Below are 57,671 nucleotides of genomic sequence, written 5' to 3'. Positions count from 1 at the left end.
GAAGTGTAGAGCCGCACAAGCGGGTTTTCCTGCTTTTTTCACTCCGGCCGGTTATGGTACCGAAGTAGCAGATGGAAAAGAAGTACGAGAGTTTAATGGTAAAATGCATATTCTAGAAGAAGCCTTTAAGGCGGATTTTGCTTTTGTAAAGGCCTGGAAAGGTGATGCTGCCGGTAACTTGATATTTAAAGGAACAGCAAGAAATTTTAATCCATGTATGTGCGGTGCTGCGACTATTACCGTTGCTGAGGTGGAAGAATTGGTGACAGAGGGTGAATTAGACCCAAATCAAATTCATATTCCGGGAATATTCGTTCAACGCATTTTTCAAGGAAAAGATTACGAGAAAAGAATAGAACAAAGAACAGTACGTCAAAAATAAGCTCATGCTAGATAAAAACGGAATTGCAAAAAGAATTGCACAAGAAGTGGAAGACGGCTATTATGTTAACCTTGGTATTGGTATACCAACTTTGGTTGCTAATTATGTACGTGATGATATAAGTGTTGAATTTCAAAGTGAAAACGGAATTTTGGGTATGGGTCCTTTTCCTATAGAAGGGGAAGAAGATGCAGATTTGATTAATGCGGGTAAACAAACCATTACGGCGCTACCAGGCGCATCTTATTTTGACTCTGCTACTAGTTTTGCAATGATCAGGGGTAAACACGTAGACTTGACCATTCTGGGTGCTATGGAAGTGGCAGAGAATGGTGATATTGCCAATTGGAAGATTCCTGGTAAAATGGTAAAAGGTATGGGTGGTGCTATGGATCTTGTAGCATCTGCAGAAAATATAATTGTGGCTATGATGCATACAAATAGAGCTGGAGAATCTAAGATTTTAAAGCGTTGTAGTCTTCCGTTGACAGGAGTGGGTTGTGTTAAGAAGATTGTTACCAATTTAGCTGTATTAGAAGTATCGGAAGATGGATTTTTATTGTTAGAGAGAGCACCTGGTGTTACGGTAGATGAAATTAAAGCAGCTACTGATGGTAATTTGATTTTAAAGGGTGAGGTTTTAGAAATGACGGTCTAATTGGTTTAGGTTATTCATCGGTTAAAATGGGGCTTTTATTTTTTTCACAACAGGTTATATTCAGTACACAACAATTATTGTCAAAATTTTGAAGAACGGATGTATCTTTATAATTCAATTAAACCAAATAACCTATTAATTACTTAACCTTTATGAATTCTCAAATTAACCACACAGCAAACGAACATAAAGTTCAAGTATATAGAAATGATTTTTTTAGTGGATTTCTAAGACTTACCAAAAAGTTATTTATGTTATAAATTACTTATTTAAAAATTATAAAAGAGCGACTTAAAAAGTCGCTCTTTTTTTTTGCCTTATTTCATTAGGTATGTACGGTTAGGTATCTTCAATTAATATCAATTGTGTTCATGAACTAACTTTTCTATGTTCACCACAATTTTTATAGGTTTTACCACAAAATATTTAATGTAAGAAAAAGACTACATATATTTGGAATGTAATAAAAAGTGAATCCCAAATCGCTTTGAAAAACTTAACCTAAAATGAAGTATATAGTTAGTTGCCTCGTCCTGTTGGTGCTTGTTGCCTCCTGTTCAAAAATTGAAGAAAATAATGATCCTATCATCGGTATTTGGAATCACACCGTGAAAACGGCTACCAACACAAATAAGATGGTAATTGATAATGAAGAATGGATTTTTAATGATGTTTATTTAGGTAGATTTCATGGTTATAAAGATGGGCAAGTTGTTTACTTGACAGATTTTAATTGGAGCATAAATGGTGACGTATATATTGTAAGCTATCCAGGCACTGATTTCCCCGACGATTTAGTAAAAATGCAAGAAACTGATGAAGGCACCATTCTGGTAAGAACAGAGGGTAAAGTCTTTGCAGAAAAGCAAGAATGAGTTCGCAATTGAAAAATGCCCACGAACAAAAGTATTGCCTTAATAGGTAGTGCAATGAACAGATAAGTTATCAAATCAACCTTTTTATAACATTTCCCCCGATTAGGAGCAAAGTAATTTGCTCCTTTTTTTATTTTAGGGGTATGGAACTTAAATATAAATTGTGTTCTCTTAAAGACCTTGAGGAATTAAGGCTTATTTCTGAACAAACTTTTGTAACCGCTTTTGAAAAGGATAATGATCCTATTGATTTCAAGAATTATATAGATAAAGCTTTTGCCATTGAAAAGATAAAAGGGGAGCTGTTAAATAAGAATAGCAATTTCTATTTTGCATATCACAACAGCAAAGTTATTGGTTACTTTAAACTTAATGTTGGTGATGCACAAACAGACCTTAAAACCGAGGAAAGTATAGAACTTGAGCGTATATATGTTTTAGCTGATTATCAAGGTAATGGTTTGGGAAAACATATCTTAGATTATATTAAGGGTTTGGCTTTGAGCAAGAGCAAGAAAAAGCTCTGGTTAGGGGTTTGGGAACATAATACTGCAGCTATTCGATTTTACCAACGCCAAGGTTTTGTAAAATTTGATACTCACCCTTATTATATTGGAGAAGATGAACAAACAGATTGGTTAATGGGTCATGATTTAAGTAACTTGTAGCATCAAACTAACACTTATGAAATTATACTATTTTACTTTTTTTGCATTTATTGGTTTTATAAACTTAAATGCTCAAGAATATTATTTCCCGGAAAGAAATGTAGATTGGGAAGTAAAAACTCCAAAAGATTTTAAAATTAAAGATGCAGCTTTAAAGAAAGCGGTAGAATTTGCAGAAGCCAATGAATATTCTGGTTCTAGAGACTTGCGTATTGCCATTGTAAAAGGTTTTGAAAAAGAACCATTTCATAAAATATTAGGTCCTACCAAAAAACGTGGTGGCCCTGCAGGTATGATACTTAAAAATGGATATATAGTCGCGCAATGGGGAGATACTAAAAGAGTAGATATGACTTTTAGTGTTACTAAAAGCTTTTTAAGTACAATGGCAGGTCTTGCCGAAGATGAAGGAATCATTTCGGATACAAAAAACCTGGTAGGTGATTATATCTGGGACGGCACTTTTGATGGAGCACATAATTCGAAAATTACATGGGAACATCTTTTACAACAAAACTCGGCTTGGTCTGGCGAACTTTGGGGCGGAAAAGATTGGGCTGACAGGCCACCTAGTGAAGGTGGTATTGATGATTGGAAATTAGCGCAACCTAAAGAGCCAGGTACGGTAATGGAATATAATGATGTGCGTGTTAATGTGTTGGCATATTCACTTACTCATGTATGGCGTAAACCAATGCCTTTGGTCTTAAAAGAGAGAATTATGGACAAAATCAGTGCTTCTTCTACGTGGCGCTGGTTTGGTTACGATGATGCTTGGACAGAAATTGACGGTTTACAAATGAAATCGGTAACCGGTGGTGGCCATTCTGGAGCAGGTATTTTTATTAGTGCCGAAGATATGGCGCGTTTTGGAATGTTGTTTTTAAACAATGGTAAGTGGAAGAATGAACAATTGATTTCAGAAAATTGGATAAATAAAGCAACAACTCCTTCAATTCCAAATGCGAATTACGGTTACATGTGGTGGTTGAATAAAAAAGGTGCCAGACATTGGGAAGGATTATCTGAAAACATCTATTATGCTGCCGGTTTTGGTGGTAACTTTATTGTTATAGACAAGGAAAATGATGTAGTGGTTGTTACACGTTGGCTAGAGCCTAGTAAAATTGGTGAATTTATGACTAAGGTAAACGCGGCTTTTTAAACAGTAAGAATTAAAGCTTGCATAGAATTTCAACTGCTTTTTCTAAAGTTTCCTGTTTTTTGGCAAAGCAGAATCTTAACATATAATCATTTCTGTGATCGACATTGAAAGATGAAATTGGTATAGATGCTATTCCGTTTTCAGTAATTAATCGTTCTCCTAAAGCTTCATCTTCTTCATTTGAAATGTTGGTATAGTCCAATAATTGAAAATATGTGCCTTGGGATGGTTTACATTTAAATTTGGACGATTTTATTCCATTAAGAAATAAATCTCTTTTTTCTTGGTAAAAATTGTTCAAATCTAAATAGTGTGATGGATTTTTCAGATATGTAGCCAATGCACGTTGCACCGGATGGTCTACACAGAATACCGCGAATTGATGCACTTTTCTAAATTCGGCCATTAATTCAGCTGGAGCAGCACAATAGCCCATTTTCCAACCGGTTACATGAAATGTTTTTCCGAATGATGCGCAGACAAAACTTCTATTGGCTAAATCTGGAAACCTTGAAGCACTTTCATGCACTTGTCCATCAAAAATGATATGCTCATAAACCTCATCACTCAATAGAATTATATTGGTAGGTTTTAATATGGTTTCTAATTTTTCCATATCCTCTTTGGTCAAAATACTTCCACTTGGGTTATGTGGCGTATTTATAATGACCATTTTAGTCTTGTCTGTAATCTTATTTTGAAATTTAAACCAATCAATTTTATAATCAGGAGCATCTAATTGAACATATACAGGTATACCGCCATTTAAGATAATTGCGGGCTCATAACAGTCATAAGCAGGTTTTATGACAATTACCTCGTCACCTTTATTAACAAAGGCTGTAATAGCAGTAAAAATGGCTTGAGTGGCACCAACGGTTATCGTTATTTCATTATTGGGAGAATACGTACGATGATGTAGTGATGCTATTTTCTCTGAAATAATTTCCCTGAGACCATAATACCCTTGCATAGGTGCATATTGATTATGACCAGCTATTAATGCATCATTGACCAAAGACTTCAATTTCTCATCAGCCTCAAAATTGGGAAACCCTTGAGAAAGGTCAAGAGCATGGTGCTTTCTTGCAAGATTACCAACTGTAGTGAATATCGTTGTCTTTACATCTGGTAGTTTTGATGCTTTCTTGTGCTGTTCATAGTCCATAGTAGTAAATGTAAGAATTTTAAAAACGGACATAAAAAAAAGCCCAACCGACTGGTTGAGCTTCTTAATTCCACTAAAATGAATTATGCATGCTGCATTTCATGTTTCCCTTCTTTTATTTCCTCAATTAATTTGGAATTAAAAGCTGGTAAATCATCCGGATTTCTACTGGTTACAAATCCTTCATCAACTATGACCTCTTGGTCTACCCAATTGGCTCCTGCATTAATTACATCATCTTTTATGGAATTAAATGATGTCATTTTTCTTCCTTTTACCACTCCGGCACTAATCAGTGTCCAAGGAGCGTGGCAAATTGCGGCTACTGGTTTCTTTAATTTAAAAAAGTCACGTACAAAGTCCAATGCTGTTTCTTCCCTTCTTAATAAATCTGGATTGATAACTCCACCTGGTAAAACCAAGGCATTGTAATCTTCAGCTTTAACTTCGTTTAGTGTTTTGTCTACTTTATAGCTGTTAGACCAATTACCATTTGCCCAACCTTTTATTTCTCCGTTTTTCAAACTTACGATCTCTACATTGAAGCCTTCTTTTTCCATTGCTTCTTTGGGAGATTTTAATTCACTTTCTTCAAATCCATTTGTAGCTAATATTGCTATCCTCTTCATATTATATATAGTTTTTAACGATTAATAATTTGTTTGATACTAAGTTACATATCACGTTAATAAAAATCCGTTAATGCCTTATTAATAAAGGGTTTACAAGGGTTAAACATTTATTAAATGAACTTTATAAAATTCATTTTTGGCTCATTTGAGCTGTATTTAAATGATGTATGGTTTTAGCTAAACATTCTTGTAGATTCTTTTTTACTTCTGTCTCCCAAAATCTAAATACAGTATAACCCATAGCGGTAAGTTCTTGGTTTACTTCAACGTCTCGTTGCATATTTCGTTCAATTTTTGCAATCCAGAATTCTCGGTTGGTTTTTATTTTTGGTTTACGCTCTTCCCAATTTTTACCATGCCAATATTCTCCATCTATGAATATGACCGTTTTATATTTTGGTAACGCAATATCTGGTCTTCCAATAAGTTTTTTGAAATCTATACGATATCTATATCCGGCAGCATATAATGCTTTTCTAAAAGCAAGTTCTGGTTTGGTATTCTTACCCTTGATCTTGCTCATGATCTTAGATCGCTGAGGTGTAGTGTAAAATCCTGATGCTTCGTTGAACCTTGGTACTATAATTCGTTCTTTAGTATAGTCTTTGGACATATCGTTCAATATATGAAAGATTGGCTAGATGATAATCGATACGTTCTGATTTGACGGCTTTATCAATAGACTTTCGGTAAATGAAAACTACTCTATTTATTTTGACTTATCGTAATTGTTTTGGTTTCTTATTTCTACTGGCATTTCCTGCTATTTCAATAATTCTTTTTTGTTTAGTTTCTGGTCTTTTGGCAAGTACAATCCAGCTTAATAGAATTTTCTTTGCTGATTTACTTAAACTTTCATAATACTCTAAAGCTCCCTCTCTTTTGTCAAATTCTTTTTTTAAATCTTTCGGAAGTATTAGCGCTTCTACTTCATCTAGTATTAACCAAGAACCATTTTCTTTAGCTGTTTTAATGGATTTATATCCCGCTTTTTGAATCAGTTTTTTTGAAGTTAAATACGCTACTTTATCCTTATTTACCTTAGACCAAATGCTGTTAGGTTTTCTTTTGCTAAAATATTGGATATATTTTTCTGAATCAATTGTCTTTTTAGTACTATCTATCCATCCAAAACAAAGTGCTTCATCAACTGCTTCACTCCAACTAATAGAGGCAACTTTTGTTGATTTTTTATAAAAAACAACCCAAACAGACTGTTTCAACTGGTGATTTACTTCTAACCAGTTTCTCCAATCTGCTTGACTTTTAGGATAATATGTTTCTATTTCCTCTTTATTCATTATGTTGTTCTAACCATTTTAATATGGCTTTATTAGTTTCTTGAGGTTTTTCTTGTTGGATACAATGACCACAATCTAAACTAACTATATCTACATTAGGAACAGAATCTGTTAAGTTTTCAGATTTAGGAATCATGTCTTGTTCTCCATATATCATAAGTGCAGCGTGTTTAATGATTGGATTCACGTCCGCCAATAAATACCAATTTTGGTCAAGGTTTCTATACCAATTTATTCCTCCTGTAAATCCAGATTTTTCGAAAGCAGAAACATAAACAGCTAAATCACTTTCGTTCATTATAGGGTTTCCAAGTGATTTTTCTGCTTTTGCAAGATTAATCATCATCATACCTGGTTCAAGCATTGCAAGAGGTACATTTTTTCGGAACAAATTACTAAGAAATTGAAATTTGTTTTCATCCAAAATAGCATCTGCAACTCCTACTTGTCTATTAAAGTGAACAAAATAATTATCTGGTCCAAATATTTCTTCCATCCATTCAATCCAAGGTTTTTCTCCTCTTTGCATATATGGTAAAGCCAAATTTATTATTTTATTTACTCGTTCAGGATGTAATAAAGCTAGACTCCAAACAATATTTGCTCCCCAATCGTGACCTATAAAGGTAGCTTTTTCATATCCGTAGTGGTCAAGTAGAGCAACTAGGTCTCCAGTTAAATGTTCAATACCATATGCTGTTATTTTAGTTGGGCAAGATGATTTTCCATAACCTCTTTGATTTGGAACAATAACATGATAACCAGCTTTTACAAGTTCAGGAATTTGAAAACGCCAAGAAAACGCGTTTTCTGGAAATCCGTGACAAAGTACAATAGGTTTACCTTTATTCTCTTTACCTTCTTCAAATACTTCAAGTTCTATACCATTGACTGAAATTATAGTAGATTTTGGAAATTCGATCGAATTAATACTTTTGTTCATTTATGTCGTCATTTTTTATTTTAATATTATGACTACAAAAGTAAATTGGGTGAATGACAGCCTTATGGCAAGGGTTAAAAAGAGTTATTGATATTTGTCAAAATATTCTTGTAAAGTCATATTATGTGGCTCAAATTTTTCTGTTAGAATTTCCAAATTTTGAATCCTGTCTGGTCTAAAAAACCTAAACTCTTTACGCAAACGACAAAATGCAACTAAATACCAATTTTCAGAATTTAATATGGCAAATGGTTCTATTATTCTAATTGATGCAGAATTTGCTTTATCGATATATTCTATTTTAACAAGGTTGTAATTAGTTAATGCATTTTGTAAATCTGATAAATTATTACTATTTCTCTCTCGATTTATGTTTTCGTTATAACGTGTACGTTCAAGAAGTATATTAGCTTTATCTTTTGTTGTATATTTTAGAATTGATTTAATTTTATCTATTGCTTCTGAATAGTCCTTAACAAATGATGCATCCTTACTATTTAGTACTAATTGTTCTGCAAGTATTAAAGCATTTGCTTGTTTTTCGGTAAACATTACAGGTGGAATTTTATATCCATCCATTAATGTATATCCTTTTCCTTCCTCTGTTAATACAGGGACACCAGATTGTTCCAGTGCCTTTATGTCTCTGTAAATAGTTCTTTTACTAATATTAAATTTATTAGCTAATTCTGAAGCAGTTACAATTCGTTTGGTCTGTAATTGAATTAAGATTGCAGTTAATCTTGATAGTCTATTTGTTTCGGAATAATCCATTTTTCAATGTAGTTATTGTTTTTTTCAAAGAGCTTACAACTTAAAAATAAAAAATCCCGAGCCTTTACAGGTCGGGATTTTTAAAACTGTATGATTGTAAGCTTAACCTTTAACGTTAGCGCTTAAAAATTCACGATTCATTCTCGCAATGTTTTCCAATGAAATTCCTTTTGGGCATTCAACTTCACAAGCACCGGTATTGGTACAATTACCAAATCCTTCTAGATCCATTTGTGCAACCATGTTTTGAACACGGTCTACAGCTTCTACTTGCCCTTGTGGTAATAAAGCATACTGAGATACTTTAGCACCAACGAATAACATGGCCGAAGCATTTTTACAACTTGCTACACATGCACCACAACCAATACAGGTAGCGGCATCCATTGCTTCATCTGCTGCATGTTTGGAAATAGGAGTACCGTTGGCATCCTGTGTGTTACCAGAAGTGTTTACCGAAATATAACCACCTGCATGTTGTATTCTATCAAATGCTCCTCTATCAACAACTAAATCTTTTATAACAGGAAACGCTTTTGCTCTAAATGGCTCTATTGTAATAGTATCACCATCTTTAAACATACGCATGTGCAATTGACATGTAGTTACGCCTCTATCTGGACCATGAGCTTCGCCATTGATGAACATTGAACACATACCGCAGATACCTTCTCTACAATCGTGGTCAAAAGCAACTGGCTCTTCACCGTTATTGATTAATTGTTCGTTAAGAACATCCATCATTTCTAAGAACGACATATGTTCAGAAATCTCTGTCACTTTATAATCGACCATTTTACCCGTTGCTTGGGCATTAGATTGTCTCCAAATTTTTAATGTCAGATTCATATTTTAAGTATTGAGTAATGAGTATTAGTTCATGAAACAAATCATGTGTAATAGCTCAATACTAATTATTTATAACTTCTTTGTTTTAACTCGATTTCGTTGAACTCTAAATCTTCTTTATGTAAAACGGCATCACCAGGTTCTCCTTTATACTCCCATGCAGAAACGAATGCGAAATCAACATCGTTACGTTTTGCTTCACCTTCTTGTTCTCCACCAATCTCAACTGATTCTTCTCTAAAGTGACCACCACAAGATTCTTCTCTTGCTAAGGCATCTTTAGCGAATAGTTCACCAAGTTCCAAGAAATCTGCTACACGACCAGCTTTTTCCAATTCTGCATTAAGTTCGGTTGCAGTACCAGGTACACTAACGTTTTTGTAGAAATCTTCACGAAGCGCCTTAATTTCTGCCATAGCTTCTTTTAAGCCTTCAGCGTTACGAGACATTCCACATTTCTCCCACATAATATTACCTAATTTTTTATGGTAATAATCTACAGAGTGTGATCCTTTGTTGTTTACAAAGAAATTAATTTTATCTGTTACTTCTTTTTCAGCAGCATCAAACTCAGGTGTATCCGTAGGGATTTTTCCGGTTCTAATTTCGTGAGAAAGATAATTTCCTATGGTATAAGGTAAAACAAAATAACCATCTGCTAGACCTTGCATTAATGCCGAAGCTCCTAATCTATTTGCACCGTGATCAGAGAAATTTGCTTCACCAATACAGTATAGACCGTCTACGGTAGTCATTAAGTTATAATCAACCCAAACACCACCCATTGTATAGTGTACCGCTGGGTAAATCATCATTGGTGTTTTGTACGGATCTTGATCTACGATTTTTTCGTACATCTGAAAAAGGTTTCCGTATTTAGCTTTTACTATAGCAGCACCAAATTCATATATTTTGTCTGCAGAAGCATTGTTGATGTTGTGAATCTTAGCTTGCTCTTTACCGTATCTTTCAATAGCTGAAGCAAAATCCAAGTAAACGGCTTCCCCAGTTGCATTTACACCATAACCGGCATCACAACGTTCTTTTGCTGCTCTAGATGCAACATCTCGTGGAACCAGGTTACCAAATGCAGGGTATCTTCTTTCTAGGTAGTAATCTCTTTCATCTTCAGACAGATCGGTTGGCTTTTTCTTGCCTTCGCGAATTGCCATTACATCCTCCATATTTTTAGGAACCCAAATACGACCATCATTACGTAAAGACTCTGACATCAATGTCAGTTTAGATTGATAGTCTCCAGAACGTGGAATACACGTTGGGTGAATTTGAGTATAACAAGGGTTGGCAAAGAATGCTCCTTTTTTATGTATTTTCCAAGCAGCGGTTGCATTTGATCCCATTGCATTTGTCGAAAGGAAATATACATTTCCGTATCCTCCAGAAGCAATAACAACAGCATGTGCAGAGTGGCGTTCAATTTCACCGGTAACCAAGTTACGGGCAATGATACCACGAGCTTTGCCATTTACCTTTACAACATCTAACATTTCATGACGGTTGAACGGGGTAATTTTACCACGTGCAATCTGTCTGTTCATTGCAGAATAGGCACCTAACAATAGTTGTTGTCCTGTTTGTCCTTTTGCATAAAAAGTTCTTGAAACCAATACACCACCAAAAGAACGGTTATCTAATAATCCACCATAATCACGTGCAAAAGGAACTCCTTGAGCAACACACTGGTCAATAATATTTGCAGATACCTCTGCTAATCTATATACGTTAGCTTCTCTTGAACGGTAATCACCACCTTTTACGGTATCGTAAAATAAACGGTAGGTAGAATCACCATCTCCTTGGTAGTTCTTTGCTGCGTTAATACCACCTTGTGCAGCAATAGAGTGAGCTCTTCTCGGAGAATCTTGGTAACAAAATGTTTTTACATTATAGCCCAATTCTGCTAAAGTAGCAGCAGCAGAACCACCTGCCAAGCCTGTTCCAACAACGATAACATCAATATTACGTTTGTTGGCAGGGTTAACCAAATCGATATGATTCTTATAATCGGTCCACTTCGTTTTCAACGGACCTTTAGGTACTTTTGAGTCTAATACAGACATAAGTAATAGGTATTAATGATGATTAAAATGATGAAAAAGGGCAATGAAAATAAATCCTAACGGAATTAAAATCGAATACACTTTTGCAAACAATTGTAATTTTTCTTTTCTCATGCTGGTTGCACCTGCAGACTGGAATGCAGAGCTAAAGCCATGCATAAGGTGTAGTGATAAGAATATGAAGGCGATTACATATGCACCAACACGTAACGGGTTTTCAAATTTATGAGCTAATTCCTCATAATATCTGAAGCCTTCACCGTTTGGCAGTAAGCCGGTCATGTCTCCATCAATAAACTTGGTGTTTATTTCTGGTATCCAGAAATCGATAAAGTGAAGTACTAAGAAAGCCAAAATAGCTAATCCGCTGTAAATCATATTACGGCTCATCCAAGATGAATTGGCAGCACCATTGTTTTTAGCATATTTTTTTACTCTAGCACTTCTGTTTTTAGCTTCTAATATGAAACCCATCACAAAATGATAGATAACACCGAAGATTAAAACAGGTTGCAACACATATTGTACGGCCCAAAAAGTACCCATAAAATGCGAAGCTTCATTGAACGCATCAGGACTGAAAACCGATAAGATGTTTATTGCAAAATGCTGAAGTAGAAAAAACATTAAAAAGAAAGCAGAAAGCGCCATTGCGTACTTTCTACCAATCGAAGATTTAAAAAATCCGCTCATTATTTGTTAATTTTATATGCGAATTTACATCACAAGCAAGTTATTAACAAGAATTAATGGGATTTAGTATGCCTATTTAGACTGATTTTAAAATCAATTTTCAAGATGTTTAATATTTTTCTTGAATATGTACTTTTCACTTATCAATCTTTCAACAAAATTGAAGAGTTAAATAACTTGTTTGATTTTATTTTCTGAAATATGTAGAGCCCAACTTACTGCTTCATCTAGGTTATTGAACTTATTAAACATTTTTGAAAAGAATAAATATTCGAAAATTGAACTTAAAACACCGCTTTTGGTTTTTCCGACAATGGCATAAAAAGTCATTTCGTTACGGTTTTTATAAAATTTAACCCAATCAAAAGGTAAAATGTAAAAACGATTAATTCTATTGGAAATATAAACGAGAGGATGATTGGCACCATAAATGTCATGGGCCGCTTTTACGGTTTTCTTCGCATCTTCAGATTTAAAAAAAACGCCTTCTTTCATTTCTGATACAATAATGCCTCCTTTGAAGAAATAGAATACACCGAATTCAAATTCTCTTATTTCTTTAATTTGGTGGTATAGCTCAATTTCTTTAGCTCTCTTCATTCTGGGGGTCTAAAAGAATCGCAAATATATTGATTATTACCTAAATAGCTTATTAAAACATCGATAATCGGGAAGCATTTCTGTTAGAGAACATCACTTTAAAAAGATAAGTTACTTTTCCATATTCTTTAACTGAATTTCTAATGCTTTAGTCGATAATTGTACTTCTATCAGTGATAGTACTAATGAAACCATTAAAGCGAATAAGCTAACACCAAAGATTAAATTAGCCCAGAAAGTAAGTTCTACATAAATTAAAGTCATTGTAATTACGGCAAGTAGAAAGCTGAGAATGGCTGTTGCCTGCATATTTTTAATGATAGTAAGTCGCTTACGTAGTTTTTGAACTTGCAGACCAACGGACTGTGATGCAGTTTCTTGATATTTTTGATGTAATTGTCGAATTAATGCAGCTATTGCCAAATAGCGAGCATTATATGCAAGCATGGTCAATGAAATAGCAGGGAAAAGTAATGCCGGTATACCTAAAGTGAGTTCCATAAATAATATTTCTTAATCTGTAGCTATGCCAAAATAAGTCCAAGTGACATCAATATCAAACGGATTATATTGTCCATGAATTTCGCCAGGTGCTATAGTAATGCATTTTCCGGGTCCTACTTCATGTGTTTCTCCTGATATTGTAAAAATGGCTTTGCCGGTTTGTATATGAAACACTTCATACATGGTGTCATGCTTGTGTAATTCTACTTTTTGACCCGGTTTAAAAATAGCAGTGCCATACATCATTAATTGTGGTATCTCACCACGATCAATCAGTGTTCTTTTCTTTATGCTTGGGTCATGACTTACCCCTAAATCAGGTAGTTCGTTCCAATCTACTATTTTCATATGGCTATTCTATATCAAAAGTTACCTTTTCAGTGGTTCCGTTTCCAATAATTTCAACAATGTAGCTGCCAGTTGGTAAATATGTGCTACCATTTTTGGCTTGTTTTAAAACAGTTTTATGCTTTTTAAGGTAGTTCAACTTGCCAACTTTTGAAAAGGCAACATCATAAGATAAGATGTTTAATCCCTTACTGGCTATAATTTCCGTCTCACTAACCACAATATTATCAGATGATTTTATTTTTGCTTGGTATACATCATCTCTGTCTGAGTAGAATGTTATGTCTAAACCTGGTGTACTTGCTTTAGACCAAGAACTCCAAGAGTTACCCCATCGTGAAGAATGTTTTATATTTTCCAATGGGTAAACATGTAAGTCTTTGTTTAATATTTCTGATGTCATGCTTTGTAATGCGGAAATATCGGCTTTGTAAATACTTCTACCATGTGTGCCCACAATTAAGTGTTTAGCTTCTTTCTGTATAACCAAATCATGCACGGCTACATAAGGTATTCCATTTTGAAAGGATTGCCATGTTGCACCTCTATCCAAAGTTACATATAGTCCATTATCCGTACCTACAAATAATAGATTTTCATTTTCAGCGTCTTCAATAATTACATTTACGGCAGAGGTAGGAATTTTTGCCGAAATGCTTTTCCAAGTAGCGCCTTTGTCTTCACTTACATATACATACGGTGTAAAATCATCTGAGCGATAGCCATTTAAAGTGGCATACACCCTGTTTTTTTGATGTTTGGAAGCGATAACCCTGCTAACCCATAAATTCTGTGGTAGGTTTTTAGAAATAACATTCCAAGTACCACCACCATTTTCTGTGCGTTGAATTAAACCATCATCACTACCGGTATACATTAATCCGAATTTGAAAGGTGATTCTGAAATGGTTGCTAAGGTTCCAAATGCTACATTACCCTTTTTTCCGCCTTGGGTTAAATCGCCAGAAATGGTTTCCCAAGTATCCCCTTGATTTAATGAACGATGTAGCTTGTTGCTACCCATGTATAAAATATCTTGATTATGTGGTGAAAGTAGAATAGGGGACTGCCAGTTAAAACGATACGGTGTTTCACCTAACTCATGCTTTGGCTGAATATAGTTGCGTGTTTCATTTTCTAAATCTATTCTGAAATAATTACCAAATTGGTATCCCGTGTAAACGATATTAGCATTGCGATTATCTACTTCTACCTGCATACCATCGCCACCCATAATCGATTTCCAAGGGTATTGACCTGTTTGTTGCCATTTGCTGTTTTCTTCAGCATTATTCGGTCCCATCCAAACCCCGTTATCTTGAAGTCCGCCATACACATTATATGGTTTTTCATTATCAACAGCTATGGCATAAAATTGACCAACGGTTGGTGAGTTGTTTTTAAACCAATGTTTACCATCGTCATAACTAGTATTTACTCCACCATCATTTCCGTTAATTAAATGCCCTGGTAAATTAGGATTTACCCATACCGCATGGTGATCAGAATGTACATTGTCACCACTTATAGAACTGTATGTTTTACCTCCGTCTTTAGAAGCTATAATTGGTACCCCAGATAAGTAAATGGCATCAACATTATTAGGGTCTACTGTTATTTGCGCAAAATAATACCCGTAACTATAGAATAAATCGTCTATATAATCTTCATTTTGCTTTGACCATGTGCTACCGCCATCATTACTACGATACACTTCTGCACCAATTACAGGTGTGTCAAAAAGCATAGAGTTGGCATCTTCTAAGTACAAGGCAAGGTCTGTTGGCTTTACGGCATTGCTACGTACCATCTGTTTTACATTTGCAGCTCTGTATTTTTCGTGAAAATTATTGGTCTTTAAAAACTCATTTAGGTCTTTATCGTTTAAGTCTAAGAATTGTTCTTTTGATAGGGTCTTAAAATCATCTTTTGTCAAACCAGCTTGCTTCTCTTTCTTTTCCTTGGTTGCGTTTCTTCTAAACTGACTGTCATGAACAGCATAAACAGTATTATCATTAAAGACAGCTAAACCAATTCTACCTACGCCTTCACCCGTGGGGAAACCACTTGCGGGAGTTGATATTTTTGTCCAGCTTGATCCTGCATCTGTACTCTTGTAAATACCAGAACCTTCACCGTTTCCAATAAAATCCCACGCTTTTCTATCTTTTTGCCAAGCCGCGGCATATTGAATATTGTAGTTTTTTGGCGAAACGGCAACATCTATTATTCCTGTTTTGTCATCAATGAACAAGATGTTTTTCCAAGTTTTTCCACCATCTGTAGTTTTGTAAATACCGCGCTCTTTATTTGTAGAATATAAATGACCAGTTACGCCAACCGTTACCTCATTGGCATTATCAGGATTCACCACAATACGCCCTATATGGTGAGAATCTGATAAACCCATATGTTGCCACGTTTTACCTTTGTCGGTAGATTTTAAAATACCGATACCTGCGTATGATGAACGAGAAGAATTGTTTTCCCCTGTGCCTACCCAAATAGTACCACTCTGCCAGTGAACGGCAATATCACCAAGATTTTGGGTTTGAGTTTCATCCATTACGGGAGTAAAAGAATTACCGTTGTTGTTGGTATACCATAATCCGCCAGAGGCATAAGCAACGTAATATTCAGTAGGGTTATTTTCATTAACTGCTAAATCAACAACACGACCACTCATGACGGACGGACCTATATTTTTCAGCGGTATGTTTTTAACCAAAGAACTTACATCCATGGCTTTTTTTGCTTGTAAAGACGCATCTATTTTTTGCGATGAGGTAGGTTGAATTTGTGCCGTTGCTATAGAAATGCTGGCGAATGCTAATAGGTAAAATTGTTTCATTTTCATGTTGTTGATAGTGCTGATGGTAAGTTACTGATTAGTTATGCTCTTGGCAAACTGTAATATCATTTGACTAAACTTCTATTGAAGTGATGCTTTTAATTCTTTCGATTTCGCTTGTATTTCTTTTTGTGCTTTGGAAATAGCCGTTTTAATGTCAGCATTATTATTAGTGTTAATGTCATTAATAGAATTGAGCGATAATAAATACCACTCTTCCCAAGCCGTAATAATTTGTTCTTCTTCTTTAAATGAGCTTCCATTTTTAAGTGCAGATTGGCTGAGTTCTGCTTCGTCCTCTAATCGTAGATTTGCTCGCTTCTTAAGATTTTCAATTTGTGCTTGGGCAAAAATATCAGATGCATTTACCAATTCCAGTCCACTAACTAAAGCCGCCGTGCCTACATTTTTCAAGGTTTCTTGAGACACCTTGTCAATTCGGTCATTATCGGTATGGTAAAATTGATCTGTAAAGTGCCACAATAGTAGACCGGGAATATTTGCTTTTAAAAACGGAGTATGATCACTACCACCTTCAAACGGATTGGTTTCAACTACCCAATTGGCATATTCACCTTGCTTTTTAAAGTTTGAAATAATAAAATCGTTTAGATAGTGGGGTTTCATATCCGCTAATTTTAAGACCTCACCACCCCATTCACTGTGTTTGTCTTTACCACGAGTCCAAATAGCACTTGGGTCTGGCATTTTTTCAATTAAGAAAGTTCCGCCAGTTACCGCGGTGTTTTCACCGACCATATCTAAACTAATTCCCCATTTAATACCTTTAGCTCGTTCTGGGTCTTCTTGAATATACCGGTTGGTAGAAACAATTTCATCGCCCCATAAAAAGGTCATGCTACGCTTAAAATCTATTTTGTTATCCGTAAATAATTTAGAGGCTATTCTAGCCATTTCTAATTGCGTGCCAACGCCAGTTGCATTATCATTTGCACCCGGTTCTTGTATATGTGCGCTGTATACCAAACGCTCATCTGGAAATTCATTTCCTTTAATATCCGCAACAATAGTTAGTTCTTCTGATGGATATCTTTTGGTCTGGATATTCACTAGAACGCCTGTTTTTCCTTTTTTAAGCTGTGCTATTAATTTCTCTTTTGCTTCGTAGGATAATGCAATGCCCCAAAAATTGCCATCATCCTGAGAAGGAAGACTTCTAAATTGTATAGAAGTAGTGTTCTTTTCTGGTTGTAAATATGCGGGATTATCATAAGTAAGAATCCCCAAAGCACCATTCTTTATGGCTGATTTGTAAAGCTTTCGAACATTCATTTCTGAAAATACTACTTTGCCTTTAACAGAAACTGACTCTAGTTCATCAACAGATTTAATCCAAACTACTGTTGCTTTTAAACCATCTTTAGGGGTTGAAACTGAATTTAAATAAGTCATGTTTCGGTTGGTTTCTGATAACAGCAAAGGTTTTTCGTTACCAACAATTTGCAATGATGCAGATAAGGGTTCCCAAGTTTGGTGGGTCATTGCCCGTTTTTCAATACGGTAGGTAAATCGGTCACCTTTCTTGGCTTTTTCTTCTAAAACGTAACCTGCCGCTTTTAAACTATCTGCAATAAGGTATATGGTTTTATTAAAACCGGTATTGCCAACTACGCGCCAATAATCTTCTACAAAATCCGTGGTCTCGTATGCTAGCTGACCTGTAAATTCTGGACGTACAAGTTTAAAATAATCAACTTGTTTTTCTTCAACATGCTGTGAGCATCCTGTTAAAAAAGAAAGGCAGAGTAGTGCGGGTATAATTCCCTGCCTCATGATAATTTTTTTGACTACGGTTATTCTTCCCATTTCCACTCGTTACCAATGATCAATTTTTCTTTTAAATCATTTTTAATCATAAATTCTTTAGTGGTTTCGCTATCCATTTTGGTAGCAGGTAGTGTATCTGCATTAGCAACGGCATATAGCATCATCGTACCAAAACGAGCCGTGTTTTTCATGTGGTCTTCATTTACCAAATTGAAATCATCACAGTCAGAATGGTAGCACCCGTAAATAGAACGGTCTAGATTACTGTGCACAGATAAAATTGGGACACCTTCTAACATAAAAGGTTGGTGATCGCTATGTAACCCTGACTTATTTGAAAACTTATTTTGATAGATGGTATCCTGCTTTTGAATTGCAGCTCCTAAATCTGTAAAGAATTGCTCATTATCTAACTGTCCACCAGCGTTCATACCAATAGGGTTACCAGACATATCTAAATTCATCATGTATTTGATATTGTCTATCGTATTATTTTCAATTGCTTTTTCTACCAAATATTTAGAACCTAGTAATCCTTGTTCTTCACCCATGAACATCACAAATTTTACCGTACGCTTTGGGTGCAGATTATTTGCTTTAAATGCTCTTGCAATGTCTAGTACTGCAAAAGAACCAATACCATTATCAATAGCACCAGTGGCTAGATCCCAGGAATCTAAGTGACCACCAATAACAATTTCTTCTTCCGGAATCTCTGAGCCTGGTAATGTAGCTACTACGTTTCTAGCTTTGATGACATCACTCGTATTGGTCATGTCAATTTTAGCAGTTGCTTTCTTAGATTTTAAAGTTTCTTTCAAAGCCATACCATCTTCTTTTCCAATACAAACAGCAGGGATTGGTATTAACTCTCCTGTTACAGAAGCAGTACCCGTCAATAAAACACCATTGTCCACTTGGTTGATTATGATGATACCAATAGCACCATACTTAATGGCTAAAGCTGTTTTTTCACTTCTGTGTAAATTGGTAAGTCCCTCTTCACTATCTGGAAGAATATTAATGTATACTAAAGAGATCTTTCCTTTAACGGCATCTGGGTTAGCTGCGTAATCAGCATCTAATCCATTTCCCATATCTACAATTTCGCCGGTAACGTGTGTTTCTACAGGTGCGTGACCTAAAGTAACTACTTTAATATCTTCATCATTAATCTGTAAAGAAACCTCGCCTCTTGCCCAAGCCTCTACCTCAAAAGTTTGGTAGGCTACATCTTCAAATCCGTATTCTTTAAATTTATTATAGGTATACTCTTCTGCCTTAGCACCGTTGGTAGAACCCGTAAGTCGGTGACCAATGGTTTCAGTAGCTTCTTTTAATGAACTGTAGCCTTTAGAATTTGCTTTGATTTCGGTATCTATACGTGCAAATAATTCAGCTTGTGATTCTTCTTTTTTGGTTTCTGAGCATGCCTGTAGACATAAAGCGCCTATAAATAGGTAAGCTATTTTTTTCATGAGTTGTTTGTGTTTGGTTTAGGTATACAAGTTAGCCAATTTGTAGTTAAGAATATGAGTAGGTGTTCTTGTAAATCTTACAATTCTATGCCCTATTTTTTAAGGAAACAACACATAATGCGTAATTTTATATCAAAATAAGAATTCATGAAATACGATCAAATACCTAACTCCCTGTTTATAAAGAACCGTAAGAAGTTTATGGACCGTATGCAGCCTAAAAGCATAGCTGTTTTTAACTCTAACGATATCTACCCTATTGGTGCTGATAGCGTTTTGCCTTTTGAGCAGCATAGAGATATATTTTACCTTTCTGGGGCTGATCAAGAAGAAACGATTTTAGTATTATTTCCAGATGCCATTAATAAAAAACACCGCGAAATACTTTTTGTTCGTGAAACTAATGAACATATTGCCATTTGGGAAGGTGAAAAATTGACAAAAGAGAAGGCTACAGAAGTTTCAGGTATTGAAACAGTTTGTTGGTTACAAGATTTTGAGAAAATATTCTTTGATCTAATGACAGAAGCTGATACTATATATTTTAATACCAATGAGCATTATAGACAAGCAGTAGAAACGCAGACGCGTGAAGACCGCTTTATAAAAAAATGCAAGCGAGAATATCCAGCTCATAAAGTTGCCAAGAGTAACCCAATTCTTCAAGAAATTAGAGGAATTAAAGAACCTGAGGAAATTGCTGTTATGCAAACGGCCTGTAATATCACCGAAAAAGGATTTCGTAGGCTGCTTGGTTTTGTGAAACCAGGAGTGATGGAATATGAGATTGAAGCAGAACTATTGTACGAGTTTGTTAGAAATAAATCGAAAGGTTTTGCATATCAACCCATTATTGCTTCAGGAAATAATGCCAATGTATTGCACTATTTAGAGAATAACAAACCTTGTAACGATGGTGATTTAATTCTGATGGATGTTGCAGCAGAGTATGCTAATTATTCTAGCGATTTAACTAGAACTATTCCTGCAAACGGGAAATTTACCAAACGCCAAAAAGAAGTGTATAACGCTGTTTTGCGTGTAAAAAATGAGGCTACTAAAATGTTGGTGCCTGGCACACTTTGGGCAGAATACCATAAAGAATGTGGTAAACTAATGACTTCTGAATTATTGGGACTTGGTTTATTGGATAAGGCAGATGTGCAGAATGAAAATCCTGAGTGGCCTGCTTATAAGAAGTACTTTATGCATGGCACTAGTCACCATATTGGTTTGAATACACATGATTATGGAGCATTGAAAACACCTATGAAAGCGAATATGGTGTTTACCGTAGAGCCAGGTATTTATATTCCGGCAGAAAATATGGGTATTCGTTTAGAAGATGATGTGGTCATTCAAGAAAAGGGTGAGCCTTTTAACCTGATGGCGAATATTCCTATTAAGGCAGATGAGATTGAAGAATTAATGAACAAATAAAAACGGAATATGAAATTAGTATCGTGGAATGTTAATGGTATAAGAGCTTCCGTAAAAAAGGGTTTTGAAGATATTGTAAAGGAATTTGATGCAGATGTTTTTTGCGTTCAAGAAACAAAAGCACAAGATGACCAAGTGGCTGAAGCTTTAAAAGGTATTACCGATTACAAGCTTTTCAGCAATAGCGCCGAAAGAAAAGGATATTCCGGTACCGGAATATTATCTAAAAAGGCACCTGTAAAGTTCGATAAGGACATGGGGGTTGAAGAACATGATTTAGAAGGAAGAATTACACATTCTGAATTTGAACATTTTCATTTGATCAATGTTTATATTCCTAATAGTGGAAGCGGATTAAAAAGATTGGATTACCGTGCCGGATGGGATAAAGATTTTACCAATTATCTAAAAGAATTGTCTAAATCGAAGCCTTTGATCATTACGGGCGATTTTAATGTTGCACATACCGAGAACGATTTGGCAAACCCGAAGAGTAATTACAATAAGACATCAGGATTTACCCAGGTCGAAATTGACGGATTCGAGCGTATGCTAAAGGAAGTGAACTTGGTAGATAGCTTTAGAAAGTTACACCCCAATACGTTCGATAAATATACCTTTTGGAGTGCAAGAGGAGGTGCACGTGGTAGAAATGTAGGATGGCGTTTAGATTACTTTTTGGTAAGTAAATCTATTTGGGACAAAGTAAAGTCAGCCGAAATTCATGATCAAGTTATGGGCAGTGACCATTGCCCTATTAGTTTAGAAATAGTATTTTAAAAATTAAAAACGCCCCACTTTTAGTGGGGCGTTTTTTTATGTTTGGTTGTTTTACATTCCTGGTAAAACAACAGTATCTACAACATGTATAACACCGTTAGATTGATTAACATTTGCAATTGTTACAGTAGAAATATTACCAGAAGCATCTTTTAATTGAATCTTCTTACCTTTTAGTATGGCAGTTAATTTACCACCATTTACGGTTGTCAATTCAGCTTTGCCTTTACCATCTTTAATCATTTTCATTAAATCCATGGCACTTACCTTGCCCGCAACTACATGGTAAGTTAATACTGATTGAAGTTTTGCTTTGTTTTCTGGCATTAATAAAGTCTTAACGGTTCCGTCAGGTAATTTATCGAAGGCAGCGTTTGTAGGCGCAAACACGGTAAAAGGACCTTCACCTTCTAATGTTTCAACTAATCCGGCCGCTTTTACTGCTGCAACTAAAGTTGTATGATCTTTGGAATTTACTGCATTTTCAATGATGTTTTTATTTGGATACATTTCTGCACCACCTACCATTTTGGTCTCCATCATCTTTTTTTCTTTTTTCATCATCTTCTTGTCCTTTTTCATTTCCATAGTAGCATCTTGTGCGAAAGATGAAGTAGTAAGACCTATAGTTAAGGCAAGAGTTGCAAGTTTAATCGTTTTTGAAATTTTCATAATCTAATTTTTTAGTATACCTCACTTACGGAAACCAAATTGCGAAGGTTTGGTTTTAGAGTATGAATTAGATAAAATAAATTTTTTAAAAGTTATTTTTGGTGAATTTGATGTAAAGATTTGAAATCAGACACACGATTAAGGCTGGCAATATCCAGCCTAAACTGTATTGTTGCAACGGAATCCATGAAAAAGTTTCTGCTGCCGGCGCTAAGGCGCTTATACTTCCTAAGAAATCTGGAATGCTAAAAATGAAGGTAGTTATGATAACTGCTCTAAAAACAAGAGAAGATGCATATTTTTCAGGTGTAACATTTAGAAGTATGAGAATTATGGTAATTGGGTAAATAAACATTAAAGCAGGAAGAGCAACTGTAATAATATAGCCAACATTAAATTGCCCCATTAAAACGCCTAAGATACTTCCTAAAATAGCGGTAAGGGTATATGCCAACTGTGAACCATTAAACCTAGACTTTATAAAGTCTGCCGTTCCTGTAACAATACCTACGGCAGTTGTAAAACACGCAACACCAACTAGGATGCTTAAAAAAATATTTCCAATGGCTCCTAAGCTATTTATAGTTAGACCAGAAAGCAATGCTGTTCTTGATATTTCTCTATCAAAGCTGTCATGTACTAAAGAACCTGAAAGTATTAGACCTAGATAGATTAAAAAAAGTGCTAAACCAGCTAGCCATCCGGCATTACGTATTAATGTTTTTTTGTCTTGATATGTGGCATTCTTATGTCTTAAATTAATGGATATAATAATAACACCGCCGACTACGACAGCTCCAATAGCATCAAAAGTTTGGTAGCCTTCTAAAATTCCGTTGGTAAACGGACTAGCAATGGTGGTAGTGCCGAAATCAAAAGGAAAAGAGAAAAGGGTAATTCCTATTACCAGAAGAAGAATCAATATAATTGCGGGAGTTAATATTTTGCCTAATATTCCTAGTATTTTTGAACGGTTCATGGCAAACACTAAAACTAAGCCAAAGTAAATACTACTTGTGTACCATGAAGAAATATTCCAAAAGGGCTGTATTGCCATTTCATGAGTAACAGAAGCTGTTCTTGGACTGGGTAGTGTAATTGATATGGCATAGATTAAAAAAGCATAGATCAAACTAAATGTTAGCGATACTTTATGTCCAAAATCTATTAATGTGCCTTGCAATTTTGCATGTGCTAATATCCCAAGTACTGGAATAACAACTGCAGATAGTCCAAAACCAATAGTTACCACTAACCAGTGATTGCCAGAATTGAAACCTAATAATGGAGGTAAAATAAGGTTGCCTGCCCCAAAAAAAAGAGAGAATAGAGCAAAGGCCGTAATGAGGGTTTCTTTCTTTTTGAACATGGCTGCAAATTAAGTCAAAGATTATTAAATAACAGGTATGCCATGGTTTTTCATTTAATGAAACCCTCAAAAAAAGAGCATTGACAACATGTTATGTGCTGCTCACAACAATTACTAGTGTATGCCTTTAATATACAGTACTTTAACAAAAGGAAACAAATCGTATGTGAATTTCCTTAATTTTCAACCTAATATATGAACCGCATTTTCTCGATTACCCAAATCGGAATTTTTGCATAAAAACCTACAGCATGAAAAAATTATTTTGCAGCATCTTTGGACATCACTATTCAATTTCTAAAAAAGTGACCTCTCATATTAAAGAATACAAATGTATTCACTGTCAAAAAGAAGTAACTACCGATGTTAGTGGTAACCTTTCTATTTTAACTCCTGAATTACAAGATATCAATAGAACTTTAGAGCATATTTATCAAAGAAGACACACAGCTTCGCATGCACATACACCAACGCAACAGGTAGCATAATTCGCATTGCTTTTAATTAAATGAATTCCAACCCTGTGCGGTTAATGGAATCTTCGTATTATTCCTAGAAATCAAGAATGCACCTTCGTCTTTTCCTGTAGTATGACCTATAACGGTCAAGTTTGGATTGCCCTTAATTTTCGGAAATTCTTTTTGGTCTATAGTAAATAACAATTCATAGTCCTCGCCGCCACTAAGTGCAACAAGTGTGCTGTCCATCTTAAATTCTTCGCAAGCAGAAATTACCGTAGGATCTAACGGAATTTTGTCTTCATACAAGTCAATTCCCAATCCGCTACTCTTGCTTAAATGCAGAATCTCAGATGAAAGTCCGTCACTAATATCGATCATTGATGTTGGGTGAACTTCCAATTGTTTTAATAATTCAGGAATATCCTTTCTTGCTTCTGGTTTCAACTGTCGCTCTACGATATAAGAATAGGGTTCTAGATCGGGCTGGCTATTAGGGTTTACTTTAAACACTTCTTTTTCACGCTCCAATACCTGTAGACCCATGTATGCGGCGCCTAAATCTCCGGTTACTACCAAAAGATCGTTTGGTTTTGCACCTGAGCGGTAAGCGATATCTTCTTCGTTTGCAACGCCAATTGCGGTAACGCTAATCATTAATCCTGTTTTAGATGAGGTTGTATCGCCACCTACTAAATCAACATTGTACGTTTTACATGCTGTAGCCACACCTGCATAAAATTCTTCAAGTGCTTCTAGCGGAAATCTATTAGAAACAGCTAAGGAAACGGTTACTTGTGTAGCTGTTGCGTTCATGGCATAGATATCAGAAAGATTGACCATAATAGATTTATAACCTAAATGCTTTAATGGCATATAGGCAAGGTCAAAATGTACACCTTCTATTAAAAGGTCGGTACTTAGAACTGTTTTAGATTTTTCATAATCTAGCACTGCTGCGTCATCACCAATTCCTTTTACGGTAGATTTTTGAGTAAGCTCAAAATCTTTGGTAAGGTGTTCTATGAGTCCGAATTCACCTAATTTCTCTAACGATGTTCTTTCTTGTTCTTTATCTTCTAGCATGTTGCAAAAATAAGAAGTAAAATAAGATGTATGGCATAAAAATACCCGAAGCTGAAAAGCTTCGGGTTTGCTATTGTAATTATGAATGTGTTTAAGGCTTATCCTACCGTATACCCATCTCTATAGGTACGTTTCACATACTTATTTGCAGGTTCAAAATTGGTGATTTTCATATTCGCTGCATCCCATTGTAGACGTTTTCTACCGTGATACTGTTTACCTCCGCCCCAAAAACTTTGGTTTTCAACTGTGGGGTCAACTTCAAAATATGATTTCAATGCCAAGTTCCCTATTAGTATACTTTCAGTGAATGGTCCGGCATAATCAAAAGAAGAACTAGTTTCAGCATTACCATAACCGGCCATACATGCATTTACCCACTGTAGGTAGTGACCTTCTGGTACACGTGCAATGGTTTGCTCAACTTCAAATTGTTCGTTCAGGGTTAATGGCAATAACCTCGGGTTTGCACCGTAGCAATCTGCCATTAATTTTCCTTTTGTACCAATGAAAAGTACACCACCATCCCAGTTTCCTAAGGCTTCGTCATCACCTAGCTCTTCAGGCCTTTCAGGTAGCAGTCCGCCATCCATCCAAGTGACTTTTATTTTTCCTTTGCCATCCGTTCTTGGGTAGCTTAAGTGTATTTTACTGGAGTTCGGAAAACTCTTAGGGTAGTCTTTGTATTGAAAATTTCCGCTGAATGAATCAGAAACACTGCATTCTACGGTATCAGGATATAAAATTGGAAGAATTCTATATACAGGGTCCATAATATGGCAGGCCATATCACCAAGTGCACCTGTTCCAAAATCTGACCAACCTCTCCAATCAAATGGTAGGTAGGCATTGTTATAATCTCTCATCTGTGCGGTACCCAACCAAAGATCCCAGTTTAGACCTTTTGGAACTTTGTCTTTTTTAGTTGGTGTTTGTAATGCTTGTGGCCAAATAGCTCTATTTGTCCAGCATTTTACGGTATGTACTTCACCAATAATTCCCGTATCATAAATTTCTTTCATGGTACGTACACCGTCACCAGAACCACCTTGGTTACCCATTTGAGTAACCACTTTGAATTTTTTGGCAGCTTCTGTTAACATTCTTGCCTCCCAAATATCATGGGTCAAAGGTTTTTGTACATACACGTGTTTGCCCATTGACATTGCCTGGTAAGCTGCAACGGCGTGGTTGTGATCGGGTGTAGAGACAGAAACGGCATCAATGTTTTTACCTTCTTTATCTAGCATTTCCCTAAAATCGTTGAAATAACTGGCTTTTGGGAATGCTTCTCTAGAGGCAACTGCTTGTCTATTGTCGACATCGGCAAGTGATACGATATTTACATTAGGACTTTCGGCAAAAGAAGCGATATCGCTTTGACCTTTTCCTCCAACTCCGATTCCGGCAATATTTAATTTATCGCTTGGGGCAATGTAGCCTGTTCCTCCAAGAACATGCCTTGGAACGATCATAAAACCGGCTGCCGCCATACCGGTGTTTTTCATGAATTTTCGGCGGGTGTTGTTTTTGTTGTTTGATTTGTTTTGTGACATAAGTTGTTGTTATTTGATTTGGTATTGAAGATAATTGAATTCTTGCAAATTGCCGATAAATGTTTGGTTTAATAATATTTCGTCAATGAGCTTTTGTTGTTTTAATCGTTGATTATAAATTAATTAGAAGATAATCATATTTAGTATTTAATACTTTCTTGGTTTTGGTTTAAATTATGGACAGATTATTAATAATGCAGAATTAAATAAATTTTTGGGTGTTAAAATTTGTAGAAAGTTAACTGTAATTAGGTATCATTTACAGCTATAGTCAGTCGCGGTCAATATAGCGTTTCGAAGATTTTATAATTAAATTTTGATTGAAGACTTGTTAAGTGAACATGTGTTTAATCGATCTTAATTTTAAATATCGACCTTACACCTTCTTGATAGTATTTATCTATGAACTTATACTTTATAATAATGTAAGGTTCTATGGTAAAAAGCTACTTATGGCGTATATTTGTAACCTATTTTAGATTAAATCCAGATATTATGATTCAAGTATCAGAAACGGCTAAACAGAAAGTCATTAACCTTATGACGGAAGAAGGTTTTGATGCTACGACGGATTATGTGCGTGTAGGGGTAAAGAGTGGTGGATGCAGTGGATTATCTTACGAATTAAATTTCGACGATAAAAAAGATGACGCTGATAAAGTATTCGAAGACAACAACGTACGGATTATTGTAGATAAAAAAAGCTTTTTATATTTAGTGGGAACTGTATTGGAATACTCTGGGGGACTCAACGGAAAGGGATTTGTTTTTAACAATCCAAATGCACAAAGAACGTGTGGTTGTGGCGAGAGTTTTTCATTATAGTAGGAAGTGAAGTTTTAAATATGTAAAAAGGATTTGAGTTGTTGTTTTCAACTCGCTTGCCTTTTACTTATTAACGATAACATATGGCATATACAGAAGAAGAATTAAAGAAAGAATTGGAAACCAAAGAGTATGAATATGGTTTCTATACAGATATTGAATCTGAAACTTTCCCTAATGGTTTAAACGAAGAAATCGTTATTGCCATTTCTAAGAAAAAGGGAGAACCAGAATGGATGACACTTTGGAGGCTAGAAGCTTTTAAGTATTGGAAAGAGATGGAAGAGCCTGAATGGGCTAATGTGCATTATCAGAAACCAGATTTTCAGGCAATATCGTATTATTCTGCACCAAAAAAGGCGGATCCGAACAAAACCTTGGACGATGTTGATCCAGAGTTATTGGAGATGTACAAGAAATTAGGTATTTCTGTAGATGAGCAAAAGAAGTTGCAGAATGTAGCAGTCGATATTGTAATGGATTCTGTTTCTGTAGCAACTACATTCAAGAAAACATTGGCTGAAAAAGGTATTATTTTCTGTTCCATTTCAGAGGCTATAAAAGACCATCCAGAATTGGTTAAGAAATATATTGGTTCCGTAGTTCCACAAAGAGACAACTTTTATGCTGCATTGAACTCCGCTGTTTTTTCAGATGGTAGTTTCTGTTACATTCCTAAAGGTGTTCGTTGCCCAATGGAATTGTCTACTTACTTTAGAATTAATCAGGCTGGTACAGGTCAGTTTGAGCGTACTTTGGTTATCGCAGATGAAGATAGTTATGTAAGTTACCTTGAAGGTTGTACAGCACCTTCTAGAGATGAAAATCAATTACATGCCGCAGTTGTAGAGCTTGTTGCTTTAGATGGCGCCGAAATAAAATACTCAACGGTACAAAACTGGTTCCCTGGTAATAAAGAGGGTAAAGGTGGTGTATTCAACTTCGTTACTAAAAGAGCTATTTGCGAAAAGAACGCTAAAGTATCTTGGACACAGGTTGAAACAGGATCTGCAGTAACTTGGAAATATCCTTCTTGTATTTTAAAAGGAGATAATTCTATCGGTGAGTTTTATTCTATTGCCGTAACCAATAATTACCAACAAGCAGATACCGGTACTAAAATGGTACACATTGGTAAAAACACCAAGAGTACAATAATTTCTAAAGGTATTTCTGCTGGTAAATCTCAGAATAGTTATAGAGGATTGGTACAGGTCAATAGCCGTGCAGATGGTGCGCGTAACTTTTCTCAATGCGATTCTTTGCTAATGGGTAACGAGTGTGGTGCACATACTTTCCCATATATTGAAGCAAAGAACAAATCTGCTATGATAGAGCATGAGGCTACCACAAGTAAAATTGGGGAAGACCAAATATTCTATTGTAATCAAAGAGGTATAGATACAGAAAAAGCGATTGCATTGATTGTAAACGGTTTTAGTAAAGAAGTACTGAATAAGCTACCAATGGAGTTTGCTGTAGAAGCACAAAAATTATTGGAAATTAGTTTAGAAGGTTCTGTAGGATAAAAAAGTAATTAAGATTTTAGTAAAACGCCGTAGGCGCCACAATATTTAAAGTAACATATTATGTTGAAAATTAAAGATCTACACGCTAACGTAGACGATAAGGAAATATTAAAAGGAATTAACTTAGAGGTAAAAGCAGGTGAAGTACATGCTATAATGGGACCTAACGGTTCTGGTAAAAGTACATTGGCTTCTGTAATTGCCGGAAACGAGAATTTTGAGGTTACTCAAGGTTCAATTGAGTTAAGTGGTGAAGATTTAGAAGATGTTTCTCCAGAAGAAAGAGCACATAAAGGTGTATTTCTATCTTTTCAATATCCAGTTGAAATTCCAGGTGTTTCCGTTACCAACTTTATGAAAACGGCAATTAATGAATCTCGTAAGGCAAAGGGTCTTGAGGATATGCCAGCTAAAGATATGTTGAAGCTTATTCGTGAGAAATCTGAGTTATTGGAGATTGACCGTAAGTTCTTATCTAGATCATTAAACGAAGGTTTTTCGGGTGGTGAGAAAAAACGTAACGAGATTTTTCAAATGGCAATGTTAGAGCCAAAGGTTGCAATTTTAGATGAAACCGATTCTGGTTTAGATATTGATGCTTTACGTATTGTTGCTAGTGGTGTAAACAAACTGAAGAGTAAGGATAATGCGGTAATCTTAATTACGCACTACCAACGTTTGTTAGAATATATCGTGCCAGATTACGTACACGTTTTACATAATGGAAAAATCGTAAAATCTGGTGGTAAAGAACTTGCCCTAGAGCTTGAAGAAAAAGGATACGACTGGTTAAAGCAAGAAACGGCGGTATAATTAAGTATACAGTATTTAATGGCAGTGATTATTAACTGTCTATACTACTGCAAACTGGCAACTGAAAAAATATGGATTTAAAAGATAAATTGATTTCCTCTTTTATGGCGTTTGAGAACAATGTGGATGTTGAGCATCCGGTACACGATGTTCGTATGGCTGCTATAAAAAACTTTGAAGAAAAAGGATTTCCTTCTAAAAAAGAAGAAGCTTGGAAGTATACTTCATTAAATAGTATTCAAAAAATAGATTTCAGCATCTTTCCAAAAGAACAGAATGCTTTGGAGTATAAGGATGTGAAACCTTATTTTATTCACGAAATCGATACGTATAAGATTGTTTTCGTAGATGGTATTTATAGTTCATACTTGTCTGAAACTACGCATGATGGTGTAGATATCTGTTTAATGAGTGCAGCGCTTACAAAGCCAATGTACAAGCAGGTAATTGATGTATATTTTAATAAAATTGCATCTAAAGATGAGTCGTTAACTACTTTAAACACAGCGTTTAGTAGAGAAGGAGCTTATATTTACATTCCGAAGAATAAAATGCCTAAAAAACCAATTGAAATATTACATTTCTCTACTGGTAATGAGGCTTCTCTTTTATTACAACCAAGAAATTTAATTGTAGTAGAAGAAAATGCTGAGGTTCAAATTATTGAACGTCACCAGAGTTTAACATCAAACGACACACTTACTAATGCAGTAACCGAAATATTCGCTGCAAAAAGTGCTATTGTTGATTTTTATAAAATTCAGAACGATGCGGCTACGGCTTCATTAATCGATAACACCTATGTTGACCAAAAAGACAAAAGTATTGTTAACGTTCATACCTTCTCCTTTGGTGGTAAATTAACGCGTAACAACCTTAACTTTTATCAAAACGGTGAGTATATAGACTCTACTATGAATGGTGTTACTATTCTAGGAGATAAACAGCATGTGGATCATTACACATTAGTGCATCATATACAACCGAATTGTGAAAGTCATCAAGATTATAAAGGAATTTATGGCGACAGCTCTACAGGTGTTTTTAATGGTAAAATTATCGTAGATAAAATTGCCCAAAAGACGAATGCTTTCCAAAAGAATAATAATATTCTTATTAGCGATAAAGCAAGCATCAATTCAAAACCTCAGTTAGAGATTTTTGCCGATGATGTAAAATGTTCTCACGGTTGTACTATTGGTCAGTTAGATGAGGATGCCTTATTCTATTTACAGTCTAGAGGTATACCAAAGAAAGAAGCAAGAGCATTATTGATGTATGCATTTGCTAATAATGTATTATCTACGGTTCGTATTCCTGAACTAAAAGCTAGAATAAATAAATTGATTGCAGAAAAACTAGGGGTAAACCTTGGGTTTGATTTGTAAGATGTTTTAGGTGAGAAATTGATATAAAGGATAGTTATTTAGATAGCTATCCTTTTTTATTTTAATCCGATGTAGAAGTAAATCAGAATTCAATAATATTTGTTTTCATTATCGGGTATCTTTGTATATAAGAAGATTGACTATGTTAGATATTAAAAAAATAAGAGAAGATTTTCCAATTCTTAAGCGAGAAGTAAATGGTAAGCCATTGGTCTATTTAGATAATGCCGCTACATCACAAACTCCGCAGCAGGTTATAGATGTTATTGTAGATTACTATCAAAACTACAACGCAAATATTCACCGTGGGGTGCATACACTTTCTCAAGAAGCTACCGATAAGTATGAGCAGGCGAGAATAAAAATTCAGAAGCATTTTAATGCCGCTAATTCTTATGAGATAATTTTTACTTCGGGAACTACCCATAGTATAAATCTTGTTGCAAACGGTTTCTCATCATTTATAAAAAAAGGGGATGAAGTAATAGTTTCAGCAATGGAGCATCATTCTAACATTGTGCCATGGCAAATGTTATGTGAATGTACAGGGGCTGTCTTAAAAGTTATTCCTATGAATCAAGAAGGGGAATTACTGATGGATGTCTATGAAGACCTATTATCCGATAATACAAAACTGGTTTTCTGTAACCATATTTCAAATGCCTTAGGTACTATCAATCCTATAGAAGAGATTATACAAAAAGCACATAAGGTTGGTGCAGCGGTATTAATTGATGGAGCACAGGCGGCTCCACATTTAGTGGCAGATGTTCAAGCCTTAGATGTTGATTTTTATACTTGTTCTGCTCATAAAATCTGCGGTCCAACAGGTGAAGGTATGTTGTATGGTAAAGAAGAGTGGCTAAATAAATTACCTCCGTATCAAGGTGGTGGTGAAATGATTGCCGAAGTTACTTTTGAGAAAACTACATATGCAGATTTGCCGCATAAATTTGAAGCGGGCACACCAAATATTTGTGGTGGTATCGCTTTTGGTGCCGCATTGGATTATTTGAATGCTATTGGCTTTGAGGAAATTGCTAAATATGAACATGAATTGCTAGAATACGCAACGGAAGAATTACTGAAGATAGACGGACTCAAAATCTACGGTATGGCAAAAAATAAGACTTCTGTAATTTCATTTAATATAGAAGGTATTCACCCGTATGATATGGGTAGTATTTTAGATAAGCTGGGTATTGCGGTGCGTACAGGACACCATTGTGCACAACCTATTATGGATTTCTTTAAAATACCGGGTACCGTTCGTGCTAGTTTCGCTTTTTATAACACAAAAGAAGAAGTAGACGTACTTGTGCAAGGTATACTAAAAGCTAAAAGTATGTTGTTATAACGCAAAGTTTCATAGGTAATGTTAAGGTTTGAAATCCTTCAATTGTTATCGTATTTTTGCATAAAATAAAGCAATGGAAATTAAAGAGATACAAGAAGAGATTATAGACGAATTTTCCATGTTCGATGATTGGATGCAGCGCTATGAATACATGATAGAGTTAGGGAAGTCGCTTCCATTAATCAAAGAAGAATTTAAGACTGACGATAATATTATTAAGGGTTGCCAAAGTAAAGTTTGGGTGCATGCAGATTTAGAAGATAATAAACTGGTTTTTACAGCAGATAGCGATGCTATCATAACAAAAGGTATTATTGCCATTCTAATACGTGTATTTAGCAATCAAAAACCACAAGATATTTTGGATGCCGATACACAATTTATTGATGAAATTGGTTTAAAAGAGCATTTATCGCCAACAAGGGCAAACGGTTTGGTAAGTATGATCAAACAACTGAAGTTATACGCAGTGGCGTATCAAACACAAATTGAAGATTAGAAGATTATGAGTGATGAAAATATAGCTGAAGACAGCGCAGAATTAGGGGAAAAAATCGTTAAGATTTTAAAAACTATATATGATCCAGAAATTCCTGTAGATATCTATGAACTTGGGTTAATCTATGATGTTTTGGTCAATGAAGATAATGAAGTTAAGATTTTAATGACACTTACATCTCCTAACTGTCCGGTTGCCGAAAGTTTACCGGCAGAGGTAGAAGAGAAAGTAAAATCACTCGATGCTATTAAAGATGCTGAAGTGGAAATTACTTTTGATCCACCTTGGACACAAGATTTAATGAGCGAAGAAGCAAAGTTAGAATTAGGACTTCTTTAATAATTAAGGTTCATTTCGATTCAAAATATGCTAGTATGCAAGATGAAATCGTAAATAAAGTTGCCCAGAGCAAACTGATTACTTTTAACTTAGAAGATTACTATCCGAAGGGAAATAGAGTAGTGCTTGATATCAAAGACTGGCTTTTCGAAGGTATTATACTTAAGGAAAAAGAATTTAGGGCTTTTGTAGACGCACATGATTGGTCTCAATATCAAGATGCTTACGTTGCTATGTATTGTTCTTCAGATGCTATAGTGCCAGGTTGGGCGTACCTACTATTAAGCGTTAAGCTTAGTGGTATTGCAAAAAAGGCAATTCAAGGTACTTTGATAGATTTAGAAACTAGCATTTATCAATCTATTATTGAGAATATTGATGTAACAGAGTATCGAGATAAGTTAATTATTATTAAAGGATGCAGCAAAAAACCAGTTCCTGCCAATGCCTATCTCTTTCTGGCAGAGCGCTTAAAACCCCTGGCAAAGTCTATTATGTATGGCGAAGCGTGTTCTTCGGTACCATTATATAAAAGAAAATAACATTTCCTATTTAAAGTTGTAACGAAGTATTATTACCTTTGCGCCACTATAAATTTAAAACATTAATATTATGAAGAAAATTGTAATAACCCTAGCACTTGCTTTTGTTGCAACCGTTGGTTTTTCTCAAACAGAGGAAGAACTTAAAGGTGAATTAAGTGCAGCGAAAGATTCTATCGCAGCAATTCAAGGAAGAGCTGATGCTATTCAAGGTGCAATAGACGCATTGCCAGGTTGGAAAAAAGGAGCATTCGGTACTATTGGTGCTAACCTTAGTAGCTTTAATAACTGGTACGGTCAAGGTACTCCAGATCTATCTTCTGGTAACATTGGTGTAACAGTAAATGCTTTTGCTAATTTAAACGAAGAGAAATTCTTTTGGAGAAACTCTGGTAATTTGAACTTAGCATGGGTAAAGTTCGATGATAAAAACGATGATACTGATGATGACAGTTTCAAAAAAGGAACTGATGTTTTTAACATTACTTCACTTTACGGTAGAAAGCTTAATGAAAAATGGGCGATTTCTGGTTTAGCTGAGTATAGAACTACAATACTAGATAACTTTAACGATCCAGGATACCTTGACTTAGGTGTTGGTGCTACTTGGACTCCTATCGCTGATTTAGTTGTTGTAATTCACCCATTGAACTACAACTTCGTATTTAGTAATGGTGATTCCGTATTTGAATCTTCTTTAGGTGCTAAAATAGTTGCTGATTATACTAAGAAATTTGGAGCGGTTAATTTTAAATCTAACCTTTCTATGTTTCAAAGCTATGAGAGCGGTGATCTTTCGAACACTACTTGGATCAACTCATTTGGTTATACGTTATGGAATGGTATTGGTTTAGGTTTTGAATTCGGTTTGCGTGATAACAAGCAAGAAGCTTTAAATTATGCGATTGATACATTGGGCGAAACGGCTACTACTTTTGAAACTGTAGATAACAAATTACAGACATACTTCTTAGTTGGTCTTAATTATGCATTTTAAGCATTGGTTAAATAACAATTAGTTTATATATAAAAAAAAGCCCTCTATTTAGAGGGCTTTTTTCGGTTAAGTAATTATCGTAAAATTTGGGGTTTTACTTTTAGTTTCCATAAGTTAAATATCGATTTGGGGTCAAGACTTATCTTAAGTACACTGTAAAATTAATGCATATGTTCTTGTTGCAAACAATTTATGTTGTGAACTGGAGCTAGATTGTGGTGAGATTTACCATCGGTTTAATTTCACCGATGAACTACATCTTTTTAGTTATAATTGGCTTCTAATATTGATCTAAATGTTCTGGATATAGAAAATTATTATATGGAAAACGAGTAACATGTATGTCTCTTACTTCATCATAGACACGTTTTCTAAACTCATCTAAATTTTCTTTATTTAAGGCAGAAATAAAAATGGCACGATCACCAACTTTTTCCATCCATGTTTTTTTCCAGTCATTAATGGTAAAATGTCTTCCTGTACGTTCAGTAATTAAATCATCGTCATCAATAGTTTCATTCTCGTATTGATCAATCTTATTGAATACCATGATTACTTTCTTTTCCGAGCTTTTAATTTCAGCTAAAATTTTATTGACAGATTCAATATGCTCATCAAACTGTGGGTGAGAGATGTCTACGACATGCAATAGTAAATCTGCTTCTCGTACTTCATCTAAAGTACTTTTAAAGCTTTCTACTAGCTGTGTTGGTAATTTTCTTATAAACCCAACCGTATCACTCAATAAGAACGGGAGATTGCCTATTACAACCTTTCTAACAGTAGTATCTAATGTGGCGAACAATTTATTCTCTGCGAACACATCACTTTTGCTGATAACATTCATTAAGGTAGATTTTCCCACATTGGTGTAACCTACCAAGGCAACTCTGACCAAAGCGCCACGGTTGCCCCTTTGGGTTTCCATTTGGCGATCGATTTTGTTCAATTTCTTTTTTAATAGGGTAATGCGATCTCGAACGATACGTCTATCTGTTTCAATTTCGGTTTCCCCAGGTCCACGCATACCAATACCTCCTTTTTGTCGCTCAAGGTGTGTCCATAATCCGGTTAGTCTTGGTAGCAAGTATTCGTATTGTGCTAATTCAACTTGCGTTCTAGCATAACTCGTTTGTGCGCGTTGTGCAAAGATGTCTAATATTAAACTGGTACGATCAATGATTTTGCATCGTAGTTGTTTTTCTATATTACGTTGTTGACCAGGTGTTAGTTCATCATCAAAAATTACTGAACCTATTTCATTTTTTTCCACATACTTTTCAATCTCTTCCATTTTACCCGTTCCAATCATGGTTTTTGGGTTGGGTACATCCATACGTTGGGTAAAACGTTTACATACTTCTCCGCCAGCGGTATAAGTTAGAAACTCTAGTTCGTCTAAATATTCCTTAACCTTTTCCTCATTTTGGTCTTTATTGATTATACCAATAAGAACCGCTTTTTCATAATCTACCTTTTTCTTTTCTATCATAATATTGTAAAGTGCAAAATTAAGCAATTACCCATAAGCTATTTCGTATTTTTATTGACTCGATAATCGAGATTATATGCTCTGAAGCTTTTCAAGGAATAATATAAAAATATTTCTCGATAGGTTCTCTGCTTCGCTAAAGCGAATTACTCATTAAAATGATACATGCGATTTCCATTTTTTAAGAAAAAAACGAAAAAACAGCGTTATACGGTTGCTTTCTACAATTTAGAAAATCTATTTGATCCAGAACGTAATACTAAAATTCTAGATAAAGATTATACCCCTAATGGTGCCAAAAATTGGACAGTAGAACGCTATGAGCGTAAACTTGATAAATTAGCAAAGACCATCGTTAAGATTGGTGATGAAGATCATCCATACCCACCTGCTTTAATAGGTGTCGCCGAGGCTGAAAATAATAGTGTGTTTAAAGCACTGTTAGATACTGATGCTATGGATGATTTGGATTATGGATTTGTACATTACGATTCGCCCGATGAAAGGGGCATTGATACAGGTCTTATTTATAGAAAGCGATTTTTTAAGGTATTGCATTCAGAACCCTTAACATTACTGGTCGATAACCCTGGTGGCGTTAGAGATACCACTAGAGATATACTATATGTAAAAGGTGAGTTGAATAAAGAACTAGTGCATGTTTTTGTCAATCATTGGCCGTCTAGGCGAGACGGTGGTGTAGAGACCGAGTATAAACGTGTTATCGCTGCGAAAGAAATTACTCAGAAAATCGAGATTATCAGGGAAACCGAATTAGATCCAAATATCATTGTTATGGGTGATTTTAATGACGACCCTTCTTCAAAGAGTATGCAGATTTTAAAAGAAGGTGCCTCTATGTACAATCCTTTTGAGTCTTTGCATATACCTAATACTAAAGGTTCTTCCGTATACGGCAATAAGTGGAATATGTTCGATCAGATCTTGATTTCCAATTCTTTTTTTAATTATGAAAAGAATACCCATAGTTTTGATTCTGCTGCTATTTATGATCATAAATCGCTTAAAGAAAAGACAGGGAAGTATAAGGGAACACCCTATAGAACATTTGTTTCAGACAGATATATGGGCGGATATAGCGATCATTTTCCAGTCTATGCCATGTTTACACATAACCTTTAATGTATTTAAAAGAGAGAAAAACCCTACACATCATAAAATGATGTTTTCACAACATGTTTATCGAAACGCTTAGGTAATTCATCGAATAAATGTGTTCATTCATCGAACACTCGGTCTGGTTTATATATTTGTAGTCCAAATCTTACAGTAATAACCTACCGATGAATACCTACCATTCAAACTACCGTACAAGTAGTATCCTTATGATACTTTTATTTATGTTTTCAGCAGTATACAGCGTTAACGGGCAAACTGCTCAACAACGATTAAAAATTGCGGCAAAAAATAAGAAAACCGAATTAGCCAACTTCAAAACCAGTTTAGTATCTGATTATGCACTTGAAAAAGCACGGTTAGATAAGGCTGTGAAAATGAACAATTGGAAAATTAAGGAGACCCTTTCAAATGGTAAGAAAATAGAATTACAAAGTATAGGTGAAGATGGTAGTCCTTTATACTACGAAACGTATTCTGATGAGGCTGGGTTGGTTTCTAGAGCAAGTACATTGAATACCGACGGTTTGATGGGACTACATTTAGATGGTGACGGTATGAAAGTTGGTGTTTGGGATGCAGGTGTTGCCTTGAACAATCATGTAGAATATACTTCTAGACTAACAATTGGTGATAACGACGCAGAAGTAGATGCACATGCAACTAGGGTTTCTGGTAGTATAATATCAACAGGTCTTAAGAAAGATGCTAAAGGTGTGGCTAATATGGCTAAAATAGTATCTCATGATTGGACAAGGGATAAAATAGAAGTAACTGAAGCTGCGGCAAACGGACTCCTACTTTCTAACCATTCTTATGGTATAATGGCGGATCGTGTACCAGACTGGTATTTTGGTGCTTATACCAAAGTTGCACAAGACTGGGATAAAATTATGTATAACGCCCCATATTATTTAATGGTTACCGCTGCGGGTAATGCGCAAAAAAGTGGAGATAACGAAACTCCTAGTTACGGTAGTACTGCAGATGGTTTTGATGTATTATTGGGTTTTACTATTTCAAAGAATAATATTACCGTTGCAGGTGCGAATTCTAGTATTGATAATAACGGTAACTTAAAAAGCGCCGATGTTTCTACTTATAGTAGCTTTGGTCCTGTAGATGATGGTAGAATTAAGCCAGACATTGCAGGTAATGGTGGTTCTGTACTTTCTACTGATTCTGCTAGTAATACAAGTTATGATACTTCTTCAGGCACTTCAATGGCAACACCTGGTGTTACCGGTTCATTATTGTTATTACAACAATATAACCAAGAGTTATACGGTGAGTATATGAAAGCGGCGACACTAAAAGGTTTGGCATTGCATACTGCAGATGATATTGATGATCAAGGTCCAGATTATAAAATGGGCTGGGGAATTATGAATGCAAAAAATGCAGCTGAGGTATTGAATAACAAAGATTTTTCTAGTCATATAGCTGAAGAGTCTTTAGAAAATGGAAATTCGTTTTCATTTGATGTAACAGCAGCCGGTAACGAAACCTTAATTGCATCTATTTCATGGACAGATGTTGAGTCTAGTTTCATCAATTCTGGAGAGTTGAATGCTACAACAGCTGCTTTAGTAAATGATCTTGATATTAGAATTACACAAAACGGTCAAACATTTTTTCCTTGGAAATTGAATCCTGCGCAAGCGAATAGCGCTGCTACCAAAGGTGATAACTTAGTAGATCCTTTTGAAAGAATTGAAATACCTAATGCAGAAGGTATTTATACTATCACCGTAACACATAAAGGTGAACTTGAAAATATGGTACAAGACTTTTCATTCATTGTATCTGGTGTTATGATGACAACATGCTCTATTAGTGCTCCAGAAACAATCAATTTAAAAGAAACTGAAACATCTAGTGTAAATCTTACCTGGAATGCTTCAGAAGATGCTCTTTATGAAATTCAATATAAAGAAGTAAACCAAGAAGAATGGGTTACGGAATATATTTCTGTAAATAATTTTAGTTGGAAAGCTTTATTGTTAGACACTACCTATTCTTTTAGATTAAGAACGTTCTGTTCTCAAAATATAGCTTCTGAATACAGTGATGTTGCCACATTTACTTTTAAAGGAGAAGAAACAGAATTAGAAATTTTAAATGCCTTAAGTACCGATTCTGAAATTCCCTTTAATGTTTATCCAAACCCTGCAGTTGATGAAATACAGTTAAATATTCAAACTACTGAAAATACAATGTACAGAATAATGAGTACAAGCGGTGTAGAATTAAAAATGGCCTCGGCTACCAATTCTAGAATTAACGTTTCTGATCTTCCTTCAGGCTTGTATATTCTGCAGATTCAAGATTTAGACATCAATAAAACAACGAAATTCTATAAATACTAATACTTTTATTTTATCCTTCTTGATTGTGTGGTAAAAGAGAGACCTTGTTGCCCTACTGTAGAATTCATAATGCCCTCAAATAAAGGTTCAGAACACCCTTTAGGTGTATGCCATTCAAAAATAAAATTAGATCCGGTACCGCCCTCTACGTCCATCTCATCAATAATAATTTCAGCTGTTTCTAACGGAGCTAAGTAAATGGTATGATTGAAGTAATCTCTTAAAGAAACACCATGAGTATCGTAGTATGCCGCTTTTGAAAGATATATAGTATCGGTGTCACTAGTATTGCGTAAACTGACCATCGCAGTTAAATTATGTGTTTTATGCTCAGAACTACTATAAATTTGAGAGTAAATAGACAAATAAGACTTGCCGTATTCTAAAGAATCTTTAACATTAATAGTCGCCTTTCTCTTCGTCCAGTTTTCAGGATTTATAGAACTTATTTCCTTTTCTTGAACACAGCTTGCTACTAAGACCACTATAGAGAATAATAAGATGATTTTTTTCATAGGTAAGGTTCTTTTAGAACGATTGATGGTACTAGCAAAATTACATCATTAGTACTATTTTTATATCGCTAGATGCTAATTTTAACGAGATTCTACTAATTGTCGACTTTCTTTACTTCGGCATCTGTTAAAAGATCTTTGTTTCGTAATCTTAAATATACTTGCGCTGTGGTTAAAACATCTAATTCGCAATAGGTAACAATACGTTTCAAATCGTTTTGCTCATAATATACCACACGCACCATACTGCCATCAATATCTTCTTTAGGGGAAGGTATACCTAGCACATGTGCCATAAGTTTTAAAGAAGTATAATGCTTGTAGTCGCCAAATTTCCATAGCTCCATCGTGTCTATATGTGGTATCTCCCATGGTTTTTTACCAAATAAATCTAATTTGTGAGGTAATGTGATACCATGAATAATCATTCTTCTCGCTATATATGGAAAATCGAATTCTTTTCCATTATGTGCACAGAGTACATTTTTGGCATGATTAAAATGCTCGTCTAACAGGTTTTTAAAATCTTGCAAAAGTGTAGCTTCTTCACCATGAAAAGTGGTGATTCTAAAACTACGTACCTCTTTTTGAAATGTAAAATATCCTACGGATATGCAAATGATTTTTCCGAATTCAGCCCATATGCCCGCACGCTCGTAAAAGGCTTTTGCGGTTACTTCATCTTTTCTTTGATATTGCGATTTGTGTGCCCACAATTCTTTTGTGGTTTCGTCTAACTGATCAAATGAACTTTTTTCAGGTACGGTCTCAATATCTAAAAACAAGATGTCTTCAAGATGTATTTTATCGGGCATAGAAAGGTAAGATACTAATAAGTAAGAAATTATGACAATTATACTAACCCACAGTGTTTAATCTTTTATATAATAGAGATAAAAAATTGATATACTTTTTTAAGTTTTATGGTTTATAATGAAGTATAATCAAAGAAGAAATTTGATGTAAAGTATAAGACTTGAAAAATTAGTAACCGACCTTGCAGTCTGTTTTTAATGGTTAAAACGAGATTTACTTTTTTGAAATTAACGATACCGAGTAGAATTATATCGGTTAAGTACAAAGATTACCGAATTGAACGGCTGTATTAATTGGTTAACAAACCAAGTGGTTTGTATTTTAATATATGCAGATTTAGTTTTTTGCCTGTCGGCACCAAAATTTGTTGCTAATTGAGCGTACTTGATTGGGTTACCAGATTCTTAATGAAATAAAAAGCGATTTAGATCAAAAGCCAAATCGCTGCAGCTTTTATAAAATGTTGTACTCATTTTATTATTGTTTTTTTCTAATCGTTTCATACTTGGTAATAAAGCCGTTATTGTTTTTGTCACTATTTTTAAAATTCTCTTTGTTTTCCTTTAGATTCAGATTTAGATATTTTACCATTATTATTTGAATCCATATTATTGGGCATATTCGTAAAACTTAGAGCTGAATTTGAGGTCTGTTTTTTTGTTGGTTTTTGTTTTGCCTTCTTGCTGTTTTACCTCTTCCTCCTCCAATTTTAAAATCATTACTCGGTGTTCCCATAAAACATCTACTGGCCGAAGGAAATTCATCTGAAACAATATAGTAATAGGTACCTTTAGGGAATTCTGGTGTCACTCCTGTTCTTTCGTTACATTCATTTAAATCACCAAAACTATCTTGAAATTCGTAATCGCATGCAAGTTTTCCAAAATATGCACCGTTTGGCGTAGAAATACGATTACCAGGTCTTTGGTCTTGTTTTAGGGTTTAGCTAGATTTTTTTATAAATCCACTTTTCGTTAATGTCCATTTTACCTTTGAACTTTTATCTAGATAAAAGCCCTTGTCTTCGTCAAATTCGTATTGGTTATAAGATAAAGTTTTAGTTTCTTTAGAATATTTCATTTCGATTTCTCCGTTTCTACTTGCACCTGCATCAATTTCGTTCTTATTATTGAAAATAGAATCACATTTTACAAGAGTATTATCTGAAATTTTAAACACTCTGGCAATTTGATAAATGTGGTTACCACAATGACCGCCATACCCAATAATCAAGTAATGTGGTTGGTTATTAATTTCAATCTCATGCAAATTTAATAGGTATAGATCTTCGTCATAATCTGCAGTAATTTCTTCTAAGTTGATTATTTTAATTTCATTCGATCTTGTTTTAAATTGTGCAAATGTAGTTGATGTCCATCTGCAGCCGCTGTTTCTTTCATCCCAACAGTACAGCCTAAGTAAATTGTCATCACTTTTTTTTATTGTTATATATTTTGATAAACTATCGGATGGGTTAGTGAAACTAGATGTGTTTGTAAGTTCGACTTTAACCCTTTCTTTTAGAAAAGGTAGAATATGGTCAGCAAGTTCTAAATCTGCTGATTTAAATGATTTAAATGTGGATGTCAATAATTGGTCAGAATAATTCTCGCTGGTTTGTCCCATTAAAATATGAAACCCAAGAATAGATATTAGTGTAAAAAAAGTTGTTTTCATCGTTGTTTTTTTAATGCCAAAGATTATCTGTTATATGTAGTTTCTTAGAGTTTTGGTAATTCAATTTTAAAGAAAATGGTATTGTTGTTTTTACAAAGAAGTTTTCAATATAGTCTAGCCAAATAAGACTTAAAATACTAGCTATATATTCTGATTCTGTACCTGGGCTATTTATTTTCTATAAAATGAATATTTGATTGTTCATTTAAAAATCCATTTAAACAAAAAGTCTTTTTTGTTGTAAAGCTAAATCCATAATTTTTAGCGACTTTTAAATATACACCAACCTTTCGGCATTGCCAGAAAGTTCTTATTACGTTTATGTTTTGTTGTAAACGTTTTATTTCTTTTTTATGTCAAGCCACAAAGAATATGCGCCAAAAATATAAGCAGTTAGCCTAATCAAAAAGATTTGACGGACTTGATTAAAAAGTGCTAAATTTTGGGTTAGGTACCAAAATCTACATTAATTATAGGCCTTATTGGCATACGTTTTTATTGTTAAAATAAATCTTAGTTAGTTCTATTAATGTAAATATTTCCATCTTTCATTACAAACATTATATTGTTTAATGTGCTGATGAAGTCATTAACGATATCTCCTTTTACGGCTATAATATCGGCATTTGCTTGGGGGTGTATATAACCGATTTCATTTTCTTTTTTTAATTGAACTGCCGAAATATAAGTACTAGATTGTAAAATGTTCAAAGGCTTCATGCCCGCTTCAAAATAATAGGTAAACATATCTTTTGACGATTTTCCTCTAGTTGTTTTAATATCTGTATAATTATCTGAACCTGCTACTATAAGAACACCCTCTTTTATAGACTTGTTTAATCTCTGTTCCATGTTGGTGATGTAGCCGCTAATCCAGTCTAATTCACTTTCATCATAGCCTGCTAGTTTGGAGTATTGGTTCATATACCATTTACTATTTTCTGTAGGCACTAAAAAAATTTGCTTTTCAGCCATTTTAGTTAATGTGCTGTTAGCTAAATTAAACCCATGCTCTATACCATCTACGCCAGCTTCAATGGCATTTAAAGCAGATTGATTGGTAACGCAATGAGCTGTAACCGTTAAATTGTATGAATGGGCTGTTTTAACAATAGATTTCATTTCATCTACGGTTAAAAAGGTTTTGTTAGGGATATTGTCGGCACAAATTTTAATCAAGTCTACATTTTGGTTGACGTGTTCATTAACAGCATTTTTAGCATCCTCGACACTTTTTATGGTTCGATACTCTAAATCAATAATGTTTTGGTGCTCTGGTAATACACCATAAATCTGCCCGCCTTGAGCGCTTAAGATAGGTCCGGAAGCAAAAATATGTGGACCATCTATGGTGCCTTCGTTAATAGCATCACGAAGTGCAACATCAAGATATAGTCCTGAGTTTCCTAAGTCCTTAATACTTGTAATGCCTTCATATAAATAACTTTTAGCTCTTTTTGCGCCACGAAGCACTCTTAATGCATCACTTTCCATGGTTAGAGAGTGAACACTGTGTTTTGCAAAATCTTCGTTGGCATCTTGAGAAAAAAGTACATGCGTATGTGCGTCTATTAATCCAGGGAGAACCGTATATTCTGTTAAATCAATTACTGGATTATTAGAAGGTAAAGATTCAAATTCACCAATAGAAATAATTTTTTTTCCTTGAATTTGTATAAGCTTGTTTTTTATTAGCTTATTGTTTTTACTGTCGTATAAAAAACCAGCTTTTATATAGGTGCTCTTTTTTTGTTGTCCTATTATTTTGACTTGAGAAGAAATAACTAGTATGATTAAAAGGATAAGCGTTTTATACATGCTTTTTTGTTTTAAAATGTATGCCAATGATTGAGCTATGACAAGTAGGGCTGGTCATAAGCACTTAATTTCGGTCTTGAATATTAAGCCAAATCAAAAGATTTGGCGACCTCACAAATATATACAAGCGTTTGAATTACGCCCTTTTTTCCTATTTGCTAGAGCCATTATAAGCCATAGTTTTTATTTATCTACCAATTAGCTTGTCAATTCGCCTTTTGTTTTCCTGTTGCAATAACGAAGGAAATAAATTCATTAAAATATTCGGTATCATCATTGTTAGTCCGAATACAAAACTTTGATTAAAACATTGATAAATTGCAAAAAATGATACAAAGACAAATCCGATTAAGTGGCTTATTTCTGAAAGAGTCATTTCGTGACGTATTTCGGTCAAATCTGTTTTTTTGTTTTCCACCTTTATTTTTTGATTAAAGAATTTGAAGAAAGTATTTTTTACAATCCACTTGAAGTATTTAATTCCGATATTTTTATTTGTAGTTTCACTTTTTATGAAGTTAAAATTTGATATTTTTTTATAATATTCAGTTTTAGCAAGAATAGCATTAATTATCATTCCGACTATCCACGATATAAATGACATTGATATTCCAAATATAAATCCAACGATTAAGTGTTTCGGTATCATTTTTTAACGTTAAATATATGGCAAGTTGGGCAGAAAATAAGCGATTACTTTCGGTTTAACCACAAGCCAAATCTTTTGATTTTGTTTTAATTTTTCTCTTTAAATACCAAATCAAAAGATTTGGCGACTTAGAAAATAGACACTAACTTTATGGTTAAACACTAATCGCCCAATTTGCTATATATAGTGTTGGCAATTCGTTTTTTTACATTTGGTTAAATCTTACTGTAATTGGAAGTTTATGCCTTCTCGCTATTCTAAAAAGTTCCGTTAATCTGTCGTATTGATGGATTTGAACTTCTTCTGGATACAGTTTTCTAATTAGAAAACCCTCTTTCTCATTTGTTTTTGGATTATCAAAAAGATATAATTTTCTATCTTTTATAGGAATCCATTCAATTTTCTTATTTCCGTTTTCAGTTGTTTCGAATTTTATAAATTCCCTTTTCTCATTTTCTTTATCAAATGTATGTTGAGTTCCCCAGTATGCATCATAGCCACTTGCTCCTCTAAGACTGGTAGTTTCGTATTTTGATTGGATTTGAATCATCTGATATCCATAGTTTGAATAGTCAAAGAGATATACAAATTCTTTAATGTCATTCAGATACTTTTCTAGAATTGTAATTTCTATTTCGGTGATTTTTTCCCAATAATCTTCTGAATCACCACGATTTGTTTGAGTTTGTTCGAACATCTTTTTAAACACATCTATTACATCTGTAGAAATCCTGTTCGAATAGGTTGGAAGTGTCCAAAATTCCAAAGTCCTACCAGGCAATACTTCTAGTTTTTTAGAAGTCCTCTCTATTAGATTGTGACTCCAATTTTCTAAATAAAAATTAAGGTTATTGGGAAATTCAATGATTGAAAATTTATCAATGGTCGATGTGTCTATTTCAAATTTCCAGCCTCTTATGTCACTATATTCATTAGAATAGTCTATTCCGTTGCTAGATTCAGATTTCTCTCCATTCTTACTATTTCCAAAAATATTTTTCAACATAGTTTATTCAATGATTGCCAACGTACGTATAAACGTACCAAGGTAAGTTTATCACTTGTTTTGGTTACTAAAGTGTACCTAGCTAATATACCACTAAAGAATAAACCTACAATTAACCCGGTACATTCCTGAGCGAAAACCACAATCATAAACTATATGCAATAGGAATGACTGAAAACAACAAACCAACTAACCAGTCTGTTTTTTACTGGTAAAATCAGTTCAAAGTTTTGGAAACAAACGGCAATCTTCACCTTTGTATCGACAAAATGCAAGGCGTACGAAGTTATAAGGGTATTTGGAGTATTTAACAAACCAAGTGGTTTGTTTTTTTGCGGATTAGACAAGCTATTTTAGCGCAGTTTTCTTGCTTTTATGTTGGCTTATTTGTTATCTAGAACTTGTTTGAATTCCACTATTTCTGAGAGGTAGATTTCGTTCAAATATTCATTATAATAATCGTCTCGTTTTGAGCCTATATGTTCTTCTGCACTACCAATATTCTCTCTTGCTTTTTCAATTTGCACTAGTTTTTCATAAGTCTTTGCTAAACCAAAATAGGACTCTGGAACGTTTTTAGATTGCTGCAATGCACGTTGAAATTCTGTAATTGCTTTTTCGTAATTACCAAGTTCATATTCACAAAGTCCCAGGTAAACAAAACTGTGAATATCTGCCCAGTCTTCTTTTTGGTTCTTGATATTCCTATTAAACATTTCAATTGCTTTTGGGTAGTCTTTTTTTCCATAATAACATTCTCCACGTAAAAAGTCAACACCCTCTCCCCAAGGCGCATCAACAACATTTGGCGTAAGACTATCTAGGGTGTCAAAATCAAGCAAAGCCTTGTCATAATCGCGCATTTTGCGTAATCTGATCCACCCGCGATACCCCAAATATTTTTCTGGGTCAAGTGCTACGGCTTTGTCCAAATATTCAAATCCTTTATTGAAATCTCCGGCTTTGTTATAGGAGACGGAACGCTCCATCCAAGCATCGCTATTTTCTGGGTCGTATTCCAGTGCCTTTTCATATTGATGAGTAGCCACAAGAAAGTTCGATTTCTTGGTGTCCGGTTTTATTTGCCACCAGATGGTTGATCCAATAACCACAAATACAATTATGGACCCCAAAAAAATGAATAGGTATTTAAAAAATTTCTTCAATTTTTCCGTTTTTAATTTTTAATCTAATAAGGTTGTAGGTCTTATATTCTTTGTCTCTTTCCCAATTGGTTAAACTCAGTGCAATGGTCTCCAATTCTTTTATTAATGCTCCATTATTGAATACCGTAGGCTCGTAATTTTCGTCTATTTGAAATGTTTCCATTTTGCAAAATTCTCCTGTTTTAGTAATATACAGCCTCAAGGTTATAAAACCGCTACTGGGTGTTATGTTGGTTTCGGCTAGTTGAATATCCCTAAAAGCGTTTCTAAGGGTAGGGTTCTCGCCTTCTATTCTGCTATTGATATAATTTGCCCAATAAGGCATTGTACGTTCGTCGCAGTCGTTAGTTTCTTGCGAAAATGCTAGAAAGGGTAGAATGGTTAGTAGGAGTAGGAGGTTTTTCATTTAGTTGGTATGCTATAAGTTTAGGCTAAAGGAGATTTTATTTGTTTTTTTTCAGTTCTTTGTTGGTTTTAGTTTTTATTTCAAATTTTAGTAATTCACCTAGTTCAAACGATTTTTGTTTCGACCAACCTCTTGAAAGATGATTCATTGCTAAAATGTTGGTTCTCGTTCCTAAAATGTCAAAATCAGCAATTTTGTTTTTTGTGATTTTAAGATTATATAACTTTTCAAAATATTCAATAACTTCATTACCATGAATAAAAATTATTTTCGGTTTTATAGTTTCTAGTAAAAATTCAAAAACAGAACTTTCTCTATCTTCAGACATTAACTCATCTGCAGTTGGTGTAGCTTTTACAAATAAATTAGTTTCTAAAGTTTTCAAAGGCTTTATTGTTTCGACAATCCATTCAATTCTTTGTCTTGTGCTGCTCAATTTATTTCGTCTGGTTTTGTTTGGCTTTAGAGGTGTTAATTTCCTTTCAACAATATAACATTCAAGCCATTTAGGTTTATTAAATCCGTTCTTTTCAGACCAAAAATTCCAAAAACCATTTTGCATTTCAGTTGCTGAATTTATTCCAACAATAAATATTTCACAGTCTAAAGGGTTTCCTTCGCAAATTAAAGGTCTTGGGTTTTCATAATTCTTTAATTTCTCTCGCAAACTCTTTTCAAATTCTAATAATTTCATTCAATTCAGCGGGGTTTTTGGAAATTAATCCTAACGTTTATTAAGTGTTGGCAACCGTTTTAAAACTAAGGTAGAAACAAAAGACGGTACATTCTTCTTAACTGACGAAGAAATTAAGACATGGGAGCTTGAAGAATGTATTGAAAAAGGAGATAAGAGTTACGCAACCATATTAATTAAAGAATATTAAATGTTTACAACGTTTAAGCTAAGATTAGTTGCGTTGTGAAATCCGACAGGATTTCCCATCGCGAACTAAGATAGCAAAATAGCTCTAGATTTTCCATCGGAAAATCCGGAGCAATTAATTTTAGGTATTGTTAGCGGTATTAAGCAGCGCATGCCAAACCCTGTAGACAAGCCAAACGGACAATACCCGTAGTTTTGCCGCATTTTCCATACGACGACAGACTTAAGCGGACATAAATATAGTTTAGCGGACTTATTATGCTTAAACAAATAATGACGAACCAAAAGTCCGACTGCATAAGGATTGCGCAGAGATTGCGTGCTGGCGGCAAAAGGAAAAACCCCGAAAGCTGCTCTTTTTTTGAGCCCAAACCAAACGATTTAGATATGCTTAAAATACAAAAACCGTAGATTTTTTGCTTTTCTGATAAACGTTGCTACTTGCGAATTGAGAAGAAAATATAGGGTAAAAAGTAAAAAAGGAGTAGGGTTGAAGTTGCTCTAATTTTTTAAGAGCTTATTGCCGTTAACGGCTGGTGTAATTTTAGTTGCGTTATATTAGCGACTAATTTACTAAACTTCAACTAGCCATCGTTAAATTCCGCAGGAATTTATAAGTAGGCGAGTAGAAGCAATTAATTTTACACTTTGTTGGCAACAGTGTTTATTTTCTTTCTTCAATCTGTTTTAAATGCCTTTCAGTATGAAATAGACTAAAGTTCAACCAGTCTGTTATTGTCATTTCGCCTAGCAAAGGGTGATTATGGATTCTATTGTCAATTTTCACTTTTTCTGTTTCAAGGTCATTTTTTAAAGATTTCCTTAAATCAATAAATGCAGAATTAAAATTAGGAAGGTTCTGAAAAAGTCCTTTAGGGAGAAGTAAATCTGGTGATTGAACTTTTTTGTCTCGCTGGTCTATTAAAACAGCTTCCAGCTTATTTTGTCCAAATAACTCCTTAGTCTTAGATTCTTTATCAGAAGGTTTAGAAACAATACTATAAATAACTTTGTCAGCAAGATAAATATGTTCTAAAATTTCTAACACACTCCATTTCGAACCATTTTTTTCAGTCAGTTTCTCAATTGGATATTCTTTAACGGTCTCCAGTAGTTTATTTGTGTTTTGTTCAAGTTCCTTAATATATTTTTTCATTTCTATTTTTCTTATATTGTCGCCAACGTACGTATAAACGTACCAGGGTATGTTTATTTCTTATTTTGGTGGTTAAAGCGTACCTAGCTAATATACCATTAAAGAATAAACCTACAATTAACATATTACATTCCATTACGGAAAACCATAATCATCATAAATTTTATAGAAATAAGTACCCAGAAGTAGAACCAAGAAGAGAATCAACCTAAAAAACAACGAACCGACCAAGTAGTCGGTTTTTTACGTGAAGCATGTGTTTAGAATTGTTGAAAGTAACGATAGCAATCGCTATTGTATCGATAAACTGCAAGGTGTACGAAGTATAGAGGGGAATTTTGAAAGAAAACAAACCAAGTAGTTTGTTTTTTAGTTGCGTAAAGCAGCTGTTTTAGAATAAACTTTGCTGTTTAACAGGGCTTTCATGGTTCAATAACCATTGTTTTCTGTGCAATCCGCCAGCGTAACCGGTAAGTGAACCATCGGTACCAATAACTCTATGGCAAGGCACCACGATCCATAACGGATTTCTGGCATTTGCAGAGGCGGCAGCTCTGGTGGCGTTGGGATCACCTAATAATTTGGCAAGCTCTAAATAAGACTTCGATTTTCCGTAAGGTATGTTCTGCAGTTCCACCCAAACCTTCTTTTGAAACTCGGTTCCGTATGGGTTTAGTTTTAGATCAAACTGTGTTCTTGCGCCTTCAAAATATTCGTTCAGTTGATACACGGCATCTTCTAAAGACTCTGGTATCACATCGGTAAGTGGCTCATCAGAATTTAAAACGGTAATAGCCGTAAGGCCGTCAATGTCGCCCATAATTTTGGCAACGCCAAGGGGTGTTTGTATGTAAGCAACATCGGCCATGGTGGTATTTGCTATTTATTCGTCTGGTGACGTTGGCTTTTCGATCACTCCAGTTGCCTGAGCGCGTTTTTCCCAATTTTTGCGAGCAAGACTCTGCAAATCGGCAACATTGTCGCTCTCGTCCATTATTTCGAGCCCTAAGAGGGTTTCAATAACATCTTCCATAGTTACAATACCACTTACTGAACCATATTCATCAACCACAAGAGCAATAGCCTGTCGTTTTTGAATGAATATTTCAAATAAGGTGGGTATCGGTGTACTTCTACGGGTTACTAGAATTTCGCGTTTAATGTCTTTCAGCGGAATGTCTCCGTTCTGGTTGATCATCTCTTCCAAAACATTATCCTTTAAAACAAAACCGGTAATATTATCAATGTTATTGGTGTAAACAGGAATTCTAGAAAAACGTAATTTAGGATTATCAGTAAAAAATTCGGCAATTGTTTTCTCGTCAGACGCTATTTTCATTACCGCTCTTGGTGTCATAACATCTTTGACCAGAACTTCATCGAATTTCAATAAATTTTTAATGATGGTAGATTCAGACGTTTCAAAAACACCTTCTTCATGTGCCATATCCGTCATCGCATGAAAATCCTCGCGACTCAACACACTACCATGGTGATTGCCACCGCCTACCATTTTGGTAAACAAACGTAACAACCAAAGCAAACCGGTATATTTTAAGCCCAAAACCATAATATTTAAAGCCTTGGTAGAAAAGTTTGCTAACTGTTTCCAGTACGTAGCGCCAATGGTCTTTGGTATAATCTCTGACGCCACCAAAATAAGAATGGTCATTATGGTAGATACAACACCTACCATTAAATCTTCTGTAAACGATATACCAAATATAGATTTGGTTTCGCTACCGTATAATTCCGCATAAGCCACTTTTGCTTGTACACCTACCAAAATTGCACCAACGGTGTGGGCTATGGTATTTATGGTCAATATGGCAATTAAAGGTTGATCTACATCTTTTTTAAGCGCCTCTAAAGTTTTGGCATAAGAATGACCTTCTTTCAGTTTTACATTGATGAAAGTTGGGGTAATACTCAACAATACCGCTTCTAATATAGAACACAGAAAGGAGAAGAAAATAGAAATGAATGCGTAAAAAAGTAGTAAGCCCATAGGGTTGTTTTATAAATCGAAGATATTAATAAAAATTCTAAGGTTGGTGCTGTTTTGCGTTATCAAGTGCCTTATAAAATATTTGTTGGATGGATGGACGGATATTTAAGTTGTAAATATTGCGATTTTCTCTCGTAGGATATACTCTATTCGATAAAAATATATACACTAATTGATTTTCAGGATCTGCCCATACAAAAGTACCCGTAAAGCCACTATGCCCAAAGCTTGATGCGCCAACTTCTGGTGCAGGGTAGGCATCGGCAATTTTAAATGTATTGTTATTTAAGTAAGGTTTATCAAAACCCAAACCTCTTCTATTATCGTTATCGGGATATTGAACTTTAGAAAATTCTTTAATCGTCTTTTCAGAGATGTATTGCTTACCGGCATAAAGTCCGTTTTGCATGAACATTTGCATGATAATCGCTAAATCATCTGCAGTACCAAACAGACCTGCATTGCCAGAAATGCCACCCAATAAAGAGGCATTTTCATCATGTACCCAACCTTGGGTCAGCGTATGTCTGTAAATAGTATCTACCTCTGTAGGTACAATTTTGTTATTGAAATTTTTGGTGCTAGGCAGAAAACCGAAGGTTTTCATACCAAGTGGTTTGTAAAATTCCTGTTCCATATAATCTGCATACGGTACACCGGTAATTTGAGTAATGAGCTCAGGAAAAATAAGAAATGTGAGTCCGGAATATTTGTATTTTTTCTCTGCCGATACTTCAGAACGATTTATAATTTTGTACATTTTTCGGTTGAATCTATTTCTTACATAGATACCATCAAATGCCTCATTGCTAAATTTGTTATTCGGTTTTCTGCGGATGAATCTTTTTTTAAACCGACCGTTATTTTTTAAAGTCTCATTTAGGAATACGACATAAGGTTGAAGTCCCGCCTGATGCGCCAAAATCTCCCGAAGCGTAATATTTGCTTTGTCTTTCTGTCTTTTCCAAGGTTTCCAATAAGTGCTAAAAGGAACATCTAAATCTAACTTGCCTTCATCAACCAATTTCATAATTGCAGGTAGCGGACCTAAAATTTTAGTGACCGAGGCTAAATCATACATGTCATTTAAAGCTACCGGCTGAATGCTATCGTAGGTGTGAAATCCGTATGTCTCATGAAAAATTATATTACCTTCTTTAGCGATTAAAACCTGAGCACCAGGGAAAGCGTTATTTTTTATACCAGTTGTTACAATACTATCTACACTGCGATAAATAGATGCGGAATCCAACTCGTAAGCAGCCAATGAAGATGCTTGCAAACTAGAACCCGCTGGAAGCAGAAGCGGTTTGTTAGTTGTCTCTTGTGAAACAGCCAAACAGCTAATTAAACCAAATAGTATAAAAAATATTTTATTCATGAATAGTAATTCTGTTGATTGACTATCCTAATAATTTTACGGCATCTTTAGCGAAATAGCTGGCGATGATATTTGCACCTGCGCGTTTGATTGCAGTCAGCTGTTCCATCATTACGGCATCATGATCTAACCACCCTTTTTCAGCGGCAGCTTTTACCATGGCATACTCTCCGGAAACTTGATAAACGGCAACTGGCACATCTACCTCATTTTTTATTTCACGTACAATATCTAGATAGCACAATCCTGGTTTTACCATAACGATATCCGCACCTTCATCAATATCCATTTGAGTCTCACGAATAGCTTCAAATCGGTTGGCGAAATCCATTTGATAGGTGTTTTTATCCTTAGGTACATTTTTAATATCTACCGGAGCAGAATCTAAAGCATCTCTAAACGGACCGTAAAAAGCACTGGCATATTTTGCGCTATAGGCCATAATACCGGTGTTTAAATATCCCTCATCTTCTAAAGCTTCACGAATGCTAAGAATACGACCATCCATCATATCACTAGGGGCAACAAAATCTGCACCTGCATTGGCATGCGAAACACTCATTTCTGCTAGAACCTCTACACTTTCATCATTCAATATTTCTTCGTCAGCAACAATACCATCATGACCGTAAGAAGAGTAGGGGTCAAGGGCAACATCTGTCATGACCAACATTTCTGGACATGCATTTTTAACGGTTTTAATGGCTAGTTGCATTAATCCGTTTTCGTTCAAGGCTTCAGAACCTTTGTTGTCTTTTAAATTATCAGGCACTTTCACAAAAAGTAAAACCGATCGCAAGCCCATGTTCCAAAGTTCTTTGACCTCTTTGGTTAAATTGTCTAAACTAAGGCGGTAGTAATTTGGCATAGAAGGTATTTCTTCCTTAATGCCTTTGCCCTCAACAACGAACAACGGTACTAAAAAATCACTTGGCGAAATAATGGTTTCCCTAACCAAACTTCTAATGGCTTCATTGCTACGTAATCTTCTTGGGCGTATAAGTGGGTACATAATTTTATATTTTATTGCTTATTCAGATTCTTTACTCTTTTTAATGATTGCTTTTAGGCGTTCTTTTCTTAACGCGGCTTCTTTCTTCAATTTGTTCTTCTTTCTATCCATTAGCTTGGCGTGCTTTGCTTTGTTCAATGTGTTTTTAGCCTTGCCTTTTTTTGCCATACCTGAATATTTAAATTCGAACTTTTATTGCTTTAATTATCAAGAGGTAATTTACTAAAGCATATCTCTCAAAGTTTCTACAAAAATAGGGGAATTTGAATAATGGGGACGGGGGTTTTTGCTTAATTTTATTAGTTACCGATTACTGATTCTTGAAATATTAATACCTAAAGGAAAATCAATAGGTGATTTTTATTCAACTTCTAGTAAGTGAATAAGAGAGGGCGAATAAAGGGCTCTGTTTTCAAATTAAATCTATAATTTGTAGGCGAATTCTTATTTAGCTTCAAATTGATTTTATAAAATACTTCATGAGTAAATACATTTTAGTTTTCTGTTTAACTTTTCTCACCGTATCTACTAATTGGGGTCAAAATACGAATCCTGAATTAGGGGTAAAAATTGAAAAAGTGTACACGTTAGCTTTACAAAATGTACAGCAAGGACTTCAGGAGGCTAATAGCTTATTGGCGGAAATTGATGATTATGAGAGTTATTACGATAAAGCGGTAATTTACACTGTTGTAGCCAATATTACGATGTGGAATGGTAAGTATGACCAGGGTATAGCATTAATACAAAAGGCAATAGATTTAATAGAAGGCAAAGAACATGATATGTTGTATTCTCAAGCACAACAAATACTTGCTTATGCATATATAGCAATGTACAGATATGGTGACGCATTTAAGTTGTATTCTAACATGATTGTTGATGATAAGTTTGGGTCTAATGAAAATAGAGCTTTTTTTAGAAAAACGTCTAAATTCGATTTTGGGGTATTAAATTCTTTAATTGGAAGGAAGAAGGAAGCACTTGCGTTATATCTGGAAGCAGAAAAATACCAAATAGATTCTAAAATGGTATCTGCTTATTGGGAGCAAAAGGCACAACTATATATTGCAAATTCTTTTTATTTTTTTAATAAAAAAGATTCCGCAAATTATTATTACAATCGGTATAAAAATTTAGAAAAGGAACAGGGTGAGACACTTGCAATACCATACGTTCATTGGTATGAAGGAAATAAGGCTTATTATGACGCTGATTATGAAACGGCCATAAAAAAGTATAATCAGTATGAAAAGTCATTGACTGATAAGTTTAATAAAACAGATGACGAAATACAGATTAGAAAGGCTAGGGCATTTTACAGCATCGGTCAATTAGATAGTGCTTTAGTGAATCTTGAAATGGTCAAAGATTCTAATTATTTAAAAAAGCAGGCATATTTAAATCCAGAGTTTTTCAAAATTCAACATGATATTTATTCCGATAAAAAAGATGAAAAATTGGCGGATGAATATTTGATGAAATATATAGCGGCACAGGAAAGATTCGGTCAATTTAAAATGAACACTCTAGGAAGTTTATATGAATTAAAGGAAAATGAAACTAAGGTTGAGCAAGAAATAGTGAAGTCAAATTTAAAATTCTATAACAACTATTTATGGATTGCTTTGGGTGCGCTTTTTATTATTTTCATTTCAGTATTTGGTATTAAACAGAGAAAAGACGCTAAGAAGTTTAAAGAACTAATGGCTCGAAATAGTACTAATTTAGAAACTATTGCTCCGAAATCTGTTGAAATTGATGAGACTCCTACTCTTAATGATGAAAAGGTTGAAACACTAATACATCAAATTAATCAACTTCGAGAACAAGATTTCTTTCTAAAACAAAAAACCACACTACATAATACAGCCAAGAAATTAAAAACCAACACTTCTTACCTTTCGACGATTATCAATAATAATTTAGGCACTACATTTTCAGCTTTTGTAAATGATATTAGAATCGATTATATCGTAAATGAACTAAAAACGAATAAGCAGTTGCGTTCTTATTCTGTGAAGGCCATTGCAGAAGAAATTGGGTATAAAAGTGCAGATTCTTTCAGTAAATATTTTAAGCAGAATACAGGGTTATCGCCATCATCGTATATTAAAAAATTGAATAAGGAGAAATTAAATGAAATTTCAATGTTGTAATCATTTTATGCTAAGAATTAAGCTTAAGTCCATCTCTATTTTTTTATTGATTTGTTGTTTTTTAGGCAAAGCACAAACTGAACAAGATTTAGAGGGTATATCAGATAGTTTAATAACTAATCTTCAAAAATTTTATAGTGAACCTTATGAGACAAGTGAGCAAACATTATCTGGCTTATATAAAATACATAAGAATATTGATACTTATAATATTAAAGAGCAAGTAGCTATTTATCTTGTTTTAGTTGATTTTCAAATATCAGAAGGCTTGTATGATGAAGCTATCCAAAACTCCCATATTTCACATAATATGGCTAAAGAAAATGGTTTTGCGTACGAAGCGGTACTTTCTGATTTTCATTTAGCCTTGGCATTTCAACAGAATTATGAGTATGATAAATCTTTTGAACTATTTAAGTCGCTGGCAGAATTAATTAATGATAGTAATTATGAGTATTTGGCTATTCTATCTGAAATAGAAATGGCATTGTTTTATGAGAGAATTGGTAAATACCGGGATGCATTAGACATAAAACTCAAGATCGTTAAAACAAAGGGAGATTTTTTAAAAAATAGATGGAATCCTGTATACCATCGTCAGTTTTTAGATATG

Annotated in this window: 57 protein-coding genes (2 of these 57 only partly in view); 21 read left to right on the top strand and 36 right to left on the bottom strand. The window is 34.7% G+C overall.

The genetic code is table 11. The annotated features are described in order from the left end of the window. From ACJJVP_RS05265 to ACJJVP_RS05245, 5 genes are all read left to right on the top strand, one after another. Nucleotides 1–382, top strand: partial view of a CoA transferase subunit A gene (locus tag ACJJVP_RS05265; RefSeq protein WP_405411419.1) — the 3' portion only. 317 nt of this gene lie to the left of the window's left edge; 382 of the gene's 699 nt are visible here — the last part of the coding sequence; its start codon lies beyond the left edge, outside the window; its stop codon occupies nt 380–382. Between the two features lie 4 nt (nt 383–386). Continuing rightward, a complete protein-coding gene (locus tag ACJJVP_RS05260; protein ID WP_405411417.1) occupies nt 387–1,040 on the top strand; it encodes a CoA transferase subunit B in 654 nt (217 codons plus the stop codon). A gap of 506 nt (nt 1,041–1,546) precedes the next feature. Next, on the top strand, nt 1,547–1,915 hold the full coding sequence (locus tag ACJJVP_RS05255) for a hypothetical protein (RefSeq protein ID WP_405411415.1): 369 nt from the start codon (nt 1,547–1,549) through the stop codon (nt 1,913–1,915). A gap of 143 nt (nt 1,916–2,058) precedes the next feature. Beyond that, nucleotides 2,059–2,583 carry a GNAT family N-acetyltransferase gene (locus ACJJVP_RS05250; protein WP_405411413.1) on the top strand — a complete coding sequence of 175 codons (525 nt, stop codon included), beginning with the start codon at nt 2,059–2,061 and terminating at the stop codon, nt 2,581–2,583. Between the two features lie 16 nt (nt 2,584–2,599). Beyond that, entirely contained in the window at nt 2,600–3,748 is a 1,149-nt protein-coding gene (locus ACJJVP_RS05245) for a serine hydrolase domain-containing protein (protein ID WP_405411412.1), read from the top strand. A gap of 10 nt (nt 3,749–3,758) precedes the next feature. Here the strand turns inward: ACJJVP_RS05245 and ACJJVP_RS05240 are convergent, their stop codons facing one another. From ACJJVP_RS05240 to ACJJVP_RS05170, 15 genes are all read right to left on the bottom strand, one after another. Then, on the bottom strand, nt 3,759–4,916 hold the full coding sequence (locus ACJJVP_RS05240) for a methionine aminotransferase (protein WP_405411410.1): 1,158 nt from the start codon (nt 4,914–4,916) through the stop codon (nt 3,759–3,761). An 83-nt stretch (nt 4,917–4,999) separates the two neighbouring features. Beyond that, complete coding sequence (locus tag ACJJVP_RS05235) at nt 5,000–5,545, bottom strand: type 1 glutamine amidotransferase domain-containing protein (RefSeq protein WP_405411408.1); 546 nt, start codon at nt 5,543–5,545, stop codon at nt 5,000–5,002. Nucleotides 5,546–5,678: 133 nt separating this feature from the next. After that, nucleotides 5,679–6,161 carry a very short patch repair endonuclease gene (locus tag ACJJVP_RS05230; RefSeq protein WP_405411405.1) on the bottom strand — a complete coding sequence of 161 codons (483 nt, stop codon included), beginning with the start codon at nt 6,159–6,161 and terminating at the stop codon, nt 5,679–5,681. Nucleotides 6,162–6,267: 106 nt separating this feature from the next. After that, a complete protein-coding gene (locus ACJJVP_RS05225) occupies nt 6,268–6,849 on the bottom strand; it encodes a YdeI family protein (RefSeq protein ID WP_405411403.1) in 582 nt (193 codons plus the stop codon). After that, nucleotides 6,842–7,792: an alpha/beta fold hydrolase gene (locus ACJJVP_RS05220; protein ID WP_405411401.1), complete on the bottom strand. Its 951-nt coding sequence runs from the start codon at nt 7,790–7,792 to the stop codon at nt 6,842–6,844. Before ACJJVP_RS05220 ends, ACJJVP_RS05225 begins: the two co-directional genes overlap by 8 nt. An 84-nt stretch (nt 7,793–7,876) precedes the next feature. Continuing rightward, entirely contained in the window at nt 7,877–8,566 is a 690-nt protein-coding gene (locus tag ACJJVP_RS05215) for a helix-turn-helix transcriptional regulator (protein ID WP_405411400.1), read from the bottom strand. Nucleotides 8,567–8,668: 102 nt separating this feature from the next. Next, a complete protein-coding gene (locus tag ACJJVP_RS05210) occupies nt 8,669–9,415 on the bottom strand; it encodes a succinate dehydrogenase/fumarate reductase iron-sulfur subunit (RefSeq protein ID WP_405411397.1) in 747 nt (248 codons plus the stop codon). 65 nt (nt 9,416–9,480) lie between these two features. Continuing rightward, nucleotides 9,481–11,496, bottom strand: a complete 2,016-nt coding sequence (locus tag ACJJVP_RS05205; protein WP_405411395.1) for a fumarate reductase/succinate dehydrogenase flavoprotein subunit — start codon at nt 11,494–11,496, stop codon at nt 9,481–9,483. Between the two features lie 12 nt (nt 11,497–11,508). After that, nucleotides 11,509–12,189, bottom strand: coding sequence for a succinate dehydrogenase cytochrome b subunit (locus ACJJVP_RS05200; RefSeq protein ID WP_405411393.1), 681 nt, complete (start codon nt 12,187–12,189; stop codon nt 11,509–11,511). 168 nt (nt 12,190–12,357) lie between these two features. Then, nucleotides 12,358–12,789 carry a hypothetical protein gene (locus ACJJVP_RS05195; RefSeq protein WP_405411391.1) on the bottom strand — a complete coding sequence of 144 codons (432 nt, stop codon included), beginning with the start codon at nt 12,787–12,789 and terminating at the stop codon, nt 12,358–12,360. A gap of 111 nt (nt 12,790–12,900) precedes the next feature. Further along, nucleotides 12,901–13,290, bottom strand: coding sequence for a DUF2721 domain-containing protein (locus ACJJVP_RS05190; protein WP_405411389.1), 390 nt, complete (start codon nt 13,288–13,290; stop codon nt 12,901–12,903). Nucleotides 13,291–13,302: 12 nt separating this feature from the next. Further along, a complete protein-coding gene (locus tag ACJJVP_RS05185; RefSeq protein WP_405411386.1) occupies nt 13,303–13,641 on the bottom strand; it encodes a cupin domain-containing protein in 339 nt (112 codons plus the stop codon). Nucleotides 13,642–13,645: 4 nt separating this feature from the next. Next, nucleotides 13,646–16,492 (bottom strand): WD40/YVTN/BNR-like repeat-containing protein, encoded by a 2,847-nt coding sequence (locus tag ACJJVP_RS05180; RefSeq protein ID WP_405411385.1) that lies wholly within the window; start codon nt 16,490–16,492, stop codon nt 13,646–13,648. Nucleotides 16,493–16,573: 81 nt separating this feature from the next. Then, entirely contained in the window at nt 16,574–18,286 is a 1,713-nt protein-coding gene (locus ACJJVP_RS05175; protein ID WP_405411382.1) for a M28 family peptidase, read from the bottom strand. Between the two features lie 20 nt (nt 18,287–18,306). Continuing rightward, entirely contained in the window at nt 18,307–19,758 is a 1,452-nt protein-coding gene (locus tag ACJJVP_RS05170; RefSeq protein ID WP_405411380.1) for a M20/M25/M40 family metallo-hydrolase, read from the bottom strand. Nucleotides 19,759–19,905: 147 nt separating this feature from the next. Between ACJJVP_RS05170 and ACJJVP_RS05165 the strand changes: the two genes are divergently transcribed. Then, nucleotides 19,906–21,198, top strand: coding sequence for an aminopeptidase P family protein (locus ACJJVP_RS05165; RefSeq protein WP_405411378.1), 1,293 nt, complete (start codon nt 19,906–19,908; stop codon nt 21,196–21,198). Between the two features lie 9 nt (nt 21,199–21,207). Next, nucleotides 21,208–21,978 carry an exodeoxyribonuclease III gene (locus tag ACJJVP_RS05160; RefSeq protein WP_405411375.1) on the top strand — a complete coding sequence of 257 codons (771 nt, stop codon included), beginning with the start codon at nt 21,208–21,210 and terminating at the stop codon, nt 21,976–21,978. A 51-nt stretch (nt 21,979–22,029) separates the two neighbouring features. Here the strand turns inward: ACJJVP_RS05160 and ACJJVP_RS05155 are convergent, their stop codons facing one another. Then, a complete protein-coding gene (locus ACJJVP_RS05155; protein ID WP_405411374.1) occupies nt 22,030–22,650 on the bottom strand; it encodes a fasciclin domain-containing protein in 621 nt (206 codons plus the stop codon). Between the two features lie 85 nt (nt 22,651–22,735). Further along, on the bottom strand, nt 22,736–24,019 hold the full coding sequence (locus tag ACJJVP_RS05150; RefSeq protein ID WP_405411372.1) for a branched-chain amino acid transport system II carrier protein: 1,284 nt from the start codon (nt 24,017–24,019) through the stop codon (nt 22,736–22,738). Nucleotides 24,020–24,270: 251 nt separating this feature from the next. Between ACJJVP_RS05150 and ACJJVP_RS05145 the strand changes: the two genes are divergently transcribed. Then, nucleotides 24,271–24,507 carry a hypothetical protein gene (locus ACJJVP_RS05145; RefSeq protein ID WP_405411369.1) on the top strand — a complete coding sequence of 79 codons (237 nt, stop codon included), beginning with the start codon at nt 24,271–24,273 and terminating at the stop codon, nt 24,505–24,507. A 12-nt stretch (nt 24,508–24,519) separates the two neighbouring features. Here ACJJVP_RS05145 and thiL read toward each other — a convergent pair whose 3' ends face one another. Next, complete coding sequence (gene thiL, locus ACJJVP_RS05140; protein WP_405411367.1) at nt 24,520–25,563, bottom strand: thiamine-phosphate kinase; 1,044 nt, start codon at nt 25,561–25,563, stop codon at nt 24,520–24,522. Nucleotides 25,564–25,661: 98 nt separating this feature from the next. Then, nucleotides 25,662–27,119, bottom strand: a complete 1,458-nt coding sequence (locus tag ACJJVP_RS05135) for a Gfo/Idh/MocA family protein (protein WP_405411365.1) — start codon at nt 27,117–27,119, stop codon at nt 25,662–25,664. Nucleotides 27,120–27,614: 495 nt separating this feature from the next. On the opposite strand from ACJJVP_RS05135, the gene ACJJVP_RS05130 reads away from it, so the two are divergent. The 9 genes from ACJJVP_RS05130 (at nt 27,615) to ACJJVP_RS05090 (ending at nt 35,408) form a co-directional block, all read left to right on the top strand. Beyond that, nucleotides 27,615–27,944: an iron-sulfur cluster assembly accessory protein gene (locus ACJJVP_RS05130; RefSeq protein WP_073241609.1), complete on the top strand. Its 330-nt coding sequence runs from the start codon at nt 27,615–27,617 to the stop codon at nt 27,942–27,944. Between the two features lie 83 nt (nt 27,945–28,027). Then, nucleotides 28,028–29,473, top strand: coding sequence for a Fe-S cluster assembly protein SufB (gene sufB / locus ACJJVP_RS05125; RefSeq protein WP_405411362.1), 1,446 nt, complete (start codon nt 28,028–28,030; stop codon nt 29,471–29,473). 60 nt (nt 29,474–29,533) lie between these two features. Next, nucleotides 29,534–30,286, top strand: coding sequence for a Fe-S cluster assembly ATPase SufC (gene sufC, locus ACJJVP_RS05120; protein ID WP_036151120.1), 753 nt, complete (start codon nt 29,534–29,536; stop codon nt 30,284–30,286). Between the two features lie 71 nt (nt 30,287–30,357). Beyond that, nucleotides 30,358–31,674 (top strand): Fe-S cluster assembly protein SufD, encoded by a 1,317-nt coding sequence (gene sufD, locus ACJJVP_RS05115; RefSeq protein WP_405411359.1) that lies wholly within the window; start codon nt 30,358–30,360, stop codon nt 31,672–31,674. A 142-nt stretch (nt 31,675–31,816) separates the two neighbouring features. Continuing rightward, nucleotides 31,817–33,031, top strand: coding sequence for an aminotransferase class V-fold PLP-dependent enzyme (locus tag ACJJVP_RS05110; RefSeq protein WP_405411358.1), 1,215 nt, complete (start codon nt 31,817–31,819; stop codon nt 33,029–33,031). Between the two features lie 73 nt (nt 33,032–33,104). Then, nucleotides 33,105–33,530: a SufE family protein gene (locus ACJJVP_RS05105; protein ID WP_405411356.1), complete on the top strand. Its 426-nt coding sequence runs from the start codon at nt 33,105–33,107 to the stop codon at nt 33,528–33,530. Between the two features lie 6 nt (nt 33,531–33,536). After that, a complete protein-coding gene (locus ACJJVP_RS05100; protein WP_036151130.1) occupies nt 33,537–33,869 on the top strand; it encodes an SUF system Fe-S cluster assembly protein in 333 nt (110 codons plus the stop codon). 35 nt (nt 33,870–33,904) lie between these two features. Further along, nucleotides 33,905–34,411, top strand: coding sequence for a DUF2480 family protein (locus ACJJVP_RS05095; protein WP_405411353.1), 507 nt, complete (start codon nt 33,905–33,907; stop codon nt 34,409–34,411). 70 nt (nt 34,412–34,481) lie between these two features. Continuing rightward, nucleotides 34,482–35,408, top strand: a complete 927-nt coding sequence (locus ACJJVP_RS05090) for a DUF3078 domain-containing protein (RefSeq protein WP_405411350.1) — start codon at nt 34,482–34,484, stop codon at nt 35,406–35,408. Nucleotides 35,409–35,688: 280 nt separating this feature from the next. Here the strand turns inward: ACJJVP_RS05090 and hflX are convergent, their stop codons facing one another. Further along, nucleotides 35,689–36,900 (bottom strand): GTPase HflX, encoded by a 1,212-nt coding sequence (gene hflX / locus ACJJVP_RS05085; protein ID WP_405411348.1) that lies wholly within the window; start codon nt 36,898–36,900, stop codon nt 35,689–35,691. Between the two features lie 165 nt (nt 36,901–37,065). Here hflX and ACJJVP_RS05080 point away from each other — a divergent pair, with 165 nt between their 5' ends. Continuing rightward, complete coding sequence (locus ACJJVP_RS05080) at nt 37,066–38,043, top strand: endonuclease (protein WP_405411346.1); 978 nt, start codon at nt 37,066–37,068, stop codon at nt 38,041–38,043. Between the two features lie 203 nt (nt 38,044–38,246). Then, a complete protein-coding gene (locus tag ACJJVP_RS05075) occupies nt 38,247–40,406 on the top strand; it encodes a S8 family serine peptidase (protein WP_405411344.1) in 2,160 nt (719 codons plus the stop codon). A gap of 5 nt (nt 40,407–40,411) precedes the next feature. On the opposite strand, the gene ACJJVP_RS05070 is transcribed toward ACJJVP_RS05075, so the two are convergent. The 16 genes from ACJJVP_RS05070 to ACJJVP_RS04995 form a co-directional block, all read right to left on the bottom strand. After that, nucleotides 40,412–40,921 carry a DUF3124 domain-containing protein gene (locus ACJJVP_RS05070; protein WP_405411342.1) on the bottom strand — a complete coding sequence of 170 codons (510 nt, stop codon included), beginning with the start codon at nt 40,919–40,921 and terminating at the stop codon, nt 40,412–40,414. A gap of 95 nt (nt 40,922–41,016) precedes the next feature. Next, nucleotides 41,017–41,736 (bottom strand): 3'-5' exonuclease, encoded by a 720-nt coding sequence (locus tag ACJJVP_RS05065; RefSeq protein ID WP_405411340.1) that lies wholly within the window; start codon nt 41,734–41,736, stop codon nt 41,017–41,019. 631 nt (nt 41,737–42,367) lie between these two features. Next, nucleotides 42,368–42,646: a YHYH protein gene (locus ACJJVP_RS05060; protein ID WP_405416137.1), complete on the bottom strand. Its 279-nt coding sequence runs from the start codon at nt 42,644–42,646 to the stop codon at nt 42,368–42,370. Nucleotides 42,647–42,679: 33 nt separating this feature from the next. Continuing rightward, entirely contained in the window at nt 42,680–43,414 is a 735-nt protein-coding gene (locus tag ACJJVP_RS05055) for a hypothetical protein (RefSeq protein WP_405411337.1), read from the bottom strand. Nucleotides 43,415–43,927: 513 nt separating this feature from the next. Then, nucleotides 43,928–45,232 (bottom strand): amidohydrolase family protein, encoded by a 1,305-nt coding sequence (locus ACJJVP_RS05050; RefSeq protein ID WP_405411335.1) that lies wholly within the window; start codon nt 45,230–45,232, stop codon nt 43,928–43,930. Between the two features lie 187 nt (nt 45,233–45,419). Then, nucleotides 45,420–45,881 carry a hypothetical protein gene (locus tag ACJJVP_RS05045; RefSeq protein WP_405411333.1) on the bottom strand — a complete coding sequence of 154 codons (462 nt, stop codon included), beginning with the start codon at nt 45,879–45,881 and terminating at the stop codon, nt 45,420–45,422. Between the two features lie 205 nt (nt 45,882–46,086). Further along, entirely contained in the window at nt 46,087–46,887 is an 801-nt protein-coding gene (locus tag ACJJVP_RS05040) for a hypothetical protein (RefSeq protein WP_405411331.1), read from the bottom strand. Between the two features lie 383 nt (nt 46,888–47,270). Then, nucleotides 47,271–48,053: a tetratricopeptide repeat protein gene (locus tag ACJJVP_RS05035; RefSeq protein ID WP_405411329.1), complete on the bottom strand. Its 783-nt coding sequence runs from the start codon at nt 48,051–48,053 to the stop codon at nt 47,271–47,273. After that, the gene (locus ACJJVP_RS05030) at nt 48,037–48,459 is read right to left on the bottom strand and encodes a hypothetical protein (RefSeq protein WP_405411328.1); all 423 of its coding nucleotides are present in this window, start codon (nt 48,457–48,459) and stop codon (nt 48,037–48,039) included. Before ACJJVP_RS05030 ends, ACJJVP_RS05035 begins: the two co-directional genes overlap by 17 nt. Nucleotides 48,460–48,496: 37 nt before the next feature. Further along, nucleotides 48,497–49,153, bottom strand: a complete 657-nt coding sequence (locus tag ACJJVP_RS05025) for a hypothetical protein (protein WP_405411327.1) — start codon at nt 49,151–49,153, stop codon at nt 48,497–48,499. Between the two features lie 853 nt (nt 49,154–50,006). After that, complete coding sequence (locus tag ACJJVP_RS05020; RefSeq protein ID WP_405411325.1) at nt 50,007–50,498, bottom strand: DinB family protein; 492 nt, start codon at nt 50,496–50,498, stop codon at nt 50,007–50,009. A gap of 391 nt (nt 50,499–50,889) precedes the next feature. Further along, on the bottom strand, nt 50,890–51,366 hold the full coding sequence (locus ACJJVP_RS05015; RefSeq protein WP_405411324.1) for a methylated-DNA--[protein]-cysteine S-methyltransferase: 477 nt from the start codon (nt 51,364–51,366) through the stop codon (nt 50,890–50,892). Nucleotides 51,367–51,381: 15 nt separating this feature from the next. Further along, complete coding sequence (locus ACJJVP_RS05010; RefSeq protein ID WP_405411322.1) at nt 51,382–52,506, bottom strand: CNNM domain-containing protein; 1,125 nt, start codon at nt 52,504–52,506, stop codon at nt 51,382–51,384. Between the two features lie 37 nt (nt 52,507–52,543). Continuing rightward, nucleotides 52,544–53,887, bottom strand: coding sequence for a serine hydrolase domain-containing protein (locus tag ACJJVP_RS05005; RefSeq protein ID WP_405411319.1), 1,344 nt, complete (start codon nt 53,885–53,887; stop codon nt 52,544–52,546). A gap of 22 nt (nt 53,888–53,909) precedes the next feature. Then, complete coding sequence (gene hemB / locus ACJJVP_RS05000; RefSeq protein ID WP_405411317.1) at nt 53,910–54,899, bottom strand: porphobilinogen synthase; 990 nt, start codon at nt 54,897–54,899, stop codon at nt 53,910–53,912. 18 nt (nt 54,900–54,917) lie between these two features. After that, entirely contained in the window at nt 54,918–55,067 is a 150-nt protein-coding gene (locus tag ACJJVP_RS04995; RefSeq protein WP_167333088.1) for a hypothetical protein, read from the bottom strand. A gap of 311 nt (nt 55,068–55,378) precedes the next feature. Here ACJJVP_RS04995 and ACJJVP_RS04990 point away from each other — a divergent pair, with 311 nt between their 5' ends. After that, nucleotides 55,379–57,058, top strand: a complete 1,680-nt coding sequence (locus tag ACJJVP_RS04990; RefSeq protein WP_405411314.1) for a helix-turn-helix domain-containing protein — start codon at nt 55,379–55,381, stop codon at nt 57,056–57,058. A gap of 7 nt (nt 57,059–57,065) precedes the next feature. Beyond that, nucleotides 57,066–57,671, top strand: partial view of a helix-turn-helix domain-containing protein gene (locus tag ACJJVP_RS04985; protein ID WP_405411311.1) — the 5' end (the start) only. Its footprint extends 1,071 nt past the window's final position; 606 of the gene's 1,677 nt are visible here — the first part of the coding sequence; it begins with the start codon at nt 57,066–57,068; its stop codon lies beyond the right edge, outside the window.

The sequence above is a fragment of the Maribacter sp. Asnod1-A12 genome (assembly GCF_045063735.1).
Taxonomy (GTDB): Bacteria; Bacteroidota; Bacteroidia; order Flavobacteriales; family Flavobacteriaceae; genus Maribacter.
The sequence above is the reverse complement of the archived record's forward strand: the minus strand, read 5'-3'. Positions and strand labels throughout refer to the sequence as shown.

What these genes read in the sequence shown, in the direction of transcription:
- ACJJVP_RS04995 (WP_167333088.1), bottom strand. Translation starts at nt 55,067, where the DNA reads ATGGCAAAAAAAGGCAAGGCTAAAAACACATTGAACAAAGCAAAGCAC.
- sufB (WP_405411362.1), top strand. Translation starts at nt 28,028, where the DNA reads ATGGCATATACAGAAGAAGAATTAAAGAAAGAATTGGAAACCAAAGAG.
- ACJJVP_RS05200 (WP_405411393.1), bottom strand. Translation starts at nt 12,189, where the DNA reads ATGAGCGGATTTTTTAAATCTTCGATTGGTAGAAAGTACGCAATGGCG.
- ACJJVP_RS05075 (WP_405411344.1), top strand. Translation starts at nt 38,247, where the DNA reads ATGATACTTTTATTTATGTTTTCAGCAGTATACAGCGTTAACGGGCAA.
- ACJJVP_RS05220 (WP_405411401.1), bottom strand. Translation starts at nt 7,792, where the DNA reads ATGAACAAAAGTATTAATTCGATCGAATTTCCAAAATCTACTATAATT.
- ACJJVP_RS05150 (WP_405411372.1), bottom strand. Translation starts at nt 24,019, where the DNA reads ATGTTCAAAAAGAAAGAAACCCTCATTACGGCCTTTGCTCTATTCTCT.
- ACJJVP_RS05025 (WP_405411327.1), bottom strand. Translation starts at nt 49,153, where the DNA reads ATGAAATTATTAGAATTTGAAAAGAGTTTGCGAGAGAAATTAAAGAAT.
- ACJJVP_RS05110 (WP_405411358.1), top strand. Translation starts at nt 31,817, where the DNA reads ATGTTAGATATTAAAAAAATAAGAGAAGATTTTCCAATTCTTAAGCGA.
- ACJJVP_RS05260 (WP_405411417.1), top strand. Translation starts at nt 387, where the DNA reads ATGCTAGATAAAAACGGAATTGCAAAAAGAATTGCACAAGAAGTGGAA.
- ACJJVP_RS05175 (WP_405411382.1), bottom strand. Translation starts at nt 18,286, where the DNA reads ATGAGGCAGGGAATTATACCCGCACTACTCTGCCTTTCTTTTTTAACA.
- ACJJVP_RS05195 (WP_405411391.1), bottom strand. Translation starts at nt 12,789, where the DNA reads ATGAAGAGAGCTAAAGAAATTGAGCTATACCACCAAATTAAAGAAATA.
- ACJJVP_RS05020 (WP_405411325.1), bottom strand. Translation starts at nt 50,498, where the DNA reads ATGAAAAAATATATTAAGGAACTTGAACAAAACACAAATAAACTACTG.
- sufC (WP_036151120.1), top strand. Translation starts at nt 29,534, where the DNA reads ATGTTGAAAATTAAAGATCTACACGCTAACGTAGACGATAAGGAAATA.
- ACJJVP_RS05100 (WP_036151130.1), top strand. Translation starts at nt 33,537, where the DNA reads ATGAGTGATGAAAATATAGCTGAAGACAGCGCAGAATTAGGGGAAAAA.
- ACJJVP_RS04990 (WP_405411314.1), top strand. Translation starts at nt 55,379, where the DNA reads ATGAGTAAATACATTTTAGTTTTCTGTTTAACTTTTCTCACCGTATCT.
- ACJJVP_RS05070 (WP_405411342.1), bottom strand. Translation starts at nt 40,921, where the DNA reads ATGAAAAAAATCATCTTATTATTCTCTATAGTGGTCTTAGTAGCAAGC.
- ACJJVP_RS05225 (WP_405411403.1), bottom strand. Translation starts at nt 6,849, where the DNA reads ATGAATAAAGAGGAAATAGAAACATATTATCCTAAAAGTCAAGCAGAT.
- ACJJVP_RS05155 (WP_405411374.1), bottom strand. Translation starts at nt 22,650, where the DNA reads ATGAAAATTTCAAAAACGATTAAACTTGCAACTCTTGCCTTAACTATA.
- sufD (WP_405411359.1), top strand. Translation starts at nt 30,358, where the DNA reads ATGGATTTAAAAGATAAATTGATTTCCTCTTTTATGGCGTTTGAGAAC.
- ACJJVP_RS05040 (WP_405411331.1), bottom strand. Translation starts at nt 46,887, where the DNA reads ATGTTGAAAAATATTTTTGGAAATAGTAAGAATGGAGAGAAATCTGAA.
- ACJJVP_RS05185 (WP_405411386.1), bottom strand. Translation starts at nt 13,641, where the DNA reads ATGAAAATAGTAGATTGGAACGAACTACCTGATTTAGGGGTAAGTCAT.
- ACJJVP_RS05180 (WP_405411385.1), bottom strand. Translation starts at nt 16,492, where the DNA reads ATGAAACAATTTTACCTATTAGCATTCGCCAGCATTTCTATAGCAACG.
- ACJJVP_RS05130 (WP_073241609.1), top strand. Translation starts at nt 27,615, where the DNA reads ATGATTCAAGTATCAGAAACGGCTAAACAGAAAGTCATTAACCTTATG.
- ACJJVP_RS05005 (WP_405411319.1), bottom strand. Translation starts at nt 53,887, where the DNA reads ATGAATAAAATATTTTTTATACTATTTGGTTTAATTAGCTGTTTGGCT.
- ACJJVP_RS05170 (WP_405411380.1), bottom strand. Translation starts at nt 19,758, where the DNA reads ATGAAAAAAATAGCTTACCTATTTATAGGCGCTTTATGTCTACAGGCA.
- hflX (WP_405411348.1), bottom strand. Translation starts at nt 36,900, where the DNA reads ATGATAGAAAAGAAAAAGGTAGATTATGAAAAAGCGGTTCTTATTGGT.
- ACJJVP_RS05205 (WP_405411395.1), bottom strand. Translation starts at nt 11,496, where the DNA reads ATGTCTGTATTAGACTCAAAAGTACCTAAAGGTCCGTTGAAAACGAAG.
- ACJJVP_RS05030 (WP_405411328.1), bottom strand. Translation starts at nt 48,459, where the DNA reads ATGAAAAACCTCCTACTCCTACTAACCATTCTACCCTTTCTAGCATTT.
- ACJJVP_RS05010 (WP_405411322.1), bottom strand. Translation starts at nt 52,506, where the DNA reads ATGGGCTTACTACTTTTTTACGCATTCATTTCTATTTTCTTCTCCTTT.
- ACJJVP_RS05230 (WP_405411405.1), bottom strand. Translation starts at nt 6,161, where the DNA reads ATGTCCAAAGACTATACTAAAGAACGAATTATAGTACCAAGGTTCAAC.
- ACJJVP_RS05045 (WP_405411333.1), bottom strand. Translation starts at nt 45,881, where the DNA reads ATGATACCGAAACACTTAATCGTTGGATTTATATTTGGAATATCAATG.
- ACJJVP_RS05080 (WP_405411346.1), top strand. Translation starts at nt 37,066, where the DNA reads ATGCGATTTCCATTTTTTAAGAAAAAAACGAAAAAACAGCGTTATACG.
- ACJJVP_RS05165 (WP_405411378.1), top strand. Translation starts at nt 19,906, where the DNA reads ATGAAATACGATCAAATACCTAACTCCCTGTTTATAAAGAACCGTAAG.
- thiL (WP_405411367.1), bottom strand. Translation starts at nt 25,563, where the DNA reads ATGCTAGAAGATAAAGAACAAGAAAGAACATCGTTAGAGAAATTAGGT.
- ACJJVP_RS05215 (WP_405411400.1), bottom strand. Translation starts at nt 8,566, where the DNA reads ATGGATTATTCCGAAACAAATAGACTATCAAGATTAACTGCAATCTTA.
- ACJJVP_RS05095 (WP_405411353.1), top strand. Translation starts at nt 33,905, where the DNA reads ATGCAAGATGAAATCGTAAATAAAGTTGCCCAGAGCAAACTGATTACT.
- ACJJVP_RS05245 (WP_405411412.1), top strand. Translation starts at nt 2,600, where the DNA reads ATGAAATTATACTATTTTACTTTTTTTGCATTTATTGGTTTTATAAAC.
- ACJJVP_RS05055 (WP_405411337.1), bottom strand. Translation starts at nt 43,414, where the DNA reads ATGAAAACAACTTTTTTTACACTAATATCTATTCTTGGGTTTCATATT.
- ACJJVP_RS05160 (WP_405411375.1), top strand. Translation starts at nt 21,208, where the DNA reads ATGAAATTAGTATCGTGGAATGTTAATGGTATAAGAGCTTCCGTAAAA.
- ACJJVP_RS05255 (WP_405411415.1), top strand. Translation starts at nt 1,547, where the DNA reads ATGAAGTATATAGTTAGTTGCCTCGTCCTGTTGGTGCTTGTTGCCTCC.
- ACJJVP_RS05190 (WP_405411389.1), bottom strand. Translation starts at nt 13,290, where the DNA reads ATGGAACTCACTTTAGGTATACCGGCATTACTTTTCCCTGCTATTTCA.
- ACJJVP_RS05135 (WP_405411365.1), bottom strand. Translation starts at nt 27,119, where the DNA reads ATGTCACAAAACAAATCAAACAACAAAAACAACACCCGCCGAAAATTC.
- ACJJVP_RS05090 (WP_405411350.1), top strand. Translation starts at nt 34,482, where the DNA reads ATGAAGAAAATTGTAATAACCCTAGCACTTGCTTTTGTTGCAACCGTT.
- ACJJVP_RS05015 (WP_405411324.1), bottom strand. Translation starts at nt 51,366, where the DNA reads ATGGCCGATGTTGCTTACATACAAACACCCCTTGGCGTTGCCAAAATT.
- ACJJVP_RS05240 (WP_405411410.1), bottom strand. Translation starts at nt 4,916, where the DNA reads ATGGACTATGAACAGCACAAGAAAGCATCAAAACTACCAGATGTAAAG.
- ACJJVP_RS05145 (WP_405411369.1), top strand. Translation starts at nt 24,271, where the DNA reads ATGAAAAAATTATTTTGCAGCATCTTTGGACATCACTATTCAATTTCT.
- ACJJVP_RS05250 (WP_405411413.1), top strand. Translation starts at nt 2,059, where the DNA reads ATGGAACTTAAATATAAATTGTGTTCTCTTAAAGACCTTGAGGAATTA.
- ACJJVP_RS05105 (WP_405411356.1), top strand. Translation starts at nt 33,105, where the DNA reads ATGGAAATTAAAGAGATACAAGAAGAGATTATAGACGAATTTTCCATG.
- ACJJVP_RS05235 (WP_405411408.1), bottom strand. Translation starts at nt 5,545, where the DNA reads ATGAAGAGGATAGCAATATTAGCTACAAATGGATTTGAAGAAAGTGAA.
- hemB (WP_405411317.1), bottom strand. Translation starts at nt 54,899, where the DNA reads ATGTACCCACTTATACGCCCAAGAAGATTACGTAGCAATGAAGCCATT.
- ACJJVP_RS05065 (WP_405411340.1), bottom strand. Translation starts at nt 41,736, where the DNA reads ATGCCCGATAAAATACATCTTGAAGACATCTTGTTTTTAGATATTGAG.
- ACJJVP_RS05210 (WP_405411397.1), bottom strand. Translation starts at nt 9,415, where the DNA reads ATGAATCTGACATTAAAAATTTGGAGACAATCTAATGCCCAAGCAACG.
- ACJJVP_RS05050 (WP_405411335.1), bottom strand. Translation starts at nt 45,232, where the DNA reads ATGTATAAAACGCTTATCCTTTTAATCATACTAGTTATTTCTTCTCAA.